The 55480-nt window shown below is 65.5% G+C and carries 61 protein-coding genes, 1 tRNA gene and 1 pseudogene (2 of these 63 running past the window's edge); 30 read left to right on the top strand and 33 right to left on the bottom strand.

Translation table 11 applies throughout. The features are described from left to right. On the top strand, positions 1–581 hold the end of the coding sequence (locus tag AOT83_RS12095; protein WP_052621470.1) for a heavy metal translocating P-type ATPase. Its footprint begins 1360 nt before the window's first position; 581 of the gene's 1941 nt are visible here — the last part of the coding sequence; its start codon lies beyond the left edge, outside the window; its stop codon occupies positions 579–581. 195 nt (positions 582–776) lie between these two features. Here AOT83_RS12095 and AOT83_RS12090 read toward each other — a convergent pair whose 3' ends face one another. From AOT83_RS12090 to AOT83_RS12070, 5 genes are all read right to left on the bottom strand, one after another. Next, positions 777–1952: an MFS transporter gene (locus AOT83_RS12090; RefSeq protein ID WP_057964526.1), complete on the bottom strand. Its 1176-nt coding sequence runs from the start codon at positions 1950–1952 to the stop codon at positions 777–779. An 83-nt stretch (positions 1953–2035) separates the two neighbouring features. Continuing rightward, positions 2036–3061 carry a PLP-dependent cysteine synthase family protein gene (locus tag AOT83_RS12085; RefSeq protein ID WP_052621484.1) on the bottom strand — a complete coding sequence of 342 codons (1026 nt, stop codon included), beginning with the start codon at positions 3059–3061 and terminating at the stop codon, positions 2036–2038. Between the two features lie 186 nt (positions 3062–3247). After that, on the bottom strand, positions 3248–3697 hold the full coding sequence (locus AOT83_RS12080) for a hypothetical protein (protein WP_074251493.1): 450 nt from the start codon (positions 3695–3697) through the stop codon (positions 3248–3250). Between the two features lie 70 nt (positions 3698–3767). Further along, positions 3768–4304, bottom strand: a complete 537-nt coding sequence (locus AOT83_RS12075) for a hypothetical protein (protein ID WP_052621468.1) — start codon at positions 4302–4304, stop codon at positions 3768–3770. A gap of 44 nt (positions 4305–4348) precedes the next feature. Beyond that, positions 4349–4555, bottom strand: coding sequence for a heavy-metal-associated domain-containing protein (locus AOT83_RS12070; protein ID WP_052621467.1), 207 nt, complete (start codon positions 4553–4555; stop codon positions 4349–4351). Positions 4556–4741: 186 nt separating this feature from the next. Here AOT83_RS12070 and AOT83_RS12065 point away from each other — a divergent pair, with 186 nt between their 5' ends. From AOT83_RS12065 to AOT83_RS12025, 9 genes are all read left to right on the top strand, one after another. Continuing rightward, positions 4742–5230 (top strand): hypothetical protein, encoded by a 489-nt coding sequence (locus AOT83_RS12065; protein WP_052621483.1) that lies wholly within the window; start codon positions 4742–4744, stop codon positions 5228–5230. Positions 5231–5324: 94 nt separating this feature from the next. Then, positions 5325–5624, top strand: coding sequence for a hypothetical protein (locus AOT83_RS12060; RefSeq protein WP_052621466.1), 300 nt, complete (start codon positions 5325–5327; stop codon positions 5622–5624). A 203-nt stretch (positions 5625–5827) separates the two neighbouring features. Beyond that, on the top strand, positions 5828–6193 hold the full coding sequence (locus AOT83_RS12055; protein WP_052621465.1) for a hypothetical protein: 366 nt from the start codon (positions 5828–5830) through the stop codon (positions 6191–6193). Between the two features lie 478 nt (positions 6194–6671). After that, complete coding sequence (locus tag AOT83_RS12050; protein ID WP_052621566.1) at positions 6672–6932, top strand: helix-turn-helix transcriptional regulator; 261 nt, start codon at positions 6672–6674, stop codon at positions 6930–6932. A gap of 168 nt (positions 6933–7100) precedes the next feature. Beyond that, positions 7101–8066, top strand: coding sequence for a hypothetical protein (locus AOT83_RS12045; RefSeq protein ID WP_057171459.1), 966 nt, complete (start codon positions 7101–7103; stop codon positions 8064–8066). Between the two features lie 58 nt (positions 8067–8124). Beyond that, positions 8125–9321: an ImmA/IrrE family metallo-endopeptidase gene (locus tag AOT83_RS12040; protein ID WP_052621568.1), complete on the top strand. Its 1197-nt coding sequence runs from the start codon at positions 8125–8127 to the stop codon at positions 9319–9321. A gap of 22 nt (positions 9322–9343) precedes the next feature. Further along, positions 9344–10552, top strand: a complete 1209-nt coding sequence (locus AOT83_RS12035; RefSeq protein WP_052621569.1) for a tyrosine-type recombinase/integrase — start codon at positions 9344–9346, stop codon at positions 10550–10552. After that, a complete protein-coding gene (locus tag AOT83_RS12030) occupies positions 10539–12770 on the top strand; it encodes a tyrosine-type recombinase/integrase (RefSeq protein WP_052621570.1) in 2232 nt (743 codons plus the stop codon). The genes AOT83_RS12035 and AOT83_RS12030 overlap by 14 nt, the downstream gene beginning before the upstream one ends. Further along, positions 12763–13191: a hypothetical protein gene (locus AOT83_RS12025; protein WP_057964516.1), complete on the top strand. Its 429-nt coding sequence runs from the start codon at positions 12763–12765 to the stop codon at positions 13189–13191. The genes AOT83_RS12030 and AOT83_RS12025 overlap by 8 nt, the downstream gene beginning before the upstream one ends. 429 nt (positions 13192–13620) lie before the next feature. Here AOT83_RS12025 and AOT83_RS26830 read toward each other — a convergent pair. From AOT83_RS26830 to AOT83_RS11995, 7 genes and pseudogenes are all read right to left on the bottom strand, one after another. Beyond that, positions 13621–13758: pseudogene (locus AOT83_RS26830) on the bottom strand (XRE family transcriptional regulator); the annotation flags it as partial. 67 nt (positions 13759–13825) lie between these two features. After that, positions 13826–14770 (bottom strand): M56 family metallopeptidase, encoded by a 945-nt coding sequence (locus tag AOT83_RS12015; RefSeq protein WP_052621573.1) that lies wholly within the window; start codon positions 14768–14770, stop codon positions 13826–13828. Further along, complete coding sequence (locus AOT83_RS12010; protein ID WP_052621591.1) at positions 14767–15147, bottom strand: BlaI/MecI/CopY family transcriptional regulator; 381 nt, start codon at positions 15145–15147, stop codon at positions 14767–14769. The genes AOT83_RS12015 and AOT83_RS12010 overlap by 4 nt, the downstream gene beginning before the upstream one ends. Before the next feature lie 76 nt (positions 15148–15223). Next, the gene (locus tag AOT83_RS27855; protein WP_165385144.1) at positions 15224–15394 is read right to left on the bottom strand and encodes a hypothetical protein; all 171 of its coding nucleotides are present in this window, start codon (positions 15392–15394) and stop codon (positions 15224–15226) included. A gap of 103 nt (positions 15395–15497) precedes the next feature. After that, positions 15498–16085 (bottom strand): MPT63 family protein, encoded by a 588-nt coding sequence (locus tag AOT83_RS12005; protein WP_078313689.1) that lies wholly within the window; start codon positions 16083–16085, stop codon positions 15498–15500. Between the two features lie 741 nt (positions 16086–16826). Next, entirely contained in the window at positions 16827–18809 is a 1983-nt protein-coding gene (locus AOT83_RS12000; RefSeq protein WP_052621575.1) for a heavy metal translocating P-type ATPase, read from the bottom strand. Continuing rightward, positions 18806–19183, bottom strand: a complete 378-nt coding sequence (locus AOT83_RS11995; RefSeq protein ID WP_052621576.1) for a metalloregulator ArsR/SmtB family transcription factor — start codon at positions 19181–19183, stop codon at positions 18806–18808. The genes AOT83_RS12000 and AOT83_RS11995 overlap by 4 nt, the downstream gene beginning before the upstream one ends. A gap of 390 nt (positions 19184–19573) precedes the next feature. Here AOT83_RS11995 and AOT83_RS11990 point away from each other — a divergent pair, with 390 nt between their 5' ends. Further along, complete coding sequence (locus tag AOT83_RS11990) at positions 19574–20305, top strand: DUF1275 family protein (protein WP_074251497.1); 732 nt, start codon at positions 19574–19576, stop codon at positions 20303–20305. Between the two features lie 31 nt (positions 20306–20336). On the opposite strand, the gene AOT83_RS11985 is transcribed toward AOT83_RS11990, so the two are convergent. Beyond that, positions 20337–21203: a polysaccharide deacetylase family protein gene (locus AOT83_RS11985; protein WP_052621578.1), complete on the bottom strand. Its 867-nt coding sequence runs from the start codon at positions 21201–21203 to the stop codon at positions 20337–20339. A gap of 153 nt (positions 21204–21356) precedes the next feature. Between AOT83_RS11985 and AOT83_RS11980 the strand changes: the two genes are divergently transcribed. Continuing rightward, complete coding sequence (locus AOT83_RS11980) at positions 21357–21794, top strand: hypothetical protein (protein ID WP_052621579.1); 438 nt, start codon at positions 21357–21359, stop codon at positions 21792–21794. A 108-nt stretch (positions 21795–21902) separates the two neighbouring features. Next, the gene (locus AOT83_RS11975) at positions 21903–22238 is read left to right on the top strand and encodes a hypothetical protein (RefSeq protein ID WP_052621580.1); all 336 of its coding nucleotides are present in this window, start codon (positions 21903–21905) and stop codon (positions 22236–22238) included. 55 nt (positions 22239–22293) lie between these two features. Here AOT83_RS11975 and AOT83_RS11970 read toward each other — a convergent pair whose 3' ends face one another. Further along, positions 22294–22926, bottom strand: coding sequence for a DUF1942 domain-containing protein (locus tag AOT83_RS11970; protein WP_052621581.1), 633 nt, complete (start codon positions 22924–22926; stop codon positions 22294–22296). Between the two features lie 94 nt (positions 22927–23020). After that, on the bottom strand, positions 23021–24559 hold the full coding sequence (locus AOT83_RS11965; RefSeq protein WP_052621582.1) for a multicopper oxidase family protein: 1539 nt from the start codon (positions 24557–24559) through the stop codon (positions 23021–23023). Between the two features lie 152 nt (positions 24560–24711). Here AOT83_RS11965 and AOT83_RS11960 point away from each other — a divergent pair, with 152 nt between their 5' ends. The 5 genes from AOT83_RS11960 (at position 24712) to AOT83_RS11940 (ending at position 27239) form a co-directional block, all read left to right on the top strand. Beyond that, positions 24712–25146, top strand: coding sequence for a hypothetical protein (locus AOT83_RS11960; RefSeq protein ID WP_052621583.1), 435 nt, complete (start codon positions 24712–24714; stop codon positions 25144–25146). Between the two features lie 118 nt (positions 25147–25264). After that, a complete protein-coding gene (locus tag AOT83_RS11955; RefSeq protein WP_052621592.1) occupies positions 25265–25606 on the top strand; it encodes a hypothetical protein in 342 nt (113 codons plus the stop codon). Beyond that, entirely contained in the window at positions 25600–25998 is a 399-nt protein-coding gene (locus AOT83_RS28165; protein ID WP_052621584.1) for an antibiotic biosynthesis monooxygenase, read from the top strand. The genes AOT83_RS11955 and AOT83_RS28165 overlap by 7 nt, the downstream gene beginning before the upstream one ends. Before the next feature lie 65 nt (positions 25999–26063). Further along, entirely contained in the window at positions 26064–26480 is a 417-nt protein-coding gene (locus AOT83_RS11945; RefSeq protein ID WP_307785851.1) for a hypothetical protein, read from the top strand. A 153-nt stretch (positions 26481–26633) separates the two neighbouring features. Beyond that, on the top strand, positions 26634–27239 hold the full coding sequence (locus AOT83_RS11940) for a carbonic anhydrase (RefSeq protein WP_052621585.1): 606 nt from the start codon (positions 26634–26636) through the stop codon (positions 27237–27239). Positions 27240–27292: 53 nt separating this feature from the next. Here AOT83_RS11940 and AOT83_RS11935 read toward each other — a convergent pair whose 3' ends face one another. From AOT83_RS11935 to AOT83_RS11920, 3 genes are all read right to left on the bottom strand, one after another. Then, positions 27293–27562, bottom strand: coding sequence for a hypothetical protein (locus AOT83_RS11935; protein ID WP_165385148.1), 270 nt, complete (start codon positions 27560–27562; stop codon positions 27293–27295). Between the two features lie 427 nt (positions 27563–27989). Continuing rightward, positions 27990–28856, bottom strand: coding sequence for an alpha/beta hydrolase (locus tag AOT83_RS11930; RefSeq protein ID WP_052621587.1), 867 nt, complete (start codon positions 28854–28856; stop codon positions 27990–27992). Between the two features lie 790 nt (positions 28857–29646). Further along, on the bottom strand, positions 29647–29904 hold the full coding sequence (locus AOT83_RS11920) for a helix-turn-helix transcriptional regulator (protein ID WP_052621588.1): 258 nt from the start codon (positions 29902–29904) through the stop codon (positions 29647–29649). Positions 29905–29966: 62 nt separating this feature from the next. Here AOT83_RS11920 and AOT83_RS11915 point away from each other — a divergent pair, with 62 nt between their 5' ends. Then, on the top strand, positions 29967–30653 hold the full coding sequence (locus AOT83_RS11915; RefSeq protein WP_052621589.1) for a hypothetical protein: 687 nt from the start codon (positions 29967–29969) through the stop codon (positions 30651–30653). Positions 30654–30895: 242 nt separating this feature from the next. On the opposite strand, the gene cwsA is transcribed toward AOT83_RS11915, so the two are convergent. Next, on the bottom strand, positions 30896–31300 hold the full coding sequence (gene cwsA / locus AOT83_RS11910) for a cell wall synthesis protein CwsA (protein ID WP_030098135.1): 405 nt from the start codon (positions 31298–31300) through the stop codon (positions 30896–30898). 116 nt (positions 31301–31416) lie between these two features. Here cwsA and AOT83_RS11905 point away from each other — a divergent pair, with 116 nt between their 5' ends. Then, a complete protein-coding gene (locus AOT83_RS11905) occupies positions 31417–31953 on the top strand; it encodes a peptidylprolyl isomerase (RefSeq protein ID WP_109394919.1) in 537 nt (178 codons plus the stop codon). Positions 31954–32064: 111 nt separating this feature from the next. Beyond that, complete coding sequence (locus AOT83_RS11900) at positions 32065–32826, top strand: rhomboid family intramembrane serine protease (protein WP_052399635.1); 762 nt, start codon at positions 32065–32067, stop codon at positions 32824–32826. On the opposite strand, the gene AOT83_RS11895 is transcribed toward AOT83_RS11900, so the two are convergent. From AOT83_RS11895 to crgA, 5 genes are all read right to left on the bottom strand, one after another. Beyond that, positions 32814–33719 (bottom strand): SAM-dependent methyltransferase, encoded by a 906-nt coding sequence (locus AOT83_RS11895; protein ID WP_052399637.1) that lies wholly within the window; start codon positions 33717–33719, stop codon positions 32814–32816. The genes AOT83_RS11900 and AOT83_RS11895 overlap by 13 nt on opposite strands. Positions 33720–33849: 130 nt before the next feature. Next, positions 33850–34815 carry an SAM-dependent methyltransferase gene (locus AOT83_RS11890; RefSeq protein ID WP_044105820.1) on the bottom strand — a complete coding sequence of 322 codons (966 nt, stop codon included), beginning with the start codon at positions 34813–34815 and terminating at the stop codon, positions 33850–33852. Between the two features lie 161 nt (positions 34816–34976). After that, complete coding sequence (locus tag AOT83_RS11885) at positions 34977–35876, bottom strand: class I SAM-dependent methyltransferase (RefSeq protein ID WP_057964517.1); 900 nt, start codon at positions 35874–35876, stop codon at positions 34977–34979. Between the two features lie 58 nt (positions 35877–35934). Beyond that, a complete protein-coding gene (locus AOT83_RS11880; RefSeq protein ID WP_057964518.1) occupies positions 35935–36357 on the bottom strand; it encodes a PH domain-containing protein in 423 nt (140 codons plus the stop codon). Positions 36358–36478: 121 nt separating this feature from the next. Continuing rightward, a complete protein-coding gene (gene crgA, locus AOT83_RS11875) occupies positions 36479–36742 on the bottom strand; it encodes a cell division protein CrgA (RefSeq protein ID WP_005082859.1) in 264 nt (87 codons plus the stop codon). 203 nt (positions 36743–36945) lie between these two features. Between crgA and AOT83_RS11870 the strand changes: the two genes are divergently transcribed. Continuing rightward, positions 36946–37662: a DUF881 domain-containing protein gene (locus AOT83_RS11870; RefSeq protein WP_030098142.1), complete on the top strand. Its 717-nt coding sequence runs from the start codon at positions 36946–36948 to the stop codon at positions 37660–37662. 68 nt (positions 37663–37730) lie between these two features. Next, positions 37731–38405, top strand: a complete 675-nt coding sequence (locus AOT83_RS11865; RefSeq protein WP_057964519.1) for an aminodeoxychorismate/anthranilate synthase component II — start codon at positions 37731–37733, stop codon at positions 38403–38405. Between the two features lie 3 nt (positions 38406–38408). Here the strand turns inward: AOT83_RS11865 and pknB are convergent, their stop codons facing one another. The 7 genes from pknB to AOT83_RS11830 all read right to left on the bottom strand — a co-directional run bounded on the left by pknB (position 38409) and on the right by AOT83_RS11830 (position 47987). After that, positions 38409–40295, bottom strand: a complete 1887-nt coding sequence (pknB, locus tag AOT83_RS11860) for a Stk1 family PASTA domain-containing Ser/Thr kinase (protein WP_030098144.1) — start codon at positions 40293–40295, stop codon at positions 38409–38411. Beyond that, positions 40295–41557 carry a serine/threonine-protein kinase gene (locus AOT83_RS11855; protein ID WP_030098145.1) on the bottom strand — a complete coding sequence of 421 codons (1263 nt, stop codon included), beginning with the start codon at positions 41555–41557 and terminating at the stop codon, positions 40295–40297. Before AOT83_RS11855 ends, pknB begins: the two co-directional genes overlap by 1 nt. Further along, entirely contained in the window at positions 41554–43068 is a 1515-nt protein-coding gene (locus AOT83_RS11850; RefSeq protein ID WP_030098146.1) for a penicillin-binding protein 2, read from the bottom strand. The genes AOT83_RS11855 and AOT83_RS11850 overlap by 4 nt, the downstream gene beginning before the upstream one ends. Next, complete coding sequence (locus tag AOT83_RS11845; RefSeq protein ID WP_030098147.1) at positions 43065–44498, bottom strand: FtsW/RodA/SpoVE family cell cycle protein; 1434 nt, start codon at positions 44496–44498, stop codon at positions 43065–43067. The genes AOT83_RS11850 and AOT83_RS11845 overlap by 4 nt, the downstream gene beginning before the upstream one ends. Further along, positions 44495–46009: a PP2C family serine/threonine-protein phosphatase gene (locus AOT83_RS11840; RefSeq protein ID WP_030098148.1), complete on the bottom strand. Its 1515-nt coding sequence runs from the start codon at positions 46007–46009 to the stop codon at positions 44495–44497. The genes AOT83_RS11845 and AOT83_RS11840 overlap by 4 nt, the downstream gene beginning before the upstream one ends. Further along, the gene (locus AOT83_RS11835; protein ID WP_030098149.1) at positions 46006–46470 is read right to left on the bottom strand and encodes an FHA domain-containing protein; all 465 of its coding nucleotides are present in this window, start codon (positions 46468–46470) and stop codon (positions 46006–46008) included. The genes AOT83_RS11840 and AOT83_RS11835 overlap by 4 nt, the downstream gene beginning before the upstream one ends. 161 nt (positions 46471–46631) lie before the next feature. Next, positions 46632–47987 (bottom strand): FhaA domain-containing protein, encoded by a 1356-nt coding sequence (locus AOT83_RS11830; protein WP_030098150.1) that lies wholly within the window; start codon positions 47985–47987, stop codon positions 46632–46634. Positions 47988–48242: 255 nt separating this feature from the next. Between AOT83_RS11830 and AOT83_RS11825 the strand changes: the two genes are divergently transcribed. The 4 genes from AOT83_RS11825 to AOT83_RS11810 all read left to right on the top strand — a co-directional run bounded on the left by AOT83_RS11825 (position 48243) and on the right by AOT83_RS11810 (position 50840). After that, positions 48243–48325 (top strand) — tRNA-Leu (locus AOT83_RS11825). A gap of 259 nt (positions 48326–48584) precedes the next feature. Then, positions 48585–49202 (top strand): hypothetical protein, encoded by a 618-nt coding sequence (locus AOT83_RS11820; protein WP_030098151.1) that lies wholly within the window; start codon positions 48585–48587, stop codon positions 49200–49202. Then, on the top strand, positions 49202–50368 hold the full coding sequence (locus tag AOT83_RS11815; protein WP_057964520.1) for a glutathionylspermidine synthase family protein: 1167 nt from the start codon (positions 49202–49204) through the stop codon (positions 50366–50368). The genes AOT83_RS11820 and AOT83_RS11815 overlap by 1 nt, the downstream gene beginning before the upstream one ends. A 34-nt stretch (positions 50369–50402) precedes the next feature. Continuing rightward, on the top strand, positions 50403–50840 hold the full coding sequence (locus AOT83_RS11810; RefSeq protein WP_057964521.1) for a DUF350 domain-containing protein: 438 nt from the start codon (positions 50403–50405) through the stop codon (positions 50838–50840). Positions 50841–50858: 18 nt separating this feature from the next. Here the strand turns inward: AOT83_RS11810 and AOT83_RS11805 are convergent, their stop codons facing one another. Together AOT83_RS11805 and AOT83_RS11800 are read right to left on the bottom strand one after the other, a co-directional pair. Next, positions 50859–51929, bottom strand: a complete 1071-nt coding sequence (locus tag AOT83_RS11805) for a DUF6670 family protein (RefSeq protein WP_057964522.1) — start codon at positions 51927–51929, stop codon at positions 50859–50861. Beyond that, positions 51926–53419 (bottom strand): NAD(P)/FAD-dependent oxidoreductase, encoded by a 1494-nt coding sequence (locus AOT83_RS11800; protein ID WP_057964523.1) that lies wholly within the window; start codon positions 53417–53419, stop codon positions 51926–51928. Before AOT83_RS11800 ends, AOT83_RS11805 begins: the two co-directional genes overlap by 4 nt. A 193-nt stretch (positions 53420–53612) precedes the next feature. On the opposite strand from AOT83_RS11800, the gene AOT83_RS11795 reads away from it, so the two are divergent. From AOT83_RS11795 to AOT83_RS11785, 3 genes are all read left to right on the top strand, one after another. Beyond that, positions 53613–54194: a TetR/AcrR family transcriptional regulator gene (locus AOT83_RS11795; protein ID WP_030098156.1), complete on the top strand. Its 582-nt coding sequence runs from the start codon at positions 53613–53615 to the stop codon at positions 54192–54194. A 436-nt stretch (positions 54195–54630) separates the two neighbouring features. Next, positions 54631–54939, top strand: coding sequence for a PE family protein (locus AOT83_RS11790; protein WP_030098157.1), 309 nt, complete (start codon positions 54631–54633; stop codon positions 54937–54939). 4 nt (positions 54940–54943) lie between these two features. Further along, positions 54944–55480, top strand: the beginning of a protein-coding gene (locus AOT83_RS11785; RefSeq protein ID WP_057964524.1) for a PPE family protein. Its footprint extends 981 nt past the window's final position; the window shows 537 of its 1518 coding nt (coding positions 1–537); it begins with the start codon at positions 54944–54946; its stop codon lies beyond the right edge, outside the window.

The raw sequence follows: 55480 nt of genomic DNA, 5'->3' as shown, positions 1-55480 counted from the left end.
CCCGCCCCGAATCCGCCGGGACCGTCAAAGCCCTCCATAAGCTTGGGGTCAGGGTCGTGATGATCACCGGCGATGCCCAAGCAGTCGCCGATACCGTGGCGGGTCGTCTGGGGGTGGACCGTGTTTTTGCGCAGGTGCGTCCTCAGGACAAGGCGGCGGCCGTGGCCCAGTTGCAGCAAGAAGGCCACACAGTGGCGATGGTCGGCGACGGCGTCAACGATGCCCCGGCCCTGGCTCAAGCCGATGTGGGTATTGCCATCGGCGCCGGAACCGATGTGGCCATCGCCTCGGCCGGGGTCATCTTGGCCAGCTCGGATCCCCGCTCGGTGCTCTCGGTCATCGAGCTCTCCCGCGCCAGCTACCGCAAGATGAAGCAAAACCTCTGGTGGGCCGCCGGATACAACCTTATTTCGGTGCCCTTGGCTGCAGGAGTGGCAGCCCCGATCGGCTTCGTCATGCCCATGAGCGCAGGAGCAGTCCTGATGTCGCTATCGACAGTGGTGGTCGCCTTAAACTCCCAGCTGCTACGCCGCCTGGACCTGCGCCCACAAACCAGCGCCCGTAACATGCTGAACTCCTAACCCGGCCGGGGCATTGACAGGCTGCCAGCACGTGGGCCAACGGATTCAGGTGTGCGCGGGGCCTTGCCCAAACGGGGTCCAGCGCCTGCGGTGGCGCGGACATGTACCGGCAGCGGTTGCGTTAGCGCGCAGCGGCCGCGCCGCCTACCGATCACCGCTCATCGGCCCCGACGGCACCGCTTGCCCGGCCTGGGTTCAGGAGCCCGGCGCGCGCCGCAACGCCAAGAGCGCGGCGGCACACACCAGCCCGACAGCTGCCAGTGACACCCATAACAACGAGGGCGCACCGTGCTGCTGGCTGTAGCCGAACACCGAGCCGGTCAGCAGATTCCCCGCGAGAATGCCGATACCGACGATGGTGTTGTACAGCCCGTAGTGGGTGGCCACCAACCGGTTGTCGGCCAGCCGGACCACGGTGTCCATCTCGAAGGGAAAAGTCGCGATGGTCCCCACGGCCAGCAGCGCCGCCGAGAACAGCAGCGCGGCGATCGCCGGGACCGATCCGCTTTCTGCCGTCGGGAGCAGCGCCAGCGGCACGAACGCCGCTGCGATCACCAGCATCCCGAACACCAGACTGCGACTGGGACCAAAGCGTGCGGAAAGCCAGCCGGTCAGGCGCACCTGCCCGGCAATGGCCACCAGCCCCGACACCACGAAGATGCTTGTCACCAGTACTGTTTCGGATTTGGTGTCGTCGGTGAGCAGCGCCGCCTGCAGCGGAAGTGCGAGGTACACCTGGAATGTCAGCACATACGAACCGATCATGGCACCCGAGAACAACAGGAATGCCCTGTTGGACACCACCGAACGCCAGCTGGTCAGCACCGGAGCACGGTCGGCGCCAGGCTCGGCCCCATTCGGTGGCAGCGCCATCAACTGCATGACGGTCAGGAAAGCGAAGACCGCCGCGGCGACGGCACAGGTGATTCGGAAGTCCCACGCGGTCAACGCCAAACCGAGGATCGGTCCGAAAAGGATGCCGGCCTGGTAGAAGACGTTGAACACCGCGAAGGCTTCCACCCGGCGCTCCCCCGAGTCGGCGGCCAGGTAGGCACGCACCGCGGGATTGAACAGTGCACCGGCGAAACCCGTTGCCGCCGAGGCGATCAATATCGCCGGAAGGCTGCCGACGAACGCCAGCATCAGAAATCCGGCGGTCCGCAAGAAGCATCCGGCGACAATCAGCGGCTTGTACCCGAACCTGTCGGCCAGCGTGCCACCAACCAGAAACATGCCCTGCTGAGAGAAGTTGCGGACCCCGAGCACCAGTCCCACCATCCACGCGGCCAAGCCCAAGGGCCCGGCCAGATATCCGGCGAGATACGGCATCAGCATGTAGAAGCCGACATTGATGGCGAACTGGTTCACCATCAATATCTGGCTGGGCCGATCGAAAGACCGGAACTGGCCAAACACGGTGTGGCCAGTTCCGGGTGCTCTCAGGTGCGCATCGGTCACGCCGTGCGTCCGAGCGGGTCGATCACATGGGTCAGTCTGGTCCATCGATCCACCACCCGCTGCGACGGATCATCAATCACGTCGGGATCTTGGGCCGGCGGGCGGTCCAGCAGATCGTGTTCGTGGCAGTAATCGTCATCGTAGATTGTGCCGTGATAGCGCATCGGGCCGTCGGGGAAGATGGCAGCGACGCGAGTACCGGGCTCTGAGGTGCGTGCCACCCAGCCCGCGACCAACGCCACCGCTCCAACGCTCCATCCGCCGCTGGCGTGATAACTGGCGGCCAGGGTGCGGGCGGCCCAGACAGCCTCATTGGGCGCCACCCAATGGGCTTCGTCGAACGCGGGATAATCGACATTGCCCGGGTAGATGCTCGAACCCAGGCCGCGCATCAGCCGCGCGGCGGCGGGCTGCCCGAATATCGTCGACCCGATGGTATCGACACCCACCAGCCGCAAATCCGGATTATGTTCGCGCAGTACCCGTCCCACCCCCGAGGAGTGTCCACCGGTGCCCACCGAGCAGACCAGGGTGTCGACGGTGCCGAGCTGGTCGATCAACTCCTCAGCCACGCCGCGGTAAGCATCGACGTTATCGGGATTCTGGTACTGGTCGGGGCACCACGAATCCGGTTCGGCGGCAAGTATTTGCGCGACGCGATCCTTGCGTGCCTGCTGCCAGCCCCCGATCGGGTGCGGCTCGGTCACGATGTCCACCACGGCGCCGTAGGCGGTGAGCATCTGCACGATGATCGGTTCTAGTCCCGGGTCGGTGACGAGTGTGACCGGGTGACGGTAGATGATGCCGGCCAGCGCCAGCCCCAAACCCAACGTTCCGCTGGTTGATTCGACAATCATGGCGCCGGGCGTGAGGTCACCGCGCTCGCGGGCACGCTCGACCATGTACAGGGCGGGCCGGTCTTTCATGCCGTTGGGGTTATGGGCTTCGAGTTTGGCCCAAAACCCGGTGCCGGGGCCCGAGAAGGGTTCGGACACCCACAGCACCGGGGTGTTGCCCACCAATGTGTTGGGGTCGTGAAACTTCGGGCCCAGGTGGGTGCAGCTACGACGAGAGGACAGCGCAATGTTGTTGTTCATGAAGGAAAAGTCCCTGCGTGAGGGGCCACCAGGAAGCGGCCGCAAGATGGTCACGGGCGTATGGGCAGCCCTCAGCGACACAGGTCGCTGCGCCAGCCCAGCAGGTGATCCTCAGCGGCGAATAATGCACAAATCGGTCAAAAGGATCCGCCCGAAGCGCGGGGTTGGGCGGTGGCTGCGCTGCGGCGGCCCCCGTCCGGTATGGGTGGACCACCACATCGCGCCAACACCGGCGCCCAGAACGGCAGCGACTACCCACAACGCACGCAGCGGATTATCGGTGCGGGCGCTGATCGCCGCGGCCAGGTCCATAACCGAGCACCACGCGGCGTGCATGGCGGCACCGGCGTGCGGATGAGCCGATATCGCAGCAGGATTGGGTGCGGCAATGCCCGAGACAGTGATCAGTACCTGATGGTGATGCTCGGGACGCACGTGTTGGTTGGCATCGGCCAGACAATGCGCGACCGGCACACCTAGGGCAACCGCGATACCGGCCAGCAGCGCCACCAACCCCAGCCGTACCCGGCCAGAGCGAGGGCGGCGGCCCCAGATCCTCATAGCATCAACCTACCACAGCAACCACATACCCCTACCGGGTATGTGATCAGATCGTGATGCGGCGGCTCCGCTAGGGAGTCTCGGCGGGGGCAGGGGGCTGCCCGTGCGGGTCTTCCAGGACGGGTGGCGTCGGTGCACCGGGCATGACGGTGGGTGCGACGGCCTCGGTGCCGGCGATGCTCTGTGGGGGGCGCCCGTAGGGGTCTTCCAGCGCGGGGTTTTCATTGCCCCCGCCGAATTGCACACCCGTCGTGCTCGGCGCCGAGGCCGGTCGCACACCCCCGGTGATCCTGTAGCGGGTGCTGGAGGAGGTTTGGATGTTCGGCGGGTGCGCGGCGTTGCCGAGCTTGCTGCCCGGCAGCCCGGCGGCGGTGGCCGCCGGATCGGCGTTGGTGGAGATCTTGATCCCGCGCGCGTCCACCGCGGCCGGCGCCACCGCCGGGAAGTTGTAGTAGCTGTAGGTGTAGCTGCCCGGAACCGCCGGCAGCGGCGCGGGCACCGCCGGGATGAACGGGATCGGCGGTGCCGGGTCTGCCGCGGCCACCGGGGCGGTGAGCGCGGCCAGTACGCCGACCACCACGGGCGCCAGGATGCGTGTCGTGATCATCAGATGTCCTTCACGGGTTTGGGGGATTTCAGGGGTGGCGGGCTTTAGCCGGCCAATGCGTAGCCGGCGGCGCGGATCGCGGCGTGCACCGCCTCGGCGGGCAGCGGCCCGGTACTGGTGACGGTGACGGTGCCGGTAGCCACGTCCACCTGTACGCCGGTGACACCGGGCACGGCGGCCACCTGTTCACGCACCGCCGCCACGCAGTGCCCACAGGTCATGCCCGAGACCTTCAGCGCCGTCGTGCTCATTGAGAGACCTCCTTGCTTGCGCCAATGTATCGCGACAGGCTACCCCCGTAGGGTTATGTCTGCAGGGCGTAGAGGAACAGTCCGGTCTGGTCTTGTCCGCCAACGGTGATCCGGAGGATCGAGCCTCTGCTCATTTTCTGGCCGTATACCCCCTATGGGTAGCACGGTGGGGTGTACGGTGGGGTGATGGCGCTCACTGGCGATCGTGCCCGCGCCCGCGGCGGCCGCGCCGCGGCGGCGCGATGGGTGGTGCCGTTGACGCTGCTGTTGACACTGGCTGCTGCACTCTTCCCCGCGCTGCGGTGCTCCCCGGCGCTCGATGCGCATGTTCCGCACGGTGCGGGTGTATCGGTGGCGCGCGCCGCCGCGGCGGCGGCCCAGGGCGTGCGGGCCCCGCGGGCCCCGCGGATCGCGGTACACGCGATGCACAGCGCCGCGGCCCAGGGCGTGGATGTTCACTCCGGGTGCCAGCTGCCGGCGGCGGTCCTTGCGACCATGGCCGCCGCCGGCCCCGGCCACGGGTGGTGGGCCCTGGTGGTTGCGGCCACCGCACTGCTGGCTGCCGCCGCCGCGGCATGGGTGCCCGCCTCGCGCGGACCACCCGAGCGTGGCCAACTCGGCTCTTTGTGCAGTGGACGTGCACGTTTGCAGCATTTCTGCGTGATGCGGCGCTGACCAGCTGTCCGCCGGTGCCAACGCGGCTCCGGCGCACGGTCAACGCATCCACTCGTGGCCACCGTGCGGTGGCCCCTTCACGCAAGGAATCACCATGCTCATCAACTCTGTTCACCGCATATCTGTTCGCCGTGGCCTGGCGGCGATGGCCGCACCCCTGGCCGCCGCCGCGCTGGCCCTGTCAACTCCGGCACTGGGCCACGCCGCTGGCCCGGACCCGGCATCGTCGGCAACGATCAGCGCCGCCGGACCCGCACCGGCCGGCCCCGGCTGCCGACACCACAACTGCTGGCCCCGTCCCGGTGGGCACGGTGGCGGCTGGGGTGGCGGCCACGGTGGCGGCTGGGGCCACGGCAGCTGGGGCGGACACGGCGGCTTCGGCGGGCACCGCTAACCCCTGAACCGGTGCCGCCCCCGCCACCTTGCGTCCACGCGGGGGCGGCACCTCCTCACCGACAACCGCCGGCGGCCCCGCCGCTGCCGGCGCAGGCCTTAACTCTTGCAGGCCTGCCGACACCACCCCGTACCACCAATGCTGCTGCAATCCAAGGATATTCATTCATGACGACAGCTGTGAGAGCATCGACGATCGGACCCATGGCGACCGCGCTGAGTGCACCGCCGCGAACATCACGGCGCTCACCCAAGGCGCCCCCTTGGCCGCTGGCCGTGGGGGCGCTGTCCGCGGCCGTGAGCGCGGTGATGCTGGCTGCTCCTGCCGCTGCCGGGCCGGGCCAACCTGGACCGCGAGTCCCCGGCAACGCGCAGGTCATCATCACGGAGTTGAAGGCCCGCGGCGATCAGGTCATCATCAACGGCGATACCACCGGTAAACCGTTGGCCAAGTGCACCGCCACCACCGTGCGCGTCGGGCGACACATCTACAACCAGGTGCCGCAACGCAAAGGCCCGCCGACCCGCGGCCTCGCCTCGCACGTCATGTACGTCACGGTGCAGTGCTAGGCGCCGCCTGCGGGGGCCGCCGACGGCTACTTGCGTTGGGCTACAACGGGTCTTTAATGGCTTATCTGTACCGGCACAGTCGGATCTGAGATTCTTTCCTGTTCCAGTGGTGGGACACATGTATATCGGGGCGGCGATGAGTCGATTACATGTGTCCCACGCGCAAGTTGCGCTGTGTGTTGGATGGGTGCTGTCTCGTGACACCGACGACAGCCGGCGGTCATCGTCGGAGGCGAGATTGGCGGCCGATACGTCGAGCGCATAGGTGATGTCGAAGAGTCGTTCAAAGAGCAGGCCCGCCAGACTCGCACCCACGATGACCTGCTGGATCTGCGGCGAGCGGTCGGGGAGAAAACTGCCGCCCGCTGGATCTCCATCCGTCAGCAACGAATCGACTGAGTCGAGAACGTTACAGCGAAGGAAAACTCACTTGGTGCAATAACTATACTTGGATAACTATCCGGGTATAGTTATCGATGTGCCGCGGCCAGCATTGTCGAATATCCAACGCGTACAGGGTGAAAAGCTGGGCAAGGAGTTGCGCAGGCTGCGGGGAACGCGCACGGCCGCAGAGGTGGCCCATGAGGCTGGGGTGCCGCTGGACACGCTGCGCAAGTTGGAGCAGGGCGGCACGGCCACACCTGGATTCTTCTTGGTCGCGCAAGTGGCCCAGGTGCTCAATACGCCGCTGAACCAGTTGGTGGACAAGGTGATGACCACGAAAGGACGGCGGCGATGACCGCAGCGGAGTCGATCATGACCGTTGATATGAAACGCGGGGCCAGGCGCGATATCCGTGCCACGTGGCGCCAGCCCGGTAGCGGGCGGGCGAGCGTTGCCGCAGGGCATGAAGAAAAACATGCCTATACCTATTGCGGAGTAGGTTCGCATATGGAATCCTTCAGCCATGAACCTAAAGGTGCAGATGCAGTGCGACGACTTGGTTCGCCAGCATCATGGCGCGTTTGCGCAGCTGCGCAAGGATATTGCGGCAATGGTGCTGCGGGCTGCGCAAATATGGGAGACCGAGTTCCCCGACCCGGCGGAGATGCACGGCCAGTTGCACTGCACGTCGGTGCGCGGGCTGCTGCTGCAGTTGCGGATCGCCCGGGACGGCGACGGGGCGTTGATCGAGGGAGACGGGCCGCAGCAGTCCATCTTCACCCCGCAGGCGGGGGCCTTGTCCACGATGTGTGGGCAGGGTATGTCGGTGGTGCTGCTCGATGGACGCGGCGGCCAGTTTCGGGTCCGCAAGGCACCCTCGAAGGTGATCGCCGATCGGGAGCGGCTGGTGATCCTTCCCCCGAAAAGGCAGCGGACGGCGGCGCTGGAGGCCATCGAGGGTCAGCAGGCCCTCGACCAGGAGAGCACCGACGAGGACGCCGAGCAGCCGACGCCGGCCGATCCGGAGCAGGAGATCCGCGACGGACAGTTGACCATCAGTGGCCAATTCGATCAGCCGCGGCAGCCGCCGCAGTGGGAAGAGGGGGTGCCGGTCCAGGAGGAAACCCAGGTCGACGAGGAGCCGCAGGAGTCGGAGGCTGCCGAACAGATCGCCAACCAATGGCAGGTGGCGGCAGCCGACCAGGAGGAGCCGCCGGCCACCGACGAGGATTCCGAGGAGCCGCAGGAGGATGCACTTGGCTACGACTGGTTCGTGCTGTGGACGCTCAGTCCGGACGCCTACCACGTGCCGGAAGTGTTCTTAGCGGCGGTGATCGGTATCGACGATGGCGCCAAGATCGTGATTGTGGCCTCGGCACCGCTACCGAAGTCGGCGGCACCTCGCCAGGATCAGCAAGACGAGCAGGGCGGCGATTTCGAGGATTTCGGCCAGGACAGCCAAGAGGGTTCTGGTCCCGATCCAGCGTGACGCGTTTGTCACACCCGCCAGTTAGCGTTGTCGGTAGTGGTGTTGAATCGGGATCGCGATGACGAAGACGATTGAAATTTATGGGCTGCGGGCCCGCCAGGCCCGTTTGATGCGGCGGTTAACAGCAAAGTCGGTGATGGACGCGGTGGGCTGGTCCGGGGCTCGTTTGTCACGGCTGGAGCGAGCCGACACGACGTGCCTGTCCGAGGACGAACTGCGGTCGCTAACTGAGGTTTTGCGTTTTCCGGCAAGGTTTTTCACGGCGACCCCGGTGTGTCTGGTCGAGCCTGACCAGTTGTTGTTCCGCACACCCAAGTCCACTACCGAGACCGAGAAGAATCGGATGGCGCAGTTCATCGCGTTGTCGGGCGATTTTTTGTTGGAGCTCGATACTCGGCACAAGTTGCCGCCGGTGCGGATCTCGGCGGCTCCTGATCGTGACCCGATCGCCGCCGCGCGGCACGCTCGCCAATGCTTGGGGGTCGAACCTGATGCACCGATCAGCGATCTGACCCATCTGTTGGAGCGCGGCGGGATCCCCGTGGTGATGAGACACGAGCGTTTCGGCGCCAAGACACCCGAAGATAATTCTCGGGGACGGCTAGAAAAACACCTGGGATGCTCGACGTGGGTGGGCGAGTTCCAGGAACGACCGCTGATTGTGTTGCGGGAGCTGGATTCTTGGGAGCGGACCCGGTGGACGCTGGCGCACGAGTTGGGGCATTTGGTGCTGCACACCGATGCCGCGGAGCTGACCGACGAGCATGAAGACCAAGCGTCTCGGTTCGCCTCGGAATTCTTGGCGCCGTTTGCGGTGGCATCGAAAGCGGTGAAGAACGTGCCGTCGTTGCTGAACTTGATTCCGGTGAAACAGAAATGGGGTATCTCCATCGGGGCGCTGCTACCTCATTTCTATGATCGCGGAGCCTTGGATGAGGACCGTTACGAAATGCTGCGCACCCAGCTGTACACGCGGATCAACGCCGACACCGGGTTCACGTGGGGCAGAACAGAGCCCGGATGGGATGAGCGACTCCCGGAGCGTCCACGATTGATGAGTAAGTGGATTGAATTCGCCTACGGGGTCAGCTCTCCCGAGGCTCTGGCCGCCCACCAGGTCATTTGGCCGCTGGATGTGCTTCATGAATTCCTGGTCGGACAGCGCTACGCCGCCGCACCGGTCAAGCCGCCGCCGGCCCGCGTGATGCGCAGTGGTGTTGCAGATTTCGCCGCCTACCGGCAGCGTCGAGCCTGACACCGTGGGCAGGTGATCATCGGTGGCGCGAGTGCAGCGGATAGTGTCGCCCGAGGATGGCAGCTGCTCCTACACGGTCGTGGGCGCCGACTATCTGCCCATCGCGCCGGTCGCGGAGTATCTGCAGTTCCTGCGTGATGATCAGGCCTCCCCGAACACTGTGCGCGGCTATGCGGCAGGACTGGCCACCTGGTGGGATGTGTTGGAGGCCACAGACACCGCCTGGACCGACATCTCGACGGCGATGTTCGGACAGTTCCTGACCTACCTGCGCACCGGGGACCTGCCGGGCACCGCCCGCATCGGCGCGCCCGGGGTGTGGCTGGCCCCTTCCTCGGTGCAACAGCGGGCCGCCGCAGTGCTGGCGTTCTACCGCTATCACGCCCACGCTCACCACCTCGATGGCCCATATCAGCGGCTTTACGGCACCCTGGGCAAGCGTGGACGGTCCCGCTACATTCCCCTGCTGGCCGGAGTCGGACGCCGCGCACCCCAGCCACGGCCGATCTACCGCACCAAAACCGGGAACATCTGCCGCACACCGGTTCTGCTGCCCACCCAAGTGGGCACCATCATCGAGGCGTGCGCTACCCAGGACACCGACGGCGCCTGGTCGGGCTCCCCGTCAGCGCTGCGGGACCGGCTGCTGTTCGCCACACTGGCCGAGACGGGAATGCGCCTTGGTGAAGCATTATCGCTTCGGCACAACGATATTCATATCGGCGCCGGCGGCACCCCATGGATCGAGGTGGTGCCCCGTCAAGACCATCCCCACGGAGTGCGGGTCAAAGGCGGCGCCCGCCGCATCTACATCGGGGACGATCTGGAAGCGCTGTACTCGGCGTACGTGTGGCAGCTCGTCGACGTCGGCGCCGACGAACTCGTGGAGAACCTGAACACCCATTTCGTGTTCGTCAACCTCGCCGGCGGTCCACTGTTCGCACCGCTGCGACCAGAATCGGTGTACACCAAGGTCCGCTCGATCACCAAGGGTGCCCGCGGTGTCCTACCGCAGCAGTGGTCGCCGCATTGGCTGCGTCACACCCACGCCACCGCGTTGCTGTTGTCGGGGGTACCGCCACATGTGGTGATGCGCCGCCTGGGTCATCAAGACATGCAAACCACGCTCTCAACGTACGGCTGGGTGACCGAGGACGCCGAGATGCGCACGCTGGCGCAGTGGAAGAGCTTCGCGGCCGGGTGGAAAGGGCTACATGATGACCCCACTTAACCGATCCGGGCCCCGTCGGGGCGCAGGACCGTCCGCACCAGCGGCCTGGGAGCAGCAATGGGCCCAAGTGCCCGAGCAGTGGCGCACACCGGCATACCGGATCGATGCGGCACCGGCCTGCGAGGTATTCACACCGAACAAGTACTACCGGCCCCGCGCTGACGGAGAACCCTACGACTTCACCCCGCCCGGGCCGCCCCGCTTCGCCCACGAGCTGGCCTGGTGGGTGTACACCTGCTGGCGAGAAGGGCTGTGCCGCATCGATCCTGGCGACCTCAACTGGCTGCTGCGGACCCTGCCGTCAGCAATCGCCGACTATCAGCACGGCCACGGGCACCCCCCGGAAAGCCTGCTCGATCTTGACGCCGCCGAGATCATCCGGCACGGGGTGCTGCTGTTTGAACGCCGCAACGGGCGTCTGCCCACCCCGGGGTATCGCCGCAATTTTCAGTACACCGTCGACAAGCTATATGTGCTGCTCTCGGTGCGCTGCGGCGGTGCGCCCTGGTGGTCCCATGATCTATGGGATCTGCGCATCGATCCGCGCATCCCCCAGCGCGAACACGAACCCCGCCACGATCAAGTGCTCAAACTCGCTGGCATTCAACCTAACTGGCTGCGCGAGGGGCTGCGATTCTGGATGCGCACCGCGCTGACTCATCAACTGTTCACCTGGACAACAGCCATCTCTCGCAGCGGCAACCTGGGTCGACAACTGGGCACCTTCTGCGTCACCAAGGCGCTGGCCGACGACCCGCTGATCGCCGACGACCCCGACACCCTGCGCCAGATGTTCCTGGGCTTCCTGAACTATCTGCGCAGCCCGCACGCCTCCGCCAAACCCGGCGGGCTCACCGACTACATGGTCGCCGAGATCCAATACGAGGTGCAGTCCTTCTACACGTTCATGTACGACCACGCCGCCGACGCTGCCGCCGGCACCGGCAATGAACGCTGGAAAGACATCACCACCGCCCACACCCGGCTATGGTCGCCAACATACGCGCCCCGCAAAACTAAGCGCCACCGCGAATTGACCTGGTACAGCACCGCCGATCTGCAAAGGATGCTGGCCTACCTGGACGTACTAGGCGCCGACAGATCCCGGCGAGTGGTACTCACCCACCCTGACGGGGCCATCTCGGTAGTGCCTGGTCTGGGCGATCCGCAAGCGGCACGCGCCTGGCTGCTGCAGGCGATGACCGGGCGGCGGGCCTCGGAAATCCTGATGCTCGATCATGATCCGCTCACCGCGATCCCGGGCCGTGAACTCCCCGCGCAGGGCGACACCGATACGTTCGTGGCGCGGCTGCGCTACCAGCAGACCAAAGTCGAGGGCGTCGACCCCACTATCTTGGTCGAACAAGCGGTCGTGGAGGTCATCGCCGAACAGCAGCGCTGGCTTGCTCAGCAGTACCCCGGCGTGCGCTCCAAATACCTGTTCGTGGGAATGCTGCATCAACATCAGGGACAGCGGGCACGGCCCTACAGCTCCTACCTGAACTCGCTGCAAAAACTCGACAAGGTCCACCGGTTAACCGATCCAGCAGGAAACCCGTTGCGGTTCTCCCAAACTCACCGGCTGCGACACACCCGCGCCACCGAACTGCTCAACGACGGTGTCCCGTTACATGTGGTGCAGCGCTACCTGGGCCACAAGAGCCCGGAGATGACCGCCCGCTACGCCGCCACCCTGGCAGCCACAGCTGAAGCAGAATTCTTGAAACACAAGAAGATCGGCGCTCACGGCGCCGACATCGCGATCAGCCCCGCCGACATCTATGAAATGACCCAGCTGGCCAAACGCACCGACCGCATCTTGCCCAACGGGGTATGCCTGCTGCCGCCGCTGAAGTCCTGCGACAAAGGCAACGCCTGCCTGTCATGCGGCCATTTCGCGACCGATGCCACCCATCTGGACGAGCTGCGCGAGCAGCGCGCAGCCACCGCGGCACTACTCGATGCCCGCCGCGCCCAAGTGGCCGCCCGCACCGGCCGCGAGCTCGCCGACTCCAACGTGTGGGTCGCCGAGCGGCTGCGCGAAATCACCTCCCTGGACGCCATCATCACCCGCCTGACCGACCACTCCCTCCCGACATCTGCGGCAGTCAGCGGACCGGCGACCGCCACACGGATTCCATTGCTGCCCATCGCAACCCGTGGCGCTCACGAATCGGCACTCGATCACGCCCAGCGCCGCAGGAGCACCCATGACTGAACCCCAACCGGGCCTGGACGGGCTGCTCCGGCACGCCAAAGCACGCTCCGCCGATGCCCGTGCCCGCATCGACAAAGCGATCCGTGACCTGCGCCGCCAGCACGTACCGATCAACATCAACGCCGTAGCCCGCGCCGCCGGGGTCACCCGCAAAACCATCTACCGCAACCCTGAGCAGCTGGCCCGTATCCGCGCCCACAACCCCCTTCGCACCGCCGCCACACCGGCCTCCGGCGCCCCCGCCGGGGCGATGCCCACGAGCATCGTGGCCGGGCTGCGCCGCGAACTGAGCACCCAGCGCAACCAACACCGGGCCCAAATCACCGACCTACACGCACAACTCAAAGAGAAGGACGCCGCCCTCGCGGCAGCCCACGGCGAGATCGCACGGCTCACAGCGCAACTGCACCTCGGCAGTTAGCGCTTCGGCTTGTCGATCTCTGCCCGTACCGTGCACACATGGCGACCGTGCACGTGCACAAACTAAGCACCGGGCAGAGCCCGTCTGCATCGTCCATCACCACGTGCGCAGGTGGACCCACACGATTCCCGGCATCCTCCAAGAGGACAAAACCTACGACCGCTGGCCGCTCGAACCCGGCATGCAAGCCCAAATCCACGGCCAGCAAGGCGATCTCGCGACCGAGATTCATATCGAAGCCAGTGACAGCATCCACATTATTCGCCCCCGACCCAACCCATACCGGTACCCAGCGCGTTAGTGCCTGACCGCAACCAATCTGCCAGGGACCGCCATCGCAGAACAAATCTGCTGCACGATTCGCGCTACGACGTCGCCCGGGACATCACTGCTCATCGAACAACGCCGCTACCGGCACGCCGAGAGCTTCCCCGATGTCAACGCCAAAGACTCCTGCGTCAAACCACGCTCAATCCGCAGCGCCCGGATACGGCCCCCGACGACACGACGAGTGCGCTCCCACTCCGCCACACGGTCGGGATCGTTCTGGGCAGGGCGTGTAGGCACGCACCCCAGTTATGGCCGTTTTCGGCCTGTCCGGGTTTGGTTTTGGTGTCGGCGCTTGTTGGGTCTGTTAGGGCATGCAGGTGAGTGTGCCGGTGGCGGCCAGGGCGATGGTGATCAGTGGGCCGGTGGCGATGGTGAGCACGGCGGCGGTGAGCATCGCGTGGGTGCGGGCTTGTGTTGTGAATGCTGGTGGGGTCAGGAGTCTTTGGGCGCGGCTAAGGACCGCGACGTTGGCGGCGCCGAGCGCTGGTGCCGGTGTTGTGTCGGCGAGGTCAAGGAGCCCGGACAGGAGTGCGGTGCGGCCGTGGTGGTGGGCGGCGGCATCGTCGGCGCACATTTCCAGCAGCTTGGGTACTTCGATGGCGCCGGCGGTGATGAGTCGTACGAGTGGGAGCGTTGTCGCCAGGGCTCTTAGCGCGGTGACGATTTGGGGGTGATGCCCGGCGAGGTGGGCCCGTTCATGGGCCAGGACAGCTGCTATTTGTTCGGCGTCAAGGGCATTGAGTGCGGCGGTGGTGAGCACGATCGTGGCGGGGCGGCCCGCGACGCAGTAGGCGGCAGGCTCGGTAGCGTCCATGACCACCACGTCGTGTTCGGTGCCGCGGCGCCCGACGATGCGCACGGCCTGCGCGTGTTCATGGGCGGCGTCGCGTAAATGAATAAGCGCCCGGATAAGACGCACGCTGACGACGCCGACGGCTCCGGCCGCCGAGGCTGCGATGACCAGTATCCCGAGCTGTGCGGCGATACCTGCCTGGCCGGTGACAACCTCGTGCAGCCGGGCAGTACAAGCGGCCAGCACTACCATCGGGGAATTCCAGTGGCGCACAACATTGATAACGATGAGCACGGCAGCCACCACCCAGCTGGCCAGCACACTAGCGATCGCGCTCACCCACACCGTGACCCCGAGACGGGGAGCATGCCCCGAACGAGTCAGCCTCGACAAAAGCGGCGGGGCGAACACCACGACCACAGTGCTGTAGAGCAGCAGACAGACCGCGATGCTCACGTGGCGCGATTGCGTTTGGCGGGGCGCCGCAACATCGCGCGCAGCCGCTCTGATTCTTGCGGACCGATCTGTGCCAGGAAATGCGTGAGCACCAGATCAGGTTTGCCGCCCGCATCCAGGGCCTGGCTCATCAGTCGGGCGCTGTGCTGCTCGCGGGTCAGAGCGGCCCAATAGCGGTAGGCCTTGCCGTCACGCTCGCGCTGCAGCCAGCCCTTGGTGTGCAGGTTATCCATCGTCGACATCACCGTGGTGTAGGCGATATCGCGGTCGGCGGCAAGCTCATCAAACACCTCCCGCACCGTCGTGGTGTCCGCACCGCGGTCCCACACGCGATCCATCACGACAGTTTCGAGCTCACCGAAGCCTCGACTACGCACATCCATCTCCCTGTCTGCCCCGTGCACTGCAACGTTCCGCACGGCCACGTTCTGCACGTTGTTACTGTCTACGTACCTACATAGTAGGACGCTGGGCTTTGAGCTGTGCGATCTCCGCACGCAAGGCTTGCAGCTCTTGGGACTGCCCGGTCTGCGTGTCGTCGCGATTGCGCATCATCATCCACATCATCGCGCCCATGCCGACCGGGCACGCCAGCACCGCCAACAGGGGCAGAACATCGGCCATCTCAGCACCTCCTTGCTTCTGCGATCACGCGTGTGGTCCTGCCCGGCAGTCGATGCGAGGTCGCTGACTTTGTTTCATTTCCGATGGATTGATGGCTGCCGGGCTATGCCATATCCGCGCAGCACGCGCAGTCGCCAGATTCCTTGGCGGCTGCCATGTCATCACAGCAGTCGCCGGACTTGGACTTCATCTGGGTTTTCATCGTGGCCATCATCGACTTCATGGCCGCCTCATCGCACCACATCAGCTCCGGCATCGCGCCGTTCTGGTAGACCACCATGGCCGGTGCACCGCCGGTGACATCGAAGTACACCTTGCCCGTAGAACTCTGCCCCTCAGCGAGGGTGGCCCCGGAAAGCCCTGCCGGGCTGGCCAGCTGCCACAGCGTCCGATAGTGCTCTTCGGAGCCCGAAACAGCCGCGAGATTCGGAATGACCGGGGTCACCGTGCCCGAGACTGCATGCACCGATGCCGTTGCTTCCCACAGCTGACCGGCGACCGGGTAACCCGGGGCGCCGTCGGCGCTCTTGTGTAACCCGGTGATCGTCCACTCCTGCACCACGGCGCCGCCGGCATCGCTCAGGCGCTGATGCGACCCCATCTGGTGGGGACAATCCTTCTTGGCCGCATTCGCCAACGGCACACCAACAAGCACCATCAAAAGGGCTGCCGCGCCAGCCACCATGATCATCCGTAATGCACGCACTTACGTACTCCATTCTGTTGCAAGAGAACTCATTTCCAACCACTAACCAGACACATCGACAGCGGAAACCACATGGCATGTGATCTACTATCTACGTACCTAGATAGTAGATCACAGGCGCGGGTGCGGCATCCCACACCGCGCAACGCTCGGCCAACGTAGTCCGGACATAGGCGGAAAAGGGGCACAACCAGATACGGCAGATCGCTGCAGTGCTCGTGGGGGCACCGTTGGCACAGACACTGACGGCGCCTCGCCAGGTATAGGGGCGCCCAGATACCCACCATCAGTTATGCCGCATTGGCTACGTCAATGGGTTCTGCCTGGGCGGTGTCAGTTGGCCCTGCCTGGGGTGCAGAAGCCGTGCGTATTGAGCGAAGCTAGATGTATGCATGTGGAACTTCTCACGAGCCTGGGGTGTCCGAATGCGTCGGCGGCTCGGCGCTTGCTCGGTGACTGTCTATCTGAGATCGGTATCGCTGAAGATGTGGTGGTTGAAAGGGTCGGTGGATATCCATCGCCGACGGTGCTCGTTGATGGTGTGGATGTCATGAAGCCGGGCACTGAGTTGGGAGCTGATGCGTGCCGATTGGACCTTCCAACCAGGGACCGCGTACTGGCGGCGCTTCTGAGTGCGAGGCGGTTGACGTGATCGGTGTGGGGGCCTACCCGCTGCTCGGCCGACGCCTCGTCACGGGTGCGACGTGATCTTGTTGCGCCCCGAGTTCAGCTGGCTGCTGTGGTTTTCTGGTTGCGGGGTGTGGGCCAGCCGGTAGGAATCGGTTCCGGTTTCGATGATGTGTCCCCGATTGCTTTGGTGCGGGCGGCGCGGACGCCGTTGGCGATGACCACGATTTCGGCGAGTTCGTGGATGGCGACGACGGCGGCTAGACCCAGGAGCCCGGTGAGGGCCAGTGGGATGAGCACGCTGATCAGGGCCAGGGACAGGCCGATGTTTTGCAGCATGATGGATCGGGCGCGGCGGGCGTGGCGGAATGCTTGGGTGAGGTGGCGCAGGTCTTCGCCCATGAGGGCCACGTCGGCGGTTTCGATGGCCACATCGGTGCCCATGGCGCCCATCGCGATACCGAGGTCGGCAGTGGCCAGGGCGGGGGCGTCGTTGACGCCGTCGCCGACCATCGCGGTCGGGTTGTGTTGGCGCAATTGACTGATCAGGTGGGCTTTGTCTTCGGGCCGCAGGTCCGCGTGCACGGTATCGATACCGGCCTGGCGGGCCAACGCGGCCGCGGTGGCGGCGTTGTCGCCGGTGAGCATGACGATCTCATACCCGTCGCGGCGCAGCGTCTGGACCACTTCACGTGCCTCGGGGCGCAGTTCGTCGCGTACCGCGATCGCCCCGATCAGGGCGCCGTCCTCTTCGATGAGGACCGCTGTCGCGCCGCCGGCTTGCATGGCGGCCACCTGGGCGGCCAACGGGCCGGCGTCGAGCCAGCCGGGGCGCCCCAACCGCAGATGGCGCCCGCCCAGGTCGCCGGTGAGCCCGGCGCCGGTGACAGCTTGAACATTGTCGGCCGGTACCACGGCGTCGGCGGCGGCCAGGATCGCGGCAGCCAGCGGGTGTTCGCTGCGGGCTTCCAAAGCTGCTGCAGCGGCCAGGACTTGGGCGGCGGTGGCGGCGCCGACGGTGGCGACCTCGATGACGGCCGGCTTGTTGGCGGTCAGGGTGCCGGTCTTGTCCAGGGCCACGGTGCGCACCGCGCCGAGGGCTTCTAGGGCGGCGCCGCCCTTGACCAGGACCCCGAGTTTGGAGGCGGCACCGATCGCGGCCACCACGGTCACCGGAACGGAGATCGCCAGCGCGCACGGGGATGCGGCCACCAGCACCACCAGGGCCCGTTCAATCCACACCAGCGGATCCCCGAAGATGCTGCCCACGACGGCGATAGCGGCGCCGGCGATCATGACGGCCGGTACCAGGGGTTTGGCGATCCGGTCGGCCAGGCGCTCGCTGGCGCCCTTGCGGGATTGTTCGGCCTCCACGATCGCCACGATGCGGGCCAACGAGTTGTCCGCGGCGGTACTGGTGACCTCGATATGCAGCACTCCGGTGCCGTTGATCGACCCGGCGAACACCTCAGCGCCCGGGCCCGCCTCCACCGGCACCGATTCGCCGGTGATCGCCGAAGTGTCTAGGGCGCTGCGGCCCTGCCGGATCACACCATCGGTGGCCAGGCGTTCCCCGGGACGCACCACCATCATGTCGCCGACCTGCAGATCCGTTGGGGCGATGACGGTTTCGGTGCCGCCCCGGATGACGGTGGCCTCATCGGGCACCAACGACAACAAGGCCCGCAGACCGCGGCGGGTCCGCGCCAGCGAATACTCCTCCAGACCCTCACTGATGGAGAACAAAAACGCCAGCATCGCGGCCTCGCCGACCTCACCGAGCAGCACCGCACCGATCGCGGCGATCGTCATCAAGGTGCCCACACCGATCTTGCCCTTGAGTAGACGACGCAGTGTGGACGGCACGAACGTGTAGGCGCCGATCGCCAAAGCCAGCCCGTACAAACCTATTTCGACCGGGCGCGGCCCACCGGACCAGCCAGTGATGTACCCAGCCGCCAGCATCACGCCCGTAACCGCCGCCGCACGCAGCTCCCTGATCTCCCACAGCCGTTCGGGTTCGTGCTCGGCCTGGCCGCCGGGGCGGTCCTCATCAGAGCCGCAGCCACACGCATCGCTCATCGCGCCACCTTCTTCGCATTGCCAGGGTGGCCGTAGTTCGGGCACAACGCCACCGCACTGCCCGTGGCGGCCAGCAGCGCTTCAGCGGCCGCGAACACCGCCAGCACCTCCGGACGCGCCAACCGATACACCGAGGAGCGGCCCTGCGGCCGGTAATCGACCAGACCGCAATCACGCAGGCACCCCAGATGCGCCGACACCGTCGACTGCGCCAAACCCAACTCGATGGTCAGATCCACCACCCGGGCCTCACCGGCAGCCAACCGCTGCAAGATCGCCAGCCGCGTCCCATCCGAAAGGCTATGGAACAACGCCGTCGCCGCCTCCACATCGACCACCTGCCGCAGGCCTTCGGCAGGCCCTATCATCGCCATTCGACGATGATAGCGCCAAATATGGTTGCTCGGTCAAGTCGAGATGGCCGGACGGTTCAGCACCACCGGACCCTTTACACCTCATCGGTAACCATCACTACACGCGAAGGGCCACGAACATGGCACGCGACTGGACCCGCAACCGACTGAAGTTCTTTATTGCCGGGCCGCTGTTCGAGGCGGGCGACCGATTCATTCCACGTCACACGCACAACCGCCTGGCCCAGCTGGTCGCCGACCACCACCGGGCCGTGCCTCGTCAACTCACGATCCGTTTAGGTGGAACGGAGCGCGGCGACCCAATCATGGAAACACCTCTACAGATAACACTGTCACCCACCAGAAAACGCCGGTTCGCGACCCATGTAGGAAACAGTCGGAAACACCCCAATCACCCCTACAGATAAGGCTGCGGTGGCCGGCTATGTCAATTCGGTGGCGCTGCTGGTGTGGGTGTTTCCAGTGGGCAATCTGACCGCGCTGACCACCCGGGTGGGTATGCATGCCAGCAATCCGCTGCTGGATTCGGGCCGCATGATCGCGGTGATCGTGGCCGGCTTCGTTACAGGTGTCATCGCCGCCGGTGTGGTGCTGGCCCCAACGCAAGCCCACACCGGCCCGCGCCCGGCCGCAGTGCTGGTGGCCGAGGCGGCGCTGCTGGTGGCGGCCGCGGGAATCGAGCACCCGCTGATCAGGGCACCGCTGGCCGCCGCTGCATGCGGATTGCAGAACGGGATGACGTCGGGATTTCCGTCGATGGCCGTGCGGACCACACATTTCACCGGGACGCTTACCGATCTGGGGCTGCTGCTGGCCCGCAGCTACCACCACGGAGTGGACCGGTGGCGGGCCGCGATCCTTACTGCCACCGTGGCGGCCTTCATCGCCGGTGCGGCCGTAGGAGTGATCATTGGGGCACGCATCGGCGATCACGCGCTGATCCCAGCCGCCGCAATCTGTGCCGCGCTGGCCGCCGCCAACCTGCACCACCACCACCGCGGCCGGCCGCGCCGGGCGGCGTCAGCCAGCCAACACGGCGAACCCGAGAACACCGGCGAGGACACCGGCGCGGACACCTTGGTGGCGCCCGGAGGCGCCAGCGGCCGCAGCGAGCAGCCATGAGGACTGCCGAATCAGCTGGTTCACGCCCCAATCACTGGGGCCCGCCGGGGTTTTGGCCTGCGATGTCGGTGATCGGCAAATTGGGTGCTGGTTTGGGTGAGGGCGTGGCCGGCAAGGCAGGGATCTGCGCGGGCGGAATGTCGTGAATGTCGTTGACAGGCGGGCCGTTTTCACGGCCACCGTAACTGGTGCCGGGAGCGCGGTCGCCGAGCAGGTGGCTGACGGTGACCATGTGGTAGCCATTGGCAATCAGCACCGGCAGGAACTGGTAGACGATATCGACGGTGCTCGAGTAGGTGTCGTGCAGCAGCACCACCGAACCGGGCTTGATCTGGGTTTTGAGCATATACACGGTGGCGGCGGTATCAGCGTCATTGATCCAGTCGAACGGTATGACATCCCACAAGATTTCGGCCAAATGCTGCCGGCCCGCTTCGGCGCGCACCGCCGCATCCGAAACCCCGCCGGCCGGCCGATACAGATGCGGGGCGATCCCGGTAGCCGCCGCGATTGCCCCGACACCTTTGCTCAGCTGAGCGCCGATATCGGCGGCTGGGACGGTGGCCATGTTGGGATGCTCCCAGGTGTGGTTAGCCACTTCCATTCCCGCCGCCACGATGCGCCGGGCCGCCGCAGGATCAGCGGCGACCTTGTTACCGATCAGGAAAAACGTGGCCTTGGCGCCGCGATCGGTCAGCACCTGCACCAGCCGGTCGGTAAACGGCGTGGGGCCATCGTCGAACGTCAGGGCCACACATTTGTAGCGGGCGCAGTCCACCGTGTCCGGGCCCAGCAACAACCGATGGCGCACCCCGATGCCGACCACCCCGGCCGCAGCCACCAGCACCACCGCGACCACCGCTACCTGAAACCGCAGCGACGAGAGCACCGCACCCACAGATCTACCTCCTGCACCCAATCGGCCAGCGCCGGCCGCTGCGCCGCAGCCCTGCCATACCCGCGGGGGCATCCTTGCACGCGTTCCTGGACATCGTCTGTACACCCGCCAATATGCCAGTACCCGGTAGGGGTTATGGCTAGGATGGGGTGCATGCGGATGCGCCCGCGCCGGGGGTATCGCCGCCAACGGGGTGCGGCAGCGTTGGTGCTCATTGCCGCCGTGGCGGTGAGCGCGGCTCTGGGGTGCCTCACTGGTGCGCCGCGTTCCTGGTCAACTGCGGACTCTGCCGCGACCGCTCATGTTGTCGCAGGCCTTGTCAGCGAGCAGATTGCGCCGGCGTTTTTGCGTGCGGCGGCTGACCCGGTGGGGGCAGATCTGGATGCGCCGTGCCCGCACGCGCAGCTGACCGCGACGGTGCGTACCGGCGACAACCTGCCTTTGATGGGGGCGCTGCCCACGGTGTTCGGTGCCTTGACCGGCGTAGCTGCGGCAGGTGGGACACCCGTGCGGGGGCCGCCGCCACGGGCCCGTGTGGCCGCCGTTGCCGGCCCGATGTCTTTACATCAGCTCTGCGTTATTCGGCGCTGATCAAACACCTGCCGATGCCTGGCCACTGCGGCCATAAGGCATCGGCTTTCTGGTGTCCTTCGACAGCTCCTGCCGCCTGTGAGCGGCACCCCAACGTAGGGAATTCTCATGGGCAACAAACGTTTTCTTCGCCGCGGCGGGACCGCCGTCATTGCGGCCGTTGCTGCGGCGACCGTGGCCGGCGCCGGTAGCGCATGGGCGGGCCCGGCTGCTCCTAATGCGCTGCAGGTCATCTTGGCTCTGCAGCGTCAAGGCGACAAGGTCATTGTCAACCGCACGGGTGTCAAACCGCTGCAGCTGTGCACCGTGACCTCGGTGCGCGAAGGCCGAGCCGAGTATTGGTGGACCCATCCGCAGGTCGTCGACCCCAACCGGGCCAAACGCGCCAACGGGGTGGGCACGCAGCTGCTGTACCGCACCATGTACGTCGACGTGCAGTGCTGACCCGGCTTACTGCCGCCACCTGCGGCAGCGGGCTCTCAGGATTGCACGAAGTGGGTTAGGCCGCCGCAGGTGTGGGCCCGCAGCACGGGCAGTCGGTGCCGGGTGCGGCGGCGGGCATGTCTTTGCAGCACGGGCAGTCGGCCATCATGGCCTTCATCTTGGCTTTCATCGTCGGGTCCATGGCCTTGTTCGTGGACATACTCATCGCGGGCTCGCAGCACCACATCATCGCCGGTGCACCGCCGCCCGCGGTGTAGACCACCGCCATCGGATCGGGCCCGGTGACATCAAAATATACTGTGCCCGAGGATGATTGGCCCTCTTCGAGGGTGGTGGCGGGTAGGCCTTGATCGGTGGCGACCTGCCAGAGCACCGGGTAGTGCCCGCTCATGGCGTGGGCGGCCAGGTTGGGGATGAGTGGGGTGATGGTGCCGCGATCGGCTCGCACGGTCGCCGAGGCTTCCCACAGCTGGCCGGTCGGGGTGTAGCCGGGCAGGACGTCGGCCGATTTCTTCAGGCCGGTGATGGTCCAATCTTGGATGCCGCCGCCGGCGTCGGCCAGTTGTTGGGCGGCCCCGAAGCGGTGCGGACAGGACCCGGCGGCATGCCCTAGCGGTGGGGCCAGCAGCCCCGCGAGGAAAAACCCGGCCGCGGCCAGGGCCGCTCCGAGGCAACGCAGTGCACCCATGGTGATCTCCTTATGTGTAGTGATGAGTAGTCGATGGCACTTTCTCGCTGATGGACACCGATGGCCGGGCAGCGAAATCTGATGGTGTGCAGTGCTATTGGCGGTAGGAGACGACGGTCATCATTCCGGCTTCGCCGTGATAAATGTTGTGGCAGTGGGTCAGCCACTGGCCCGGGTTGTCCGCATCAAAGTCGACTTCGACTGTTTGCATGGGCGCCACCAGCACGGTGTCTTTGCGAGCGCCATACGCACCGGCCGCGGTCCGCACGGCGAAGGTGTGTCCGTGCAGGTGCATCGGGTGAAACATCATGGAGTTGTTGATATAGCGCAGCCGCACCCGCTGGCCTTCGCGCACCGGCAGCCCTTCAGCGGGGTTGTAGGTTTTTTCGTTGATCGTCCAGGAGTATTTGTCTCCCGGCCCGGCCAGGCGCAAGTCGTAGGAGATGTCGGGCTCGCGGACAGCCAGGGTCACCGCCTCAGTGGCGCTCAGGGAGGCGGTGTCTAGTGCGGTCAGCTTCGGTAGCGCCGCGGCCGCCTGCGCCGCCGAACCGGACACGGGTTTGCCGCCTGAGCGCAGGACCAGCTGGGCGTAGCCGTCCTTGCCGTAAGGGGCCGCCAGCAGCGGCACCGATACCTCACCGATGGTGATGATGGCGTCGATGCGCTCACCCATACCGATCAGCAGCGCCTCGGCTTGCCGTGGTTGCACAGGGAAGCCGTCGGTGTGGGTCACCGTCAGCGCTGTCCCGGGGATCGCGACCCGAAATGCGCTGTCGCCGGCGGCGTTGACGATCCGCAGCCGCACCCGGGTCCCGGGCCGGTAGTCCAGGGTCTGCGGATCGGCGGGCACCCGCCCGTTGATCACGTAGTACGGATAGGTGACATCGCCGCCGTCGGCACCTAGCGGCGCCTGCGCACTGACCCCCATCGAACCCATCGACATCCCCGGCATCTCGCCCATCGAGTGACCCATCCCCGGCATGCCCTTGTCCCGTAGCCCGGCCAGTACTTTGTCGGGGTCGGTGCCGGTGCCATCGATCCAGTCATCGAGTGCCACTATCAGTTCGGTGTCGTAGTCGGCGCGCTCATCGGGGTCTTCCACGATCAGCGGCGCATACAGACCCCGATCCAGCTGGGTGCCCACATGCGGATGAAACCAGTATGTCCCCGGATGGGGCACGGCGAATTCGTAGGTGAACGATCCCGCCGCCGCGATCTGCGGCTGCGTCAGATCCGGCACCCCATCCATGTCGTTGCGCAAGGCGATCCCATGCCAGTGCACCGTGGTGGGCGCCGGCAGCCCGTTGGCCACGGCCACCCGCAACACCTCGCCCTTGCGGGCCCGGATAGTGGGCCCGGGAATCTGGTCGCCGTAACCCCACGTGGACACGGTCGTGCCCGCCAGATCCAGCTGCAGCGGCCGCGCAGCTAGGTTGACCGGGACCAATCGGCCGCCGCCGTCGCGGCGCGCGGCTTCTACCGCGCCCACTCTCGGTGAGGTCGGCCCGACTGGCTGCCCGCTGGGCCCGCGCACCGGCCGGGTGCCGCAGGCGGCCAGCGCCCCGGCCGCCGCCGTGGCTGCACCTAATTGCAAAAACCCGCGCCGACCCCACTGTGATCGCGACACCGCCATGAACCGCTCCCTTCATGCCGTCTGAGCCAGCTGCGGAAAACACATGTCGAATACCGGGTAAGGGTATGCGCATGTCATGTTATGGTGAAGGTGTGTTGCCGTCCATAGGCGAGCTGCAACCTGCCGGGAAACCCTCGGTCAGGCGGCGGGCGATGACCGCCTCCGGTGCCCGAACTCTGCCGGGTGCGTCGTGGCTCGGTGCCCTGATGGTGGCCGCGATGATCGCCTTGGTGCTGCTGGTGCAGTGCGTGGGGGCCGGCCACCACAACACCACGGTGGCCGCGCCGCCGCACCATGCGGTGGCGCCCGGATCGCCGGTGCAGCGCAGCGCGGCCGTGATCGCGCCGCACGACCACCTCTCCGCCCCTGTTGCCGCCGTGTGCGCCGCCGCGGACGTTGTTGTCGCACAGTTGTCGGCGCCTACCGCGGCCCGCGTGCTGTGGATCGCCGCGGTCGCCTCGTTGGCCTGGACGGCGATGATCGCACTGGCCCCGGTATTGATGCGGGGCCCGCCGCCACATACCCGGCCGGCGGTCGTTGCCGCTGGCGCCACTCTCATACATCGCCTCTGCGTGCTGCGTCGCTGATCGCGGCTCGGCCCGGTGTATCGCGCTGCCCTGCGCGGGCTCGGGTCGTTTTTGCCGACCGTCAGCTACTGCTGCGCCCTGTCAGGGCGTGGCCTCGCACGTACAGAGGTTCTTTACCATGAACAACATTTTCCGCGGCCGTGTCACGGGATTGGCCGTGGCCGCTAGTGCCGTAACCGCTGCTGTGACAGTGCTGTTGGCTCCGGCTGCCCATGCCGGGCCCGGTGGTCTCGGGGACGCCGATGATGTCATCAACAGTCTTAAAGCTCAGGGCAACAAGGTTATTGTCACCAAGACCGGCAACAAGCCGATGCCGCAATGTGTGGCCACCCGGGTCCGCAAAGACCTGGACGTCTACGGCGGGACCCCGTCGACGAACTGTCCCAACTGCAATGGGTCATCACGACGAAACCAAGTCGTGCGGCTCTACAGCATCTACCACGTCGACATCCAATGCTAACGGGCGGCCACGGGCCAGCGCCGGTGTATGTCTGTGGTGAGGTCACCGCGACACTGCGCGCCGAGGAAACGGTGTGGGGCCTGCTCAACATGCTGCTGGAACGCACCCGCTATGACCCGGGCAATCTATGCTGCGAGATTTTCCGGGACGCCGGAGACCCTGGCCACTTTCTGATACAGCAAACCTGGAGAACACAGCAGCTATTAGAGCGCCATCTGCGTGCGCCGGCGGTGAGCTGGTGTATCACCGGAATCCAGCAGGTGGCGCACATCCCGCTGCGTCTGACGGTCTGTGATGTGCATCGGGGACACAGCAAGCCGGCGCCGCCACTGCGGTCACGGTCCCACGCACCTGCCGGTATGTGGGCACCATCGCCGGGCTCCTCGTGTTGAGCTGCACCGCCCGCTGGCACACCCCCAACGCATACCGGCTAGGGGTAGCGGCGGCCGGTGATTGCGTGCCGCCCATGGTGATCGGCAGGCCGCGCGCCGGCTGGCCGGTGCTGGTGGCGCTGCTGATCGGTGTACTCGCTGCGCTGCCCGCGGTGACACATTGCCTGCACGGACCGAGCCAGCACGGATCGAGCATCACCTCGGCTGCGGCGACGCAGGTCGGCGCCAACGGCGGGGCCCTGACGCATCGGCGCGCCGATAACGCCAGGCATGCCGCGCTGTGCCACAGCGTTGATGTGCTCGTTGCCACGGTGCGCGCCGACCCCGGGCTGGGACTGTTGGCCGCGGTCGTTGCGGCGATGGCCTCGCACGACGGGGCGCCATTGCGGAACCGTGTCGGGCGAGGTTCGCCCGTGCGTTCTGCCGCCATATCGCGGTCAGGGCGTGTCCTGTTGGCCGATTTGTGCATCATCCGTCGCTGACCGGCCACGTGAAACCTGGCTATGGCTTCGTGGGACATCGGATGTGCAGCACTGTGATCGACCCGGCGGGTTCGGGTGCGTCGCTGCCTCCGAGTGTTTATGGGGCGCCGCCGGGCTTGTTTGCCGATTCGCCAACCTTCCATCCGGCCCGGCATGCCACCGGTGTGCTGTGTGCTGCTTCCCGATTGGGGCACCTTTATGAACTCGTTCCTGGCCACCGACACCACGGCCTACCCTGATGCGCTGTACCTGACCTGCTCGGATTGGCCTGTGGGACCACCGGCCGGTCGCTGCGCACCGCTGTACACAGTCCGCAATGCCGGCAACCTGGTACCCACCGATCCGGCCGAAGGATCCGTGGATGCCGCACTGGATTTCGCCCTTAACCACCTACACGTGCGTTCGGTAGTGGTGTGCGGACATTCGGACTGCGGCGCGATGGGAGCGTTGCTGTCCGAACCGATCGATGCGCCCACCAGCGCGGTGGGCCGCTGGCTCGACAATGCCCGCGACACTCTGGCCGCCTATCACGAGCATCACCTGGCACGCGTGGGCGCCGCAGCCAGCGGCTTTAATCAGGTCGATCAGCTCGCGGTGGTCAACGTCGCGATTCAAAGCCAGCGCCTGGTGCGCCATCCGCTTCTGGCCGCCGCGGCACACTCGGGGCGTTTATGTGTGGCCGGTGCTTTCTACAGCCTCGGTGCCCAGCTCCTGTATGAAGTCACCGCGACCGGTATCCCCGCGCCAGGAGCCCGCTGAACGCCGCAGCGTCTGGCAGGTTGTTGCGCGCAGGGAAACAAAGGTGGCTTGGTCTAGCCCGCGTTGTTTTGGTTCGTGCCGTACGGCACCAGTGGATTGGTGCCGTACGGGACCAGCGGGTTGGCTCCGCCGTAGGTCGGCTGATGTATTCCTTGCGAGTACTGCACTGAGCCCGGGGCCACACACGGGGTCTGCTCGATCGCATTGACGCTTGGCCTGTTCGCATAGCAAACCGGAGGCGGCGGCGGATCTGCGGCCGCGATCGCGGCCGTCGACACGCCGAGGGCACCGGCGAAGCTGAATGCAGCGGCTGCCGCCAACATCGCTATCTTCGTCATCTCGCAACCTCCCTGCCGCACGCCAGGGCAGCACGACCGCTTGCCTTGGAAACGTTGGGGCATATATAAAGTCCAACGAACACAGCGATACATAAGTTCACGGGTAAGACGACTATCAGCAAACTCTCAGCCAAATCTTCTCAGTTTCACATCGGCGCTGCTCGACGAGAGTGATGCGCTGTGGTGCAGCGCGTGCGGCCGACGCTGCGTACCGATGCTGACAGCTAATTCTTTACGGGGCGTCGGGGCCACGCGTGAGGGCTGCGGACGCGCTGATGCTCTGATGTGCAGATGCGGGTCGGGTAGCGGTGTGCCGCCGCGCGGCCCAATGTATGTGCTGCACAAGCGAATTGGACAGCACAATGGTGGGTCGGGATGGCTAGGCTGATGGGTCGCGTGTTCGGCGTGGGCGTTAGGCGGTGGCCGCGATACGCTCAGCGATACGCCGGATTTCCTCGGCCACGAGTTGCGGTTCGGTGAAAACCACGAGGTGCCCGGATTTTTGGGCCAGCACGTGCCGGGCATCAAGACGTTGGGCAGTGCGGCGGTGAGCGGCCAGGAACGCGGCGCGAATCGAGCGGTCCAGTAGCGTGGTCTTGACACCGGAGATCACGGTGACCGGGATGTTCCCCGGAACGGGGCGATGTTGGCGCAGGCTGGCCAACCCGGCCAGAAAGAAGCGCTCCTCTGCCTCGGCGGCCTGCTGAGCACTGATGGTCAAGTCTTCGGCGATCAGGTCGCCGACCACGTCCTCGGGCAGCCCCGAGGCGGCGCGGCGCACCACCCACGCCAGCAGACGCAGCCGGCGCAGCACACCCATGCCCCAGCGGCCGGCCAGCACCAGCTGCCGCAAATGTTTAAGCGATGACCCGCAGCACACATCGAGTTGCTCATCGGAATGATCAACGAGCACCAACCCGGCGATGCCGGACCGCTCGCCAGCGGCGGCCAGCGCGATCGTGCCCCCGTAGCTGTGACCGACCAGGATGTATGGGCCGGCATCAAGAGCTGCCAACAACTCACCCAGATCGCCCGCCAGATGCTCCAAGGTGCGGGGGGCCGGGTCGGGGTCGCTGCGCCCCAGATTGGCCCGGTCATAGACGACTGTCGGGAAATGTTGCGCTACCAGCGGCACCACCAAGCCCCATTCCGAGCGGGAAGCCCCCAAGCCCGACTCGAACACCACTGTGGGCCCCGGACCGCCGCCGGCGCGCATGTAGTGCAATGCCCGTCCATCGGGCAAGCCCAACATCGCGCTTGCACCCAAAGTGTGTGCCATCTGCGCCCCTTCGTATCCCAGCAACGATGCCCGTTACCTTCTGGCGGCGACCATAACCGCACAACATCCCACTATACCCCTACGGGGTATATAAGCGAGATGTGTTCAGCCGCGGATGTTTACCCAGGGGGCGTACGGGTACGGCTGCCTGTGCCCCCACGAACAGGCCTAACCAATGTCCAGAGCGGTTCGGTCCGGGCAAATGCAACCACGAGCAAGGAGGTTCTCGGTCATGTCGGTCACGATGATCAGCGAGGCGAACAAAGCATGCGCGGATGCCTGTAGTGAGTGCGCGCAAGCCTGCCAGGCCTGCGCCTACAACTGTTGTGTCAACGACGCGCAGATGGCCGATTGCGCTCGGCTGTGCCTGGACTGTGCAGCAATCTGTGTCACCTGCCTAACCCTGTTGTCGCGCGGGTCCAGCTGGGTCGGCCCGCTGTGTCGGTTGTGCGCCCAGATCTGCCAGGCCTGCGCCGCCGAATGCGACAAATACGACATGGCGTACTGCCGGGCGTGTGCGGACGCCTGCCGGCAGTGCGCCCAACAGTGCCAGGCGATGGCGCACTGAATAGGGCGTACGTCGTCTGGCTACCGGTGGGTCCACACGGTGTCGACCAATAGCTGGGCCACACTTGATGAGCCGCACATCGAACACCTACGCTTGGGCTCCGCGATACCAGCGCCTAACCCGGGATGGTCAAAGCAGGGGCTGCCAGGGGCCAGAGGTGTTGAGGGCCAAGCTAGTTACAAATATCGCGGATGCTCGACAGTCACATTAAGCCGTGGCGGATCACAGATCGGCAAAGAATGCACCCGCCGACACCGACAGCGCATCGGCGATATCGACCAGACGTTCATAGAGCAGACCGCGGCGACCATGTTCAACGTCAATCAAGACATTGCGGGTCACCCCCGAGGCCAACGCCAGCTGCTCCTGGGTCAGACCCTGCCGCAGGCGTTCCCGACGAATCCGGGCGCCCACCTCGGCGCGGACACGCTCCCACTGGGCGACACGCTCAGGATCGTTCTGGCTGGGGCGGGTGGGCACGCACCTCAGTAATGAGGCGGCCGTACCAAAAGTCTGCCCCACTAGTAGTACATTGCTGGATCGTGTTCGGAACTGACTCTGACTTTGACCACGCCGAGACGGTGTCCTCGTTTGCCTTGGACGTCATCGATGAGCTGCGCATGAAAATGCTCGAATGCCTTCTGGTGCTGCAAACCTTGCCCGAAGAGGCCGACCTCAATTTCGCCGAGTTGGCCAATGACATCCTGGCCGCGCACAGGGCGACCCTGGAGGCCTACCAGGCGGCCAGCATCGTGCACCAGGGCGCCGAACTCGACGAGCGATGGGGCAACGGTCTCTCGCGACCCAAAGCCATCTTCGCCCGGCACAATGCCGCGGTACGGCGCGGGGCGACGAAGGTAACCGCGATGCCTGCGTTATGCGATCGGTTAGAGCGCCACCTGTATCAGCTGCCCCGACCAGACCGGACCCAAACCGTCGCCGGAGCGCGCCCTAAATGCTCGGCCATGGTCAAGAGCACCGGTGAGGATTGCACCAACTCAGCGATCTACCTAGGCTCGGGAATGTTTGGTGCGCACTGCTATTCGCACGCCACCCCCACCGAACGCGAACAGTATCGCGTTCATCACGAACAAAACGATGCCCGTCAAGCCCGCTCCCACGCCGATCTGCGTAACTTGCAGCGTGCTGTGGGCGAGAAGATCGCCGGGCACTGGATCTCCACCCGCGAACAGCGAGCCCAGTGGGTCAACGACATCGTTTTCAACTGAGCCGCTCACAAGTAGCCACTGACGTGCACAGGCGGGGGTGAAATCGCCCGGCCACTGCGTGGGCAGTGATCACGATCGGACGAGTCCTGTCGACACCTTCCTACAGATAACCCAGCCACGACAGCACCATGATGCGTCGTCTCGAAGCCTTCCTGGACATCAAACTCATATATTTACGACCTAGAGATAACGATTCTCCTAGGCTCCACTCAAGTTTCTCGTTCGCGCGACCCGATCCAGCCCTACGGCTGAGGTTGCGAATCCACACTCGGTGCCAGCGGCGACGGTTCGGGCTGTCCTGAGCGCCGCAGCACGCTGAACGCGACGGCGCCCGCACCCAGCAGACCGACGACCGCAAGGCCGGTCAGCGCGCGCGGCAGCTTGCGCTTGCGGGCTCCGCTGACCACCTCGGGCAGGGTGTCCACGACATCGGCGACGGCGTCCTGCACCTCCGACGACACCGCCTTGCCGCGACGCACCAGCTTGCCGGCCACGCCCGCCGCCGATTTCGCCAGCCCGAACCCGAGTCCAGCGGTACCGCGTGAGACGTCGATAGGGGCCAGCGCGGCCTCCTTCAGACCCCGCACGAGCCGCTCCCCGGAGGTCAGCTTGACGGCGGGTTCGGAGGTCTTGGTCAGCAGGCTCATTGTCAGCGGGTCCCTTCGTCGGGCGGTGATCTCCAGAATGACTGGTACTCCAGATTGCCATCTTTGCGCCGCCTATTGGGAAACATCCGCATGAATGTCTTTTCGGCGCGGATAAGGTGGTCGTCGTGACTTCACCAATCCACACACAGACCGCCACCTTGCACACCAATCACGGCGACGTCGTCATCGCGCTCTTCGGCAACCACGCCCCGAAGACCGTCGCCAACTTCGTCGGTCTCGCCGACGGCAGCAAGGACTACTCCACGAAGAACGCCAAGGGCGAGGCCGCCGGCCCGTTCTACGACGGCGCCGTCTTCCACCGCGTCATCGAGGGATTCATGATCCAGGGCGGTGACCCCACCGGCACCGGCCGCGGTGGCCCCGGATACCAGTTCGCCGACGAGTTCCACCCCGAGCTGCAGTTCGACAAGCCGTACCTGCTGGCCATGGCCAACGCAGGACCGGGCACTAACGGCTCACAGTTCTTCATCACCGTCGGCAAGACCCCGCACCTGAACCGTCGCCACACCATCTTCGGTGAGGTCGTGGACCCCGCTTCGCAGAAGGTCGTCGACGCCATCGCCTCCACCTCCGTCGATCGCGGCGATCGTCCCACCGAGGACGTCGTGATCAACTCCATCACCATCAGCTAGCTCTCGATGGCTCATCCCGGACAGGTACCGGTCTACGGGTGCGCTTGGCACCCGGACCGGGCCACCGCGGTGCGCTGCGTGCGCTGCGGGCGCCCCGTGTGTCCGGACTGCATGCGATCAGCGCCCGTCGGACAGCAGTGTGTCGAATGCGTCCAGCAGGGCGCCAAGTCGGTACGTCAGGTCAAACCGCTGCGGCAGGCACGGGCCTGGGTCACCTGGGCGCTGATCGCTGTCAACGTGCTCGTGTACTCCGCCGTGGTCGGGGGCACCGACGAGACGATGGCCGTCACCACCAGCCCCCTGTTCCGGGACCTGGTCCTATACCTGCCGTGGGTGGCGCAGGGTGAGCTGTGGCGCACGGTCACCGCGGGCTTCCTGCATTTCGGCCTGATGCACATCGGGGTCAACATGCTCTCGCTGGCCTTGATCGGGCCCGGACTCGAGCACGCGTTCGGTCGTGAGCGCTACGCCACGATCTACGGCACCGCGCTACTGGGCAGCAGCGCCATCGCCATGTGGTTCAGTCCGAATGCGTTGGTGGCCGGTGCATCCGGCGCTATCTACGGTCTGCTGGGTGCGGCACTGGTGCTGTATCTGCGGGAGCGGCTGAACCCGCAGACGATCATCATTGTGCTGGTGCTCAACATCGGGCTGAGTATCTCGCTGCCGGGCATCTCGTTGGCCGGGCATATGGGCGGCCTGTTGTTCGGTGTTCTAAGCGCAGGTGCGCTGCTGTACTACCGCGAGGTGTGCCGTGGGGCCGGTGTACCGGACCTGGTGCAGAAGCCCTCGACGCCGTGGGTGCTGGCCGCGGTCGTGATCGCGTTGTCGGTGACGCTCATCGTGGCGAGGGTTCTCACCTATTCCGGATAGTGCACGTGCGGCAGCTTGGCTCTGAGGAACTGCCATTGGGTGTGCTGCTTGACGATGTCCGGGGCGTCATCGGTGAACGGCCGGCCGTAGTGTGCGGCGATCTCGGCGGCCGTCTGCACGTCGGTGGCCCAGCCGTGGCCCGTCAGCCAGTCCGCGGGGGGCATGCGGGAATCCGGATATGTCAGCATCCAGAAATTGGCGGCCCGGATATCTTCGGGGACAACGGGTTCGGCCAGTGAATCCCAGGTCTCGGTTGACGGCAGGAAAATGTTGGCATCGCTGCAGATGGCGCTACCCGGCGCGGACAGCTCGATGATGCGCTCGAAGAGCAGGTCCTGCGCCTGTCCGGGCAGACCCGCCATGATCAGCGGCGCGATCAGCCACGCGGTGGGCTGCTCGGGGTCAAAGCCCGCAACGCACAGATCCTCCGCCCAGGGATCTGCGGTTGTTGCCGCGGGTACGAGCCGCTGGGTCACCGAGGCAGCAGCGCCGTGCTCCCTAAGCACACTGGACCGGAACTCCAGCGTGTGCGGATGGTCCACTTCGTACAGAACAGCGTCGGCCGGCCACGGGAGTCGGTAGGCCCGAGTGTCCAGACCCGCGACGAATTGCACGACTTGCCGGGTCCCCGACTCAAGCTCCGTGGCAATGAAGTCGTCGCCGTACCGCGTGAAGATTCCCGACGCGTTGATGAGAAGAAAGGTGCCGTCGGCAGCCGAGGGGTTCTCGGGAAATCCGGTGGCGAGGAAGGCACTACTGAGCGGCTCGTTCGCCGCGGTGACCAGGACCTCCGCAAGTGGATCGTCGATCAATGGATGGCCGCGCCGACTTTCCAGCGCTCGCAGAGCTGCGGCAATCAGATCGAACTGATATTTGTGCGCCGGTGAGGTCACAGCCTTTTCCGGTTGACCATCCAAGGAATCACCTGCCTTCCTGCACGTTGCCCCCAAGATAGCCATCGCGCGGCGCAAAGGTAATGGTGCTGCGCAAGCTGTCCGGCGGCATCGGGCTACGGAACCAAGCTCACTGGTCCGCCGGCCCGTCGCTCAGTGGCGATTCTGTGGAATGCGCAAGGTAATCGGTCGGCAGCATCGCGGTGAGGAAGCGACGGTCTGCGAGATCGTCGAAACCCGGCACCAGCTCGTTCCCGAACGGTCGGCCATAGCGCTCGGCGAGCTCACGTGTCGTGTACGTCCGGGTCAGCCACCCGTGCCCGGAGAGCCAGTCTCCGGGATGGGTGCGTTCGTCACGATGTGCCAGCGCCGAATAATCGGCGCCGCGAAGTGCGTCTGGCAGGACGGCGTCCACGGCCTCGCCCCATGTCCGCCCGGACGGGGCCAGCGGATCGTTGTCCGTCGCGATGATGCTGCCCGGAGCCGACATCTCGATGATCCGCTCGAACATCGTGTCGTGGCTGCCGCCGGGAAGGTTGCAGACGACGCACTCGGCGAGCCACGCGGTGGGGATGTCTGGGTCGAATCCGGCCAGCGTCAGCTCCGCTTGCCACTGCTCGCCCAGTCCACACAGGACCATCCGCTGTGTCGTTTGAGGCTCAGCTCCCGCGTTGTCGAGCGCCTTCATCTTGACGGTGAGGACCTCGGCATAGTCGACCTCATAGACGACTGTGCCCGCGGGCCAGGAGAGCCGGTAGGCGCGGGTATCGAGGCCCCCGGCCAGCAGCACCACCTGGCGGATGCCGTTGGTGACGGATGCGAGCAGAGATTCGTCGTAGTACCGGCACATCGCCGCCACGTAGTTGGCGAGCAGATGGGTGCTGAGCTCATTCGCCGTCGAAGGGTTCTCGTGAAGGCCGATGTCCAGGAGCGCTTGGGTGTGGGGATCAGCGACGGCGTCGAGGATGGTCCGGGCGTGCGCGTCGAACAGCAACGGCTGTGCGCGGCGTACCTCGAGCGCCTTCATCGCGGCGATCGTCAGCCCGATCTGCATACTCTGGCGGACGAATCCGCTGCTATGCCCATCTCCTGGCATCAAGTCCAGCTTTCAATCCCCCAACCGTCAAACGACAAGCCTTTGCCAAATGACCTGTTCGTACAGACGGCACCCTTGTGATCGATTGCATGGGAAACTTTAGTCGAAACGGGACCGAAGGTCCCACCCCAGCATCGGTCCGCGTGCCTTGCGCGCAGGGGCTAGCGGGTGGCGGTGATGAAGTAAGCGTCCGACCACAGCGAGGTGATTTCGCTGTGCTCCTCGGGGGCGGGCCGTCCATAGGCGGCAGCCTGTTCCAGGCGGTTGGTGACGTCGACGTGCCAACCATGTTCGCCGAGCCATTCGATCGGGTCTTTGCGCTCATCGTCATAGATCAGATCGCCGATGCTGACGTTCTGGAGAAAGTCCGGCTTGAGTTTGTTCACGGCGTCCTGCCATTGGCCGGCGGTCGCCACGCGGCGGCGCCATTCGGTGGCCAGGAAGCTGCCGGGGGCGGAATGGGCGGTGATCTTCTCGAACAACGCGTCTTGGGCGGCACCGGGCAGGTACGCCAGCAGGCCCTCCGCAAGCCAGGCCGTGGGCTTGCCCGCGTCGAAGCCCTCGGCCTCCAGCGCGGCGATCCAGTCATCGCGTAGGTCGACGGCGACTTCGCGCCTTTCGGCCCGCGCGACCGCGTTCTCTTCGGCAAGGACGTGGTCCTTGAATTCGAGGACCTTCGGCTGGTCCAGTTCGTAGACGACGGTGCCGTCCGGCCAGGGCAACCGGTAGACCCGCGCATCCAGTCCCGCGGCCAGGATGACTACCTGTCGAACACCGGAAGCTGTTGCAGTGGTGAAGAATTCATCGAAGTATTTGGTGCGGACGGCCAGGTGATTGACCAGGTAGGTGGTGGCGACGTCCCATTCGGACTCGGGACGCGGCGCGGCCAGGGCCTCGGTGAGATGAGGTTCCCCCGAAGCCTCCACGAAGGCGCGGGCGTGCTCGTCGCGAATCAGTGGCTCAGATCGGGTGGTCTCCAGGGCGCGGAACGACGACACCATGAGGGCCGTGAAACCGACGCTGCTGACAATGTCCCACTGATCGCCCTCGGTCCGTGTCATGTGCCCACCTCTTACCTCGGAGTAATTACCTAAGGCAACGATACGCGCGTTGCGGCGTTCACGCCCGATAGTGGGCAGCGCGCAGTGCCTCGTGCACTTCACGAGGGTCGGTACCCAGGTCCCAGCGGTTCAGGACGATCAGGTCATCTCCGGACTCGATCTCCAGCAGCCGGGTGCGGCGACCCAGCCGGCGGAACTCGCTGACCTTCACCGAGTCCACCGCGGTACGGGGCAGCAGCGTGAGGCGGGTGAGGCCTTGCAGCTCAAGACCCTCGTCGGTTATGCGCAATTTCGGACGACACCGCCAGGACACGGCGGCGAACCCCAGCAGACCGAGCGCGGCCACCGAGGCCAACAGACGCCCCGGCGCATCGGCCACCAGGAAGACGGCGATACCGAACGCGACACCCACAAGGGCGGCGGCAGCGATACCGGCTGGCTTGGGGCCCCATTCGGCAGGGGATGCGGTCGGTTTATCCACAGGCGTTATCCACAGTGGGGATAAATCACATCATTGTGATTGGGTGTCTCTTGGGTGGACTCGATGGAAACGGGTGCTAACCGGACCGGCAACGGCAGCCCGGGCTCCCTCCCGTCTCGCGTCACCGCCACCGCATGGTCAGCAGTAGTCCGGTGATCATGAAGGCAAACGCGATGGCGTAGTTCCACGGCCCCAGATCCAGCATCCAGGTGATGTGTTGTGCGGCGAGCTGGAACACCATCAACCAGGCCAGGCCGATGAGCATGAGGGTGAGGAAGAACGCGACGAACCAGACGCTCGACGGACCGGCTTTCACCTTGACCGGAGTACGGCTAACGGTGGTCGCGTTGAACGCTGACTTCTTACGGACCTTGGACTTGGGCATCGACTACCTCGGAAGCATCTGGGATATGGCGGCACGGCGACGGGTCGCCATGGCCGGAGTCGTCATGGGTTCCTACGCAGGTTACAGCGCGATGCTGCGACAATCTTCTGGTGACTGCCGATGAGGCCTCCAGGAGCGGGCGCAGCCCCCAGCGCGAACCGGCGGCCCCTTCCGCCCGAGGGGGCCTCCTCTGGCGGGTCGGGGTGCCTCTGGTGTGCGCGCTTGCGGGCTTTCTGCTGGCCGCAACGCACACGGTGTCGGGCGGCAACGAGATCCGGCGGGGCGATTCTCCGGCGCCCCGGTTGGTGGATCTGGTGCGCGAGACGCAGAAGTCCGTCGACAAACTCAGCGCCACCCGCGACGGCTTGGCGAATCAGATGGCCGCCGCGCGGGCACAGTCGGCCGGGGGTGACAGCCAGGTGGCGGCGGCGCTCGCCGAAACCGGTGAGATGGCCGATGCCGCGGGCGTCCAGCCCGTCACCGGCCCCGGTCTGGTGGTGACGCTGACCGATGCCAAGCGTGATGCGTACGGGCGTTTCCCCCGCGACGCGTCACCGGATGACTTAGTGGTGCACCAGCAGGATGTCGAAGGTGTGCTCAATGCCTTGTGGAGTGCGGGCGCCGAGGCCATTCAGATGCAGGATGATCAGCGCCTGGTCGCGAGCTCGGTACCGCGATGTGTCGGCAACACCCTGCTGCTGCACGGTCGTACCTATAGCCCGCCCTACGTGATCACGGCCATCGGTGATGCCGATGCCATGCAGGCAGCGCTCGACGCGGCTCCGCTGGTAACGCTGTACCGGCAGTACGTCGCGCGATTTGGCTTGGGATACACGGTGACTCGCGGCCATCACCTCGAAGTGGCCGGATATCGGGATGCGGTGGGGCCCGGCCGTGCGGCTCCCCTGGAGGGCCGGTAGACATCCGTCGGCACCTGTCCGGGTAAACCGGCTGGGAATCCGCTGGTGCGGGTCCGTACCCTTGACCTGTGCGCATCCTGGTCGTCGACAACTACGACAGCTTCGTGTTCAACCTGGTCCAGTACCTGGGTCAGCTCGGCGTGGACGCGACGGTGTGGCGCAACGACGACCCGCGACTGGCCGATACCGATGCGGTGGCCGCCGACTTCGACGGCGTACTGATTAGCCCCGGCCCCGGTACACCAGAGAGCGCGGGCGCGTCCATCGCGATGGTGCATTCCTGCGCGAAAACGGGCACCCCGCTGCTCGGGGTGTGCCTGGGACACCAGGCGATCGGCGTGGCGTTCGGCGGCACCGTCGACCGCGCACCGGAGTTGTTGCACGGCAAGACGAGCACTGTCGAGCATGAAGACGCCGGCGTGCTGCGCGGGCTGCCAAACCCGTTCACGGCCACCAGGTACCACTCGCTGACGATCCTCCCTGACACCGTGCCCCAGGGGCTTCGGGTGATCGCCCGCACCGCCAGCGGGGTGATCATGGGTGTCATGCACACCGAACACCCGATTCACGGGGTGCAGTTCCACCCGGAGTCGATCCTGACCGAGGGCGGGCACCGGATGTTGGCCAACTGGCTCACCTATTGCGGTGCGCCTCTTGATGAATCGCTGGTGCGCTCGCTTGAGGCAGAGGTCGCCTCGGCGCTGGACGGAGTCAGCGGACGCGTGAGCGCCCTCGGCGGCTGACGTCTAGCCCGCGCCGAAGCGCAGCTTGATCGGTCCGTTGTAGTTGACCCCGGCACCGGCCGGGGGATCCTGCGAGACCACGCGAGCTCGGTTGTTGCCGTCGGAGGGCACGTCCTCGGTGGTCAGGCCTCCGCCTTGCCATCCGGCCTGATACAGCATCGGCTCGGCATCGGTCCAGAACTTGCCGACCAGGCTCGGCATGCGGAACTGACCGCCCTGAGACACCCGGATCTCGATGACCCCATCTTCGGCGAACATGGTTCCGGCGGCCGGATTCGTGCTGAGGATCTGCCCCTTCGATTCCGGGCTGGGGACCGGAATCACCGTGGGCGGTGCGGTGAAGCCATAGGTGGGCAGGTTCTTGAGGGCGACGTCGATGTTCTGCCCGACCAGATCCGGCGCGGGCTTCTCCCCTGGTCCCTTACCGACAACGATGGTGATGTTGTTGGTGACCGCCGAGTACTGTCCTGCCGGCGGGTTGGTGGCCATGACCCGGCCCTTGTCCTCGGGCAGCGACTTGGTCTCGCTCTGGGTGAAGGTGCCCTTGAACCCGGCGGCCTGCAGCTTCTTGACCGCGTCGCCGAAGCTGAGGCCATGGCAATCGGGCACCTGCTGGCTCTCCGGCCCGATGGACACGTTCAGAGTCACCTCGGAACCGGCCGTCACGGTAGAACCCTTCGCGGGATCGGTGTCGATGACTCTCTCGGGAGCAAGCTTTGAGCTCGTGTTCTTCTGGATCTTGGTCTTGAACCCGAGGTTCTGCAGGGCGGCGACAGCGTCGGCCTGGGACTTGCCCGTCACGTCGGGGACCTGGACATCACGCGAGGGGCCGTTGCCCAAGATGATGGCGAAGGTGACCACCACGGTCAGCACCACCAGCGCGGCAAGTCCGACCAGCCAGCGGCTCAGTGGATTGCGCCGCGGTTCTGCGTAATGGCTGGGCAGCGGGTTGGTCTGCGGCCCGGTGGCCGGGTAGGCCTTGGCGTTGGAGGGGGTGCTGAGCATGGAGCTGCGCTCGGCGTCGGTGAGAACCTTCGGGGCCTCCGGCTGCTCGCCCTGATACACCCGCATGAGGTCGGTGCGCATCTCGGCGGCGTTCTGGTACCGGTTATCGGGATTCTTCGAAAGTGCTTTGAGCACAACCGAATCAAGGCCGGGAGGAATCTCGGGGTTGTGCTTGGAGGGTGCAACCGGATCTTCACGCACATGCTGGTAGGCCACCGCGACAGGTGAATCGCCGACGAAAGGCGGCTCGCCGGTCAGCAATTCGTAGAGGACGCAGCCCAGGGAGTACACGTCAGAACGTGCGTCCACGGTCTCACCGCGCGCTTGTTCGGGCGAGAGATACTGCGCGGTCCCGATGACCGCCGCGGTCTGGGTCACGCTGACGCCGGCGTCCGACACGGCCCGCGCGATCCCGAAGTCCATCACCTTTACCGCGCCGGTCTTGCTGATCATGATGTTGGCGGGCTTGACATCACGATGGATGATGCCGTGCTGGTGGCTGAAGTTGAGCGCCTGGCAGGAGTCGGCGATGACCTCGATCGCCCGGCGGATCGGCATGGGGCCGTCGTCCTTGACGATGTCGCGCAGGGTGATGCCGTCGACGTACTCCATGACGATGTACGGCAGCGGCCCGGTGGGTGTCTCGGCCTCGCCCGTGTCGTAGACGGCCACGATCGCCGGGTGGTTCAGTGCGGCGGCGTTCTGCGCCTCTCGGCGGAAACGCAGATAGAAGCTGGGGTCCCGGGCCAGGTCGGCGCGCAGCACCTTGATCGCGACGTCACGGTTCAACCGTTGGTCGCGCGCCAGGTGAACCTCGGACATGCCTCCATAGCCGAGGATCTCCCCCAGCTCATAGCGGTCCGAGAGGTGCTGCGGAGTGGTCATTACGGTGATTTCGTCCCAGTGATCGGGTCCGGTTCGGCGACCGGAAGCAGAGCCACGATATTAGCTGGCGCAAGCGCTCCTGGCGAAGCTGAAGCCGGACTTGAGGGTGCCTCGCTGCTGGGCGTCGTCGCCGATGGGAGCGGCACGTCATTCTTCTGCTCACTTGCTCGCAACAGGATGAGCGCCGCGATGATGATCGCGAAGATGCCCAGCACCGCGGCCGCCCACATCAGGGCCTTCTGGCCGGGCGAGAACGTGCCCCGCCGGGGCGGTGGCGGCCGATGCGAGCCCGTCGGCGGTCGGGTGCGGGAGGTGGGCGGGGCAACCCGGCTGGGTGTCCCCACGGCGGGCCGCACCTGCGTGGCGGGCGGGATGGCCGCCGGCGTGGCCCTGCTGATGGTTGGCGCCTGGTTGGGCCGTGGTGGGCGGCGACCGGCACGCACCGCCGCCACCGCATCGGCGAACGGACCGCCACTGGTGTAGCGATTCTGCGGGTTCTTCACCAGCGTGATCTCGATGAGTTCACGCACGTTCGGGGGCAGATCGGCGGGCAGCGGCGACGGTGTTTCCTTGATGTGCTTCATCGCGACCGTCAGAGCGCCGTCGCCCGAGAACGGGCGCTTACCCGAAACTGCCTCGTAGCCAACAACTCCCAGTGCGTAGACATCGCTGGCGGGGGTGGCGTCGTGACCCAGGGCTTGTTCGGGGGCGATGTATTGGGCGGTGCCCATCACCATGCCGGTCTGGGTGACCGGGGCGGCGTCCACGGCCTTGGCGATGCCGAAGTCGGTGAGTTTCACCTGCCCGGTGGGCGTGATCAGGATGTTGCCTGGCTTCACGTCGCGGTGCACCAGGCCCGCGGCGTGCGCGACCTGCAGGGCACGCCCGGTCTGCTCGAGCATGTCCAGCGAGTGACGCAGCGACAGCCGGCCGGTGCGCTTGAGTACGGAGTTCAGCGGCTCGCCGTGGATCAGTTCCATGACCAGGTAGGCGGTGCGGCCTTCGCTGTCGATGTCGGTTTCGCCGTAGTCGTACACGCTCGCGATGCCGGGATGGTTGAGCATCGCCACGGTGCGTGCCTCGGCGCGGAAACGCTCGATGAACTCCGGGTCCGACGAGAATTCGGCCTTGAGCACCTTCACGGCCACCTTGCGGCCCAGGCGGCTGTCGGTGCCCTCCCAGACTTGGCCCATACCGCCGGTAGCGATGAGCCGCTGCAACCGGTAGCGACCCGAAAGCGTTTCTCCCACACGAACTGTCATGAGGCCCCCTGTAGTGCTGCGGCAATGACCTGCCGCCCGATGGGTGCGGCGACGGAGCCGCCGGTGGCCGCCAGGGCGCGGTCTCCGCCATCTTCGACGAGTACCGCGATGGCCACCTTAGGGGTGACCACCGTGGCTTGAGGATCCGATGTGGTGCTCGATGCCGGTGCGAAGGCGATGTACCACGCGTGCGGTGGGGTGTTACGCGGATCGGTGCCGTGCTCGGCGGTGCCGGTCTTGGATGCGATCTGCACGCTGGGGATGGCTCCGGTCTGTGCGGTGCGCTGTTCTGAGGCAATCATCAGTTCGGTCAATGTGTTCGCGATAGCGGGTGTCACGGCTTGGCCAATGTCATCCGGGGTGGTGGTGGACAGATTCGAAAGGTCTGGGCCCTTAAGGCTATCGACCAGGTGCGGCTGCATCAGCACACCCTTGTTGGCAACGGCCGCGGCGACCATCGCGTTCTGCAGGGGGGTCACCGCGACGTCCTTTTGCCCGATGCTCGACATCGCGACGGCCGCGTCATCGGACATCGACCCGACGGTAGAAGTAGCCACCTGGAGTGGGATGCCGTCGATTTCGTGGTCGAGTCCGAATGCTTGCGCGGCCTTGACCAGCTTGTCGCGCTTGAGTTGTTCGGATCCGAGTTTGGCGAAGGCGGTGTTGCAGGAGCGCGCGAACGCCTCCTTGAGGGTGGTGTTGTCGCCACCGCCGCAGGAGGTCCTGTTGTAGTTCTCCAGGGTTGCGTTGCTACCCGGCAGGAAGATGGTTGGGGACGCGGTCACCTCGGTGTTGACGGTCTTGCCGTCGGCCAGTGCCGCGGCGGTGGTGATGACCTTGAAGGTCGATCCCGGTGGGTAGGTCTGCGAGATCGCGCGGTTCAGCATCGGCTGGGCGGGGTCTTCCTGCAGCTGCTTCCAGGCCGCGTTCTCCTTCTCGGAGTCCTGGCTGGCCAGCAGATTGGGGTCGTAGGAGGGCGTCGACACCATCGCGAGGATCTTTCCGGTGGAGGGCTCGAGCGCGACCACCGAGCCGCGGCAGCCGTTTTTGCAGCCATGCTGCATGGCGTCGTAGGCGGCCTGCTGCACATCGGGACGGATGGTGGTGACCACGCTGCCGCCACGCGGATCGCGACCCGTGAAGAAGTCTGCGAGCCTGCGGCCGAACAGCCGGGGATCGGATCCGTTGAGCACGCTGTCCTCGGCGCGCTCCAGCCCGGCGCTGGAGTAGTTAAGCGAGTAGAAACCGGTGACGGGCGCGTACACCAGTGGATCGGCGTACTGCCGCAGGAACCGGAAGCGACTGTCGGTGGCCACCGAGGAGGCGAGTAACTGCCCGCTTGCCGATATCTGCCCCCGCTGACGCGAATACTCGTCGAGCAACACCCGCTGATTGCGGGGGTCAGCGCGCAGTCCCGGTGCCGTGAACACCTGGGTGAGAGTGGCATTGGCCAGCAGCAGCACGACCAGTCCCATGACGACGAGAGACACCCGGCGGATCGATGTGTTCATACGCGATCAATCAGTTCCGTCCGGGCCTCCGCGATGGGGGCGGCGTTGGGTGCGGAGGTGGTGGTGAGCGGTCGCCGGGCGATATGAGAGATGCGCAGCAGGATGGCCAGCAGCACGTAATTGGACACCAGTGACGAGCCGCCGTAGGAGATCCAGGGCGTGGTGAGTCCGGTCAGCGGGATGAGTTTGGTGACGCCGCCGACGACGATGAACAGCTGCAGCGCCAGCGCCGCCGAGAGGCCGGAGGCCAGCAGCTTGCCGAAGCTGTCGCGCACCGCCAGTGCGGTGCGGAAGCCCCGGACAATGAGGATGGTGAACACGAGCAGCACTCCGGCCAGGCCGACCAGTCCGAGTTCCTCACCGATCGCGGCGATGATGAAATCCGTTGAGGCGGCCGGAACTGTGCCCGGCTGACCGTTTCCGAGACCAGTGCCGAAGATGCCACCGGTGGCGAAGCTGAACAGCGACTGCATCATCTGATAGCCGTTGCCGTCCGCATCCGCGAAGGGGTCGAGCCAGGTTTCGACCCGCACGCGCACATGTGCGAATAAGAAGTACGCCAAGAACGCGCCGACGACGAAGAGGCCCAGGCCGATCAGCACCCAGCTGATCCGTGCCGTGGCGATGTACAGCACCGTCAGAAATGAGGTGTACAGCAGCAGCGAGGTACCCAGGTCCTTCTCAAAGACCATGACGCCCACGGAGATTGCCCACACCGCGAGCAGCGGGCCCAGGTCCCTGGCCCGGGGCGACTCCACGCCCCAGTAGCTGCGGCCGGCGGTGCGAAACAGGTCGCGTTTGGTCATCAGGAAGGCCGCGAAGAACACCAGCAACAGGATCTTGGCGGCCTCGGCCGGCTGAATCGACAAGAACGGCAATTCGATCCAGATCTTGGCGCCATTTCGTTCCGAGGCCGAGGACGGCAGCAGCGCGGGGATGGCCAGCAAGACGATGCCGACGATGCCGAAGGTGTAGCCGTACCGTGCCAGCACCCGGTGATCCTTGACGACTGCCAGGATCCCGACGAGCGCGGCGACACCCACCAGCGTCCAGAGCACCTGCGCGTTGGCTTCCATAGTCTCGGAGCCATCGCCGGCGGCCGCTTTCGCTAGGTCCAGGCGATGAATCATCACCAGCCCGAGGCCGTTCAGCAGGGCGACGCACGGCAGCAACAGCGGATCGGCGTAGGGGGCGTAACGGCGGATTCCCAGATGCGCCAACGTAAACAGGACGAGGTACGCAAGACCGTACTTCAGTAGATCCCAGGAAAGACCACGCTCAAGGTTGGCCTCGACCAGGATCAGGGCCACGGTGGTGATCGCGGCGGCGAATCCGAGGAGCCCCAATTCCGCGCTACGTCGTGTGGATTGGGGCGGTGGCGAGGTGCCTGCCCCACGGGCCACTACAGCGGTTTGGGGCGCCGTCGTCATGACACGGTCCGGCAGGTGACGCCCGGCTCTTGTGGTGGCGCCGGCAGTGGCGCCGGCGCGGGGGTGGATGTTGTGGTCTGCGTGGTGCTTGCGCCGGGCGTCGCCGGAGACGTAGGCGCGGGCGACGGCCGCGTGGTTGTGGTCGTCGTCGTGGGGGATCCGGACGTGGCAGACGGGGAGCGACCCGCGGTGGTCGGTGCGGGCGGCGCCGTCTTGGGTGCGGGGGGTGCGCACGGGGGCAACGCGCTCTTGGTGAGCTGACGTAGCTGGCCGATGGCCTGGTCGAGAGTGCCGCCGGGTAGGCCGGTTTCGACCTGCTGACGCTCCGACGGACGCAGATCGGACACCTTGAAGTACTTGCAGGACAGGCTGGATGCGGACTCGCCGTAACTCACCAGCGACAGGTCGCCCCGGCTGTCGAGGCAACCCACGAGGTCCGGCCGCTGCAGCCGATAACCCAGGAGCGAGCCCTGGACGCCCTGCATGATGGAGACGTTGCCTTCGTAGGCGCTCACGTAATAGTTGTTGAGCACTACGCGGCGGCCGATCGCCAGACCGGCCAGCGCGATCAACACCACGAGCACCGCCGCGATCAGCCAGCGGAGCCGACGTTTCTTGGGCCGTGTGGCTTCGGAATCGGTTGTGTCACTATCGGATTCGTCCGGAGTGGGCTCGGGTTCTTTGAGGGCGCGCTGGATGGCGGCGGCCCGTCCGGCGGCAGTGTTCGGCGGAGGGGTGTCGGTGTCTGAATCGGCGGATATCGCCCCCGCCACGATCGGGCGGGTTTGTCCGTAGTCCAGCTCCACGACATCGGCGACTACGACGGTGACGTTGTCGGGTCCACCGCTGCGCAGCGCCAGCTCGATGAGCCGATCGGCGGCGGCGGAGACATCGGGGATCTCCAACGCCTCGGCGATGGTTTCGTGGCTCACCGGATCGGACAGTCCGTCCGAACAGAGCAGGTACCTGTCACCCGCCTGCGCCTCACGGATCACGAGAGTGGGCTCGACCGGTGCGCCGGTGAGCGCGCGCATGATGAGCGAGCGCTGCGGATGGTTGTGTGCCTGTTCCGGAGTGATGCGACCCTCATCGACAAGGGTCTGGACGAAGGTGTCGTCCTTGGAGATCTGCGCCAGCTCGCCATCACGCATCAGGTATGCGCGTGAGTCGCCGATATGCACCATGCCCAGCCGCTTGCCGGTGAACAGGAAAGCCGTCAGCGTAGTGCCCATGCCGTCGAGCTCGGGCTCGGCGCGCACATGGTCGGCGATCGCCGCATTACCGGAGTGCACCGCGTCGGCCAGCGTATCGAGCAGATCGCCGCCGGGCTCATCGTCGTCGAGTGGGGCCAAAGCCGCGATGACCAGCTGTGAGGCGACTTCACCGGCGGCATGACCGCCCATGCCGTCGGCCAATGCCAAGAGGCGGGCACCGGCATAGACGGAGTCCTCGTTGTTCGACCGCACAAGTCCGCGGTCGCTACGCGCTGCGTAGCGAAGCACCAGTGTCACGAGCGCAGCTCGATCACTGTCTTACCGATCCGTACCGGCGTCCCCTGGGGAACCCGCAGCGCCGTCGTCACCTTCTCCCTATCCAGATATGTGCCGTTGGTCGATCCTAGATCCTCGACGTACCAATCGGCCCCGCGTGGCGATAGCCGCGCGTGCCGCGTCGACGAGTAATCGTCGGTGAGCACCAGTGTTGAGTCGTCCGCCCGGCCGATCAAAATGGGCTGGGTGCCTAGGGTGATCCGGGTGCCGGCCAGGGCGCCCTCAGTCACCAGCAGGTACTGCATCTGCCGCCGGCCCGCCTTCGCGGGACTGATCGCACGCAGGTTCAAACCACGATTGGCCATCAGTTGACCGGTGGGGGCGTAGATATCGGTCCGCAGTATGCGCAGCACCGACCAGATGAACACCCACAACAGCAACAGGAACCCACCGCGGGTGAGCTGGAGCACCAGTCCCTGCATCCGGTTGTCGTTCCTCTCGCTGGTCCATCGCGCCTCGGCGAGGGTGTCCGGAAGACCGGACATATTCGGCAGGGCAACGATACTTGGCCGGGTTACCCGCCGGGGCTCGATACGTGCAGCCTGTGTCGAACGCGGCGTTGCGGGCGCGGTTCTCCTGTTCCCTACTGGACCCGAACGATGATCTCGGAGTGGCCCAGCCGGATGATGTCGCCGTCGGCCAACTGCCATTCGGTGACCGGCGCGTTGTTGACGGTGGTGCCGTTGGTCGAATTCAGGTCCGACAGCAGCGCGGCATGCCCGTCGAAGCGCACCTCGAGGTGGCGGCGTGAGACACCGGTATCGGGCAGACGGAACTGGGCGTCCTGACCACGGCCGATCACATTGGTGCCCTCACGCAACTGGTACGTGCGTCCACTGCCGTCGTCCAGCTGCAGCGTGACGGTGGTGCGACCGGCACCGGCGCCGCCTCCAGTGGGGGCGCCGTAGTCGGGGCTGCTCTGGTAGCCGCCGTGCTCGTAGTCGCCGTACTCGGGCTCGCCGTAACCACCCTGAGGTGATCCGTATCCGCCCTGCTGCGGCGGAGCGCCGTAGCCACCCTGCTGCGGGTAGGCCGGGGGACGGCCGTAGTCCTGGCCGGGAGGCGGACCCTGCGGTGCACCGTAGCCGCCACCCTGCTCGTACTCGCCGTAGTTGGGACGGGGAGGCTCGCCGTATCCACCCTGCTGAGGCGGGGCGCCGTAGCCGCCCTGCTGTGGAGGTGCCGGGGGACGGCCGTATTCCTGACCGCCGCCATAGCCGCCCTGCTCGTAGCCGCCGCGGCCGCCTTGGTCGTATCCGCCCTGCTGCGGCGGGCGCTGCTGGTAGCCGCCCTGCTCGTAGCCGGCCGGTGGGCGACCGTAGTCCTGGCCGTACTGCTGGCCCTGTCCATAGCCACCCTGGCGCGGGGGGTATCCCTGGTCACCCTGCGGAGGCTGCTGACCACGTGGATCCTGTTCGGGACGTCCGTAGCGGTCGTCCTCTCGGCCGTACTCTTCGCCGGGGCGTCCCTGCTGGGGACCTGGGTTGTCAGTCATGGATGCTCCTGGTTGTGGATCCGGGGTCGAAGGGGCAGTCGTAACGGCGCCGTGCGTACGGTCCCGCTTGGTGTCGGGATTGACCACACCGCGCGTGCGAAACTGGCCGGTGTGCAAGTTCGGTGATTGTTCGAATCGGACAACAACTTCACCATACGTTTGCCACCCCTGATCGCGAATATATTCGCGCAGGTGTTCGGCGAACGTGTCTGCGTTGAGATCGCGGTCGTCGGCCGCCTTCTCGTGATCTCCGGTGCTGAGGAGAACAAAGAACTCGTTGGGAGCCAGCAGCCGTCCCTGGCCCGCTGACCGGACGCCGTCGGCGGCCTCGCGACGCAGTGAGGCCTGCACTTCCTGAGGGACGATGCTGCCGCCGAATACGCGGGCGAAGGCATCGCCGACCACGTCTTCTAGCTTGCGCTCGAAGCGTTGGACAATTCCCATGCCTCCTCCTTTCGGCGGTCGCGTGGCAGTTCTGAGCGCATGACGCAGCGCTCCGCCACGAGCGGATCTCGAGTAGATCGTATCGGTTTGATGATCGTCGGCACCCACTCCTCTATTACGAGACGACATCGTCTTGGCACCAAGAGGCCTTCTATGCTCGCCATTCGAGAGGATTGTCGTGTGTGCGCAGGTTCTGGCGGGCTGTTCGCGGTTCCAAGATGAGGCCGGGAGCGTGATAGGCTCTCGCGGTCGTTGGGGCGAGTGGCGGAATGGCAGACGCGCTGGCTTCAGGTGCCAGTGTCCTTCGGGACGTGGGGGTTCAAGTCCCCCTTCGCCCACAAGTGAGTGGGCCAAGAAGCCCAACGACAGAAGGCCGGAAACCGCGGGTTTCCGGCCTTCTTGTTTGTTGGTAGAGACTTGTTTGTTGGTAGAGACGTCAGGTTCGGACAGCCGCCGCGTACGGCGGTCGGCGTGGGTGCCGCACTCTGGCGCCAGAGTATTTGCTGCAACGTTTCCCACACCGGTCGTCATTCGAGGCTGCTGCTGTAAGTTGATTCGTAGTGTGTTTCCTATGATTCGGGCCATAAGGGGGAAGAGATGCCCGATTCGTCCTTAGGCGACGAAGAATCTGAACACCGCGAGCCCCCACCGGTCCGCGGCGCCGTTCGCTGGCAGGAGCCGGGTATCACCCTGCCGCGGCCGCCCACCGTCGCCGAGTCACGGGCCCGCGACAAGGCGCGCCGGACGCGCGAAGCCGAGCGCAGGCTCGCCGAGGTTCAGGCTCAGAAGGCCGAGGAACGGCGCCGGACCCGCAACCACGTCCTGATGGGTTCGATGGTGGTCGCCGGTATCGCGGCGGTGGTGGCCGTGGGTTACGCGGTGATCGACCGTGATGACGACATCGAGGCGACCTGCGTGCAGGACGGCTCCAATGTCGTGGCGCCCGAGGAGTACTGCGAGCGTGGCACCGCTTCGTCCTCGGGCGGCGTGTTCATCTACGCCGGTTCGCCCTATCGCTACTACTACGGCGGACACAACCGAGGTATCGGCACCATCGCGACCGGCGGCAGTGTGGAGCTGCCCAGGGGCACGAGGGCCAAAACCAGTTCGGGCACCACCCTCACCAAATCCGATAACTCGGGCAGTGTTTCCCGGTCTCCGTCGGTCTCGCGAGGTGGCTTCGGATCCAGCAGCTCGGGAAGTTCGGGAAGCTGATGCGCCGTGAGCATGCGCGGCCCCGCGCGGGCTGGGAAGAAATCGTGGCCTCCCAAGGAATGTGCTACGGCACACCGGCGCGGATGGCAGACGGCAGCGACCGTCCCTATTGGGACGAGTCGGTGCACTACGTCTTCGATATGGACGAGGTGCTCTCCCTCGAGGCGACCGTGGAAGTACTGCATTCCATGTGCCTGGACGCCGTCGAGCACGTTGTCCTCACCGGGCGCTACCAAGATTTCGGGCTGCCGGAATGGACATGGGAACACATCGAAAAATCTTGGCGCAGAAGAGATCCACACCTTTACGGGCGCTTTGATCTTCGTTATGACGGCCGACGGCCGCCGATTCTCTTGGAATACAACGCCGATACCCCCACCTCGCTGCTGGAGGCTTCGATCCTGCAGTGGCACTGGAAGACAGAGGTGTTCCCCGAGGACGACCAATGGAACTCTCTGCATGAACAGCTAGTCGCGCGCTGGAAACAGATCGGCAAGCAACTAGCCGGTGCTGAAACACATTTCACGTGGTCATCGGCGGACCGGAGCGGTGAAGACAACGTTACCCTGGCCTATCTGCAGGAATGCGCAGCGGAGGCCGGCATCAACACGGTGAGCCTGCCGATCGAGGACATCGGCTGGGATCACGATCTGAACCGTCTCGTGGATTTGGAAGAGGCGCCGATCGAATCGATCTTCAAGCTGTATCCATGGGAGTGGATCGTCGACGACGACTTCGGCCGCCATGCCCTGGACCTGCTGCCCGAGACGCTGTGGATCGAACCCCTGTGGAAAGCGCTGTTGAGCAACAAGGCGATCTTGGCGGTGCTGTGGGAGATGTACCCCGGCCACCCCAATCTGCTTCCGGCCTACGTCGACAGCCCACACGAACTGACCGAGTACGTCCGGAAGCCGAAACTGGGCCGGGAAGGTGCCAACATCACGGTGGTGGGAGCGGGCTATGAGACGGCCACCGGCGGCGTCTACGGTGAGGAAGGCTATGTCTACCAGCTGCTGGACCCGTTGCCGGAGTTCGACGGCATGAGGCCGGCCCTGGGTGCCTGGATTGTCGGCGACGAATCGGCAGGGCTGGGTATCCGGGAGACCGCAGGCCTGATCACCGACGACGGCGCCGCGTTCATTCCACACCGGATATCACCTCAGTAGCGACACCCGAACACGAGAGATGGGGACGGCAACCATGAGCGCAGCAGGGTACTGGTCGATAGTCGCTCATGGAGCGGCCGCGATCTGGCTTTACGCGGCTGTCGGTTTCGTGTTGATGGTCATCGGACTCTTTGTGCTGGATTGGACGACTCCGGGCCCGCTGCGCCAGATGGTCCGCGCGGGATTGCCCAACGCTGCCGTGATTACCGCAGCGGGACTTCTCTCACAGGCATTCGTGATCGTGCTGGCGATCTACACGGCCTCGGGAAACATCACCGAGGGCCTGGTGCGCGCGTTGGTGTTCGGGCTTATCGGTATCGCGGCCCAGACGATCTGCATCAGGTTGATCGAGTGGGTGGTGGGCCTGGACGTGGGAGACCTGCTGGCGCACAGGAGGTTCGCACCCGCGACCCTCGTCGTCGCCGCGGCTTACGTGGCCGTGGGTCTGATCATCGCCGCCGCGATTCTGTAGTCCGTACCCGCGGGCCACCTATCGCGCGGTGTCCACCCACTCCATGTAGGCCGAACCGCCTACCGGATTACCTTGGTATTCACCGGTATAGCTGTAGGCACCCGCGTAGCCCCGGCCATGGCCGTAGCGCAGAGGTGAGTCGACGAGCCCGTCGACAGCGAGAACAAGGTGTCCGTGGTCGTCGCGGACGGTCCAGTTCAGGCGGCGAGGGAGCCGCATGGAACGCCCCTGCTCGTCGATCGTCGGCTTCTCTCGGTATTCGGTGACGTCCATTCGGACATCGGTGTACACCTCGGTGGACTTGCCCAGGACACGTACATGCGCCAGCCGGCAGGCGATGGCACCGCGGGCGCGGACATCGGTGAGCAGCACCTGGGTTCGATTACCCAGATCGATGATCTGATAGGTAAAGAAGTCGACGGGAAGCTTGAGTTGGCTGGGCAGCGCCCGCCGTGTGAGCGACTGATGGCTGAGGAACCGTGCGTACTCGAAGGTGCCGAGTCCGTTGATCGCCGTCGCTCCCGTCGCGTCGGCGATGACGCCCGTGTATTCGGCGAGCAGGCTCAGGTGGTCATAAATTGGGGTCTTGACGAAGTAGGAGACCTGATCGGTGACGGTCAGCTCGATATCAGCTGAAAAGTGTTGGTAACGGCCACGAACGGTTACCCGTGGGAAATCGACCTCGATCTGTAAGTCCTCTCCCCAGCGCAAGACGCTGCCATCTGGGGCGAAGTGGCAGTCGCGCTGGGAGTCGTAGGCACGGTAGTGATGCTGGTCGCCGGATGCGGTCGAGGACAGGACCGTGGCGGTATGCCGCGCATCGGCGACGGTCAGGTAGTCGTTGTCGAACAGTTCCGCGCCGATCGCGCCGATCAGGGTCATGGTGTTCAGGTACCGATACGGCGAGTCCAGGTCCGGGATGAAGACGCCGTAGTGCGTTGCCGTCCAGGGGCCACTACTGGCGTGCGGTCGCAAGATGGACTGGTCGGTGAAGGGCTTTCGGGACGCGTCGAGGCGGCGATCGATACGGGGAAGGAGCCCGTTCACGATGAGGCGGGACAGTGCACGGGAGATGGGCTGGCCGTTCATCGTTTCCCTCCGTCAGTCATTGCGGCATGCCGATTCGGTTTTCCGGATTCGGGCCGTAGGACACGGTAGTCGGATATCGCGAATTCCTTGGTGCGGCTCCGGTATTCACTGACCAGACCGGGCCAGTTCGTGGTCACCCGGCCGTTGGGACCCACATACCAGCTCTCGCAGCGTGACCACACACCGCCGCCGAGACGCGCCTGCAGCGCAGCGTCGTGCACGTCTTCGGTGCCGGGGTCGACATCAAGGGCAAGACCCGGGCCGACGGCATCGACGGCCTGGCGGATGTATGCCGCCTGGCATTCGAGCATCGCCACAATGGAACCGGACCCGAGGTTTGTGTTCGGTCCGTACATGAGGAACATGTTGGGAAATCCCGGGACCGCCATACCCAGATAGGCACGCGCGCCCTGGCTCCATTGCTCACGCAACTCGGTGCCGGTGAGTCCGGTGATGGTCACATGATCGAGGAAACCGCCTGCGGCGAAGCCCGTTCCGTAGATGATGAGGTCGGCGGCGTGGTGCTCGCCGGTCGCGGATAAGACTCCGTCGGGAGTGATCTCGGCGATCGAATCCGTGATGAGCGTGGCATTGTCGCGGCGCAGGGCGGGCAGATAGGTGTTGGAGAACAGCACCCGCTTGCATCCCAACGGGTAGTCCGGCCAGACCTTGCCGAAAAGTTCAGCGTCGCCACGGGTCTGATATCGCATGAAGGCACGGGACATGCTGGTCATGGCGCGCGATAACAGTGGCGAGTAGTGCAGCACGCCGGTGAATCCTTCGGTGAGTGCCTGCCAGCTCAGGCGTTGCGCGCGCAGCGTGGCGGGAATCCGAGACGCCAGGACATGGTGCAGGCGTGTGAGCGGCGAATCGGGGCGCGGCACGATGTACGGCGCGGAGCGCTGAAAGACCTTGAGAGAATGCACGATCGGAGCGATCTCCGGCACCAGTTGTATGGAGCTCGCGCCGGTGCCGATGACGGCGACGCGTTTTCCGGCAAGGGACACGGTGTCATCCCACTGGGCGGAGTGGAACGAGGGGCCGGCGAAGGATTCACGTCCCGGGATTTCCGGGAGCGTGGGTCGTGACAGCTGCCCGACGGCAGGCACGAGGACGTCGGCCCAGAAGCGGTCACCGTGGGAAGACTCGAGACACCATCGGCCGGTGTCCGCGTCAAAGGACGCGGACACGATGGCGGTGCCAAAGCGAATTCGCTCGCGCACCTTGTACTTGTCCGCTGCCGTGCGCAGATACTCCAGAATCTCGGGTTGCGGGGCATACCGCCGCGACCAGCGGGGGTTCGGGTCGAAGGAAAAGCAGTAATAGGCAGACGGTACGTCGCAGGCCGCGCCGGGGTAGGTGTTCTCGCGCCAGACGCCGCCGACGTCTTCGGCTCGCTCGTAGAGGATGACGTCGTGGCCCGCGGCAAGGAGTTCGATGGCTGCTGCCAGGCCCGAGAAACCCGCACCGATGATCGCTACTGATGTCATTTCAACCGCCTCTCTGCGTTGCGACGACTTTCGGCGTCACGAATTGACCGCTCGGTAATATATGACTAAGTGACCGTTCGGTCAATCCATTCGTTGGTGTGAATCGCGAGCACAGGTGGCATGCGTCAGGAACGTGCGAGGGCACTCCGCTACCGTCATACGCGTGCAACCCGTCCGGTCCGGCAGCAAGGGAATGCCCCGGCAGGAGCGGGAGCAGTGGATCTTGACTGCCGCCGCGGACGAGTTCGGGGAATCGACCTTCGTGGCGTCGAGCATGAACGGGATCGCTGCCCGTGCCGGGGTATCGAAAGCCCTCGTGTTGGCCTATTTCGGGTCCAAAGAAGATCTCTACGTCGCGTGTGTCGAAAGGGCCGGGGAGCGGCTGGCCGCGGCAATCGGCGGAGCCCTGTCCGGATCGTCTGCGGGTAAGGAGGTCGCTGAATCGGTGTTGACGGCGATCTTCGCCACCTTGGAGGACCGGCGCAGCGACTGGCCGGTTCTCTACGACAGAACAGTGCCCAGCGGACGGGCCCGGGATGCGGCTAGGCGCCAGCGAACCGTACTGCGTGAACAGGCCGCAGCGGCGGTGACGGAGGCGCTCGGTGCCTTGGGCCTGAGTGATGAGGATGACCTGTCGGCCGCGACTCTGGTCTGGGAGAACATGGTTTCGGCCTTGGTGCAGTGGTGGTGGCACCACCCCGAGCGGTCGGCCGATGAGATGGCGGCGCGTGCACGCAGAGTTCTCTCGGCACTGTCCGACCGTCCGGTTGGGTGATCCCAACGCCGGAGGCGCGACGGGGGCGTCGTTGCTAGTGACTTGCGCCACAGTGGTCCGGTGATTCGCGGAGCCCAAGCCGTTAGCGCACTAGAGAGATTTTTCTAGACCGAGGGCGTAATAAGCGCAGTTCACACCCAAACGCGGGGCGTCAATGGGGCCGAATATCGATTCCAGCAACCTATAAGTTTCTAATTGAAACAGCTCAGTACTAGTGAATCAGCATTGAGCGAACTATCGACAACAGTGTTAGGCGATGCTAATTTCCCTTTATGCGGTCATCGATTCGCAGGGTTGGTCGATCACCAATGATCTTTACAGCTACTTCAAATCGCCTGCAGGTGAGGACGTTTCCTCGTGCCGGTGCGCGCAGATGCGCCCAGGCCGCGTCTTCGCTCATCAGTGAGCATGCTGCTCAGGGAAGGGAGTACCCACGATGAATCTGAATGTCATTCCGGAAGGTCTGCTTGCCACTAGTGCTGCGGTGGAGGCGCTGACCGCGCGTCTGGCCGCCGCACATGCTGCTGCCGCGCCGGTGATCGGTGCGGTGGTGCCCCCGGCGGCCGATCCGGTGTCGTTGGAGACCGCGGCCGGTTTCAGTGCCCGCGGTGTGGAACACACCGGGGTGGCGGCGCTGGCTGTTGAGGAGCTGGGCCGGGCCGGTCTGGGTGTTTCGGAGTCCGCGGCCAGCTACACCACCGGGGATATGCAGGCCGCGATGACATACATGATCGCGCGGGGGTAGTTCATTGTCTGCCCCCATCTGGATGGCCGCGCCTCCCGAGGTCCACTCCGCCCTGTTGTCCAGCGGTCCCGGACCCGGTGCACTGCTGGCCGCGGCTGCTCAGTGGCAGGCGCTGTCCGCGCAATATGCCACTGCCGCAACGGAGTTGACGCAGCTGCTCGCTGCCACCAACGCCGGTCCCTGGCAGGGGCCCAGCGCCACCCAGTATGTTGCCAGCCACGCACCGTATCTGGCTTGGCTGACGCAGCAGAGCGCGCTGAGCGCCTCCAATGCGGTATTGCAGGAGACGGCCGCCGCCGGTTATGCCACGGCTCTGGCCGCGATGCCGACACTGGCCGAGCTGGCGGCCAACCACATGATTCATGGCGTGCTATTGGCCACCAATTTCCTTGGTATCAACACCATTCCGATCGCGCTCAATGAGGCAGACTACATCCGGATGTGGGTTCAGGCCGCCACCACGATGGGCGTCTACCAGGGGGTCTCGTCCACAGCGCTGGCTGCTACGGCTCCGACGGAGCCCTCACCGATGATCATGGCT

Source organism: Mycobacteroides sp. H001 (assembly GCF_001440005.1).
GTDB lineage: Bacteria > Actinomycetota > Actinomycetes > Mycobacteriales > Mycobacteriaceae > Mycobacterium > Mycobacterium gwanakae.
The sequence above is the reverse complement of the archived record's forward strand: the minus strand, read 5'-3'. Positions and strand labels throughout refer to the sequence as shown.

Coding starts and splice junctions, on each gene's coding strand:
- AOT83_RS12090 (WP_057964526.1), bottom strand. CDS start 1,952: ATGGTGAACCAGTTCGCCATCAATGTCGGCTTCTACATGCTGATGCCG.
- AOT83_RS12080 (WP_074251493.1), bottom strand. CDS start 3,697: ATGAGGATCTGGGGCCGCCGCCCTCGCTCTGGCCGGGTACGGCTGGGG.
- AOT83_RS12075 (WP_052621468.1), bottom strand. CDS start 4,304: ATGATCACGACACGCATCCTGGCGCCCGTGGTGGTCGGCGTACTGGCC.
- AOT83_RS12070 (WP_052621467.1), bottom strand. CDS start 4,555: ATGAGCACGACGGCGCTGAAGGTCTCGGGCATGACCTGTGGGCACTGC.
- AOT83_RS12065 (WP_052621483.1), top strand. CDS start 4,742: ATGGCGCTCACTGGCGATCGTGCCCGCGCCCGCGGCGGCCGCGCCGCG.
- AOT83_RS12060 (WP_052621466.1), top strand. CDS start 5,325: ATGCTCATCAACTCTGTTCACCGCATATCTGTTCGCCGTGGCCTGGCG.
- AOT83_RS12055 (WP_052621465.1), top strand. CDS start 5,828: ATGGCGACCGCGCTGAGTGCACCGCCGCGAACATCACGGCGCTCACCC.
- AOT83_RS12045 (WP_057171459.1), top strand. CDS start 7,101: ATGAACCTAAAGGTGCAGATGCAGTGCGACGACTTGGTTCGCCAGCAT.
- AOT83_RS12040 (WP_052621568.1), top strand. CDS start 8,125: ATGACGAAGACGATTGAAATTTATGGGCTGCGGGCCCGCCAGGCCCGT.
- AOT83_RS12030 (WP_052621570.1), top strand. CDS start 10,539: ATGACCCCACTTAACCGATCCGGGCCCCGTCGGGGCGCAGGACCGTCC.
- AOT83_RS12025 (WP_057964516.1), top strand. CDS start 12,763: ATGACTGAACCCCAACCGGGCCTGGACGGGCTGCTCCGGCACGCCAAA.
- AOT83_RS27855 (WP_165385144.1), bottom strand. CDS start 15,394: ATGGCCGATGTTCTGCCCCTGTTGGCGGTGCTGGCGTGCCCGGTCGGC.
- AOT83_RS12005 (WP_078313689.1), bottom strand. CDS start 16,085: ATGATCATGGTGGCTGGCGCGGCAGCCCTTTTGATGGTGCTTGTTGGT.
- AOT83_RS12000 (WP_052621575.1), bottom strand. CDS start 18,809: ATGAGCGATGCGTGTGGCTGCGGCTCTGATGAGGACCGCCCCGGCGGC.
- AOT83_RS11995 (WP_052621576.1), bottom strand. CDS start 19,183: ATGGCGATGATAGGGCCTGCCGAAGGCCTGCGGCAGGTGGTCGATGTG.
- AOT83_RS11980 (WP_052621579.1), top strand. CDS start 21,357: ATGCGGATGCGCCCGCGCCGGGGGTATCGCCGCCAACGGGGTGCGGCA.
- AOT83_RS11975 (WP_052621580.1), top strand. CDS start 21,903: ATGGGCAACAAACGTTTTCTTCGCCGCGGCGGGACCGCCGTCATTGCG.
- AOT83_RS11970 (WP_052621581.1), bottom strand. CDS start 22,926: ATGGGTGCACTGCGTTGCCTCGGAGCGGCCCTGGCCGCGGCCGGGTTT.
- AOT83_RS11965 (WP_052621582.1), bottom strand. CDS start 24,559: ATGGCGGTGTCGCGATCACAGTGGGGTCGGCGCGGGTTTTTGCAATTA.
- AOT83_RS11960 (WP_052621583.1), top strand. CDS start 24,712: ATGACCGCCTCCGGTGCCCGAACTCTGCCGGGTGCGTCGTGGCTCGGT.
- AOT83_RS11955 (WP_052621592.1), top strand. CDS start 25,265: ATGAACAACATTTTCCGCGGCCGTGTCACGGGATTGGCCGTGGCCGCT.
- AOT83_RS28165 (WP_052621584.1), top strand. CDS start 25,600: ATGCTAACGGGCGGCCACGGGCCAGCGCCGGTGTATGTCTGTGGTGAG.
- AOT83_RS11940 (WP_052621585.1), top strand. CDS start 26,634: ATGCCACCGGTGTGCTGTGTGCTGCTTCCCGATTGGGGCACCTTTATG.
- AOT83_RS11935 (WP_165385148.1), bottom strand. CDS start 27,562: ATGTTGGCGGCAGCCGCTGCATTCAGCTTCGCCGGTGCCCTCGGCGTG.
- AOT83_RS11930 (WP_052621587.1), bottom strand. CDS start 28,856: ATGGCACACACTTTGGGTGCAAGCGCGATGTTGGGCTTGCCCGATGGA.
- cwsA (WP_030098135.1), bottom strand. CDS start 31,300: ATGAGCCTGCTGACCAAGACCTCCGAACCCGCCGTCAAGCTGACCTCC.
- AOT83_RS11900 (WP_052399635.1), top strand. CDS start 32,065: ATGCGATCAGCGCCCGTCGGACAGCAGTGTGTCGAATGCGTCCAGCAG.
- AOT83_RS11890 (WP_044105820.1), bottom strand. CDS start 34,815: ATGCCAGGAGATGGGCATAGCAGCGGATTCGTCCGCCAGAGTATGCAG.
- AOT83_RS11885 (WP_057964517.1), bottom strand. CDS start 35,876: ATGACACGGACCGAGGGCGATCAGTGGGACATTGTCAGCAGCGTCGGT.
- crgA (WP_005082859.1), bottom strand. CDS start 36,742: ATGCCCAAGTCCAAGGTCCGTAAGAAGTCAGCGTTCAACGCGACCACC.
- pknB (WP_030098144.1), bottom strand. CDS start 40,295: ATGACCACTCCGCAGCACCTCTCGGACCGCTATGAGCTGGGGGAGATC.
- AOT83_RS11855 (WP_030098145.1), bottom strand. CDS start 41,557: ATGACAGTTCGTGTGGGAGAAACGCTTTCGGGTCGCTACCGGTTGCAG.
- AOT83_RS11850 (WP_030098146.1), bottom strand. CDS start 43,068: ATGAACACATCGATCCGCCGGGTGTCTCTCGTCGTCATGGGACTGGTC.
- AOT83_RS11845 (WP_030098147.1), bottom strand. CDS start 44,498: ATGACGACGGCGCCCCAAACCGCTGTAGTGGCCCGTGGGGCAGGCACC.
- AOT83_RS11835 (WP_030098149.1), bottom strand. CDS start 46,470: ATGCAGGGACTGGTGCTCCAGCTCACCCGCGGTGGGTTCCTGTTGCTG.
- AOT83_RS11830 (WP_030098150.1), bottom strand. CDS start 47,987: ATGGGAATTGTCCAACGCTTCGAGCGCAAGCTAGAAGACGTGGTCGGC.
- AOT83_RS11820 (WP_030098151.1), top strand. CDS start 48,585: ATGCCCGATTCGTCCTTAGGCGACGAAGAATCTGAACACCGCGAGCCC.
- AOT83_RS11815 (WP_057964520.1), top strand. CDS start 49,202: ATGCGCCGTGAGCATGCGCGGCCCCGCGCGGGCTGGGAAGAAATCGTG.
- AOT83_RS11810 (WP_057964521.1), top strand. CDS start 50,403: ATGAGCGCAGCAGGGTACTGGTCGATAGTCGCTCATGGAGCGGCCGCG.
- AOT83_RS11805 (WP_057964522.1), bottom strand. CDS start 51,929: ATGAACGGCCAGCCCATCTCCCGTGCACTGTCCCGCCTCATCGTGAAC.
- AOT83_RS11800 (WP_057964523.1), bottom strand. CDS start 53,419: ATGACATCAGTAGCGATCATCGGTGCGGGTTTCTCGGGCCTGGCAGCA.
- AOT83_RS11795 (WP_030098156.1), top strand. CDS start 53,613: ATGCCCCGGCAGGAGCGGGAGCAGTGGATCTTGACTGCCGCCGCGGAC.
- AOT83_RS11790 (WP_030098157.1), top strand. CDS start 54,631: ATGAATCTGAATGTCATTCCGGAAGGTCTGCTTGCCACTAGTGCTGCG.